A 57,671-nucleotide genomic window follows, 5' to 3' on the forward strand; every position below is an offset into this window, starting at 1 on the left:
CAAGATTATCGAGCTTGCCGGCGTCAAGATGAAGGAAGGCAAGGAGATCGGCCGGTTTGCCACGTTCATCGACCCGCACGAGCGGATTCCGTATAATATCCAGCAATTGACGAATATTACCGACGATATGGTGCGCGGAGCGCCGGACATTGCCGAGATGCTGCCGAAGTTTTTGGAATTCGTCGGCGATGCCGTTCTCGTTGCACATAACGCGCGGTTCGATATGGGCTTCCTGAATACGAACTGCAAGCGTCTCGGACTGCCGGAAGTGAACAATCCGGTGATCGATACGCTGGAACTGGCCCGTTTGTTGTACCCGACGATGAAAAATCACCGGTTGAACACGCTGTCCGACAAGTTTAAGGTCAGCCTCGATAACCATCACCGCGCCATCGACGACTCCATTGCGCTCGGATTCGTGCTGTTTCACATGCTGAAGGAGGCGGCGGAGCGCGGGTATACGCAGCTCGACCGGCTGAACGACCAGGTCGGCAAAAACTTGACGACGCAGCGCCCGTTCCACTGCTGCATTTACGCGCAGAACATGATCGGGAAGAAAAAACTGTTCACGCTCGTTTCGCTCTCGCATACCGAATATTTCCACCGGGTCCCCTGCATTCCGAAGAGCAAGCTGCAGGAAATGCGCGAAGGGTTGATCATCGCTTCCGGCTGCGAGAAGGGCGAGCTGTTCGAGACGGTGCTGAACAAGTCCATGGAAGAAGCGGAAGCGGTCGCCGAGTTTTATGACGTGCTCGAGATTCAACCGACGAACGTGAACATGCACCTGGTCGAGAAGGGGCTGGTCGGCAGTCCTTCACTGCTGGAGGACGCAGCCAGACGCATCCTGCAAATCGGGCGCAAGCTCGGCAAGCCGGTCATCGCGACGGGCAACGTTCACTACCTGCACCCGCGCGAGAAAATAAACCGCGATATTACGATTCACGGCATTACCGGCTTCAGCCCGCTCAAGGACATTCGCAAGCCTGACGTTCATTTCCGTACGACGAAAGAAATGCTCGCCGAATTCGAGTTCCTCGGAAAGGAGGACGCCTTCGAAGTCGTCGTTCACAACACGGCGGAGCTTGCAGACCGTTTCGAAGAGCTGGAGCTGTTTCCGACGAAGCTGTTTACACCGATCATCGAGGGCGCGGATGACGAAATTCGTAATAAATGTTACGAGACCGCGCGCAGCATCTACGGCGAGCCGATACCGGAAGTGGTGACGGCGCGTCTGGAGAAGGAGCTAGTCCCGATTATTAAATACGGCTTCTCGGCAAACTATCTGATTTCCGAGCGGCTTGTGAAGAAATCGAACGAGGACGGTTATCTCGTCGGCTCGCGGGGCTCGGTCGGTTCGTCCGTCGTCGCTACGTTCCTGGGGATTTCCGAGGTTAACCCGCTGCCGCCGCACTATATTTGCCTGTCGTGCAAGCATAGCGAATGGATTCTTGACGGCTCGATTCCTTCCGGGTTCGACCTGCCGGATAAAGCCTGCCCGAACTGCGGCGAGAAGCTGAAGGGCGAAGGGCAGGACATTCCGTTCGAAACGTTCCTTGGCTTTAAAGGGGACAAGGTTCCCGATATCGACTTGAACTTCTCCGGAGAATACCAGCCGCACGCCCACAACTACACGAAGGTGCTGTTCGGCGAGAAGAACGTGTTCCGGGCCGGTACGATCGGTACGGTCGCGGAGAAGACGGCTTTCGGATTCGTGAAGAAGTATGAAGAGGATCAAGGCAAAAAGTGGCGCGGCGCCGAACTGAGCCGTCTGGCTTTAGGATGTACCGGCGTCAAGCGAAGCACCGGCCAGCATCCGGGCGGTATCGTCGTCGTGCCGGACTACATCGACGTCAATGACATTACCCCCGTGCAGTACCCGGCGGACGATACGAGCGCCGACTGGAAGACAACGCACTTCGACTATCATGCCTTCGACGCGAACTTGCTGAAGCTCGATATTCTCGGGCACGATGACCCGACGATGATGCGGATGCTGCAGGACTTGACGGGCGTCGATCCGACGACGATTCCGATGAACGATCCGAAGGTCATGAGCATGTTCAACTCGGTCGAAGCCCTGGGCGTGACGCCTGAGAAAATCCGCACGCCTGTCGCCACCTACGGGGTGCCCGAGATGGGGACGAAGTTCGTGCGCCAGATGCTGGAAGAAGCAAAGCCGTCCAGCTTTGCCGATCTGCTGCAAATTTCCGGACTGTCGCACGGTACGGGCGTGTGGCTCGGCAATGCGCAGGAGCTGATCAAGAAAGGCATCTGTACGATCAAAACCGTTATCGGCTGCCGCGACGACATCATGCTGTACTTGATTTATAAAGCGGGGATGGACGCGGGACTGGCCTTCAAAATTACGGAAAGCGTACGGAAAGGGAAGGGCTTGACCGAAGAGTGGAAGGAAGAGATGAAGAAGCATAACGTGCCGGCCTGGTATATCGATTCTTGCGAGAAGATCGAATACATGTTCCCGAAGGCGCATGCCTCGGCATACGTGATCTCGGCTGTACGTACCGCCTACTTCAAGCTGTACCATCCGATCGCCTATTACGCGACGTACTTCTCGGTCCGTGCCACGGACTTTGAACTGGACCTGCTCTGCCAAGGCTATGACGCGATTCTGCGCAGGCTGATTGAAATTGAGGAAAAAGGGTTCCAGGCGCTGCCGAAGGAGAAGAACATGATCTCGATTCTCGAGATGGCGCTCGAGATGACGGCGCGCGGCTTCTCCTTCAAGCCGGTCGATCTGTACAAATCGGACGCCACGAAATTTCTCATTGAGGGCGATTCGCTCATTCCTCCGTTCTCCGCGATTGCCGGTATCGGGGAGAACGCGGCGAAGAACATTGCCGCCGCCAGGGAAGCGGGTCCATACTTATCGATCGAAGATTTTCAAAGTCGCAGCAAAGCGTCGAAGACGATCATTGAGCTGCTCGGCAGCATGAACTGCTTCCGCGGCTTGCCCGAAACGAATCAGCTTTCGCTGTTCTAAGGAAGACGGACGGCGCGGGAGCCGGAAGGCGCCCATGTTGCATAAACAATCGCACTTATGGTATAATCTGCTATGGTGGTAACAATGTAATATCTCGAAACCGGAGAGTGGGGCAACCCACTCTTTACATTTTGTATTAGGGTTTTCGGCGACTCGTCTCATATAGATAGGAGGAATAGACGTTTGAGCAATCAGATCAAATCGACGGTGGAAGCTTTGGTTCGTCCGTACCTGGACGAGAACCGGTTTGAGCTTGTCGACATTGAATATGTGAAAGAAGGCGGCAATTGGTTCTTGCGAGTGTATGTTGATAAAGAAGGCGGGATCGATATTGACGATTGCGGCCGTATTAGCGAATACCTTAGCGGCAAGCTGGATGAAACCGACCCGATCCCGGACGCTTACTTCTTGGAGGTGTCTTCGCCGGGCGCAGAGCGTCCTTTGAAGAAGCCGCAAGATTATGAACGTGCTGTCGGTCAGCATGTGTTCATTACGACCTATGAGCCTATCGATGGACTGAAGGAATTCGAGGGCACGCTGCGATCGTTCGACGAGAAGACGGTCGAAGTTGAAATCGGCAAGAAGAAGCACAGCCTGCCGTTTGATAAAGTGGCAAGCGCCAGACTGGCTATTTTATTTTAATTGCCGCCGCGCGCGGTTTCGCATTTTATGAGAGGGGGAACTCCATTCAAATGAACATGGATTTTATCGAAGCTTTAAATGAAATTGAACGGGAGAAAGGGATCGCTAAGGACTTGCTGATCGATGCGATCGAAGCGGCCTTGATCTCGGCCTACAAACGCAACTTTAACACGGCTCAGAACGTGCGCGTCGATATTAACCGGCACACCGGTTTGATCAAAGTGTATGCACGCAAAACTGTCGTAGACGAAGTGCTCGATCCGCGTCTTGAAATTACGCTTTTTGCCGCAAGAGAAATGAATCAGAATTACCAGCTTAACGATATCGTCGAGATCGAAGTGACGCCTCGCGATTTCGGACGCATCGCTGCGCAAACAGCGAAGCAAGTCGTGACGCAGCGTATTCGGGAAGCTGAACGCGGGCTTATCTACAACGCTTACGTCGATAAAGAAGAAGATATCGTCAACGGTATCGTGCAGCGCCAGGACCAGCGAAACCTGTACATCGATCTCGGCAAGATCGAAGCGGTCATGCCGCTTACGGAGCTGATGCCGACCGATAAGTTTAAACAAGGCGACCGGGTCAAGGCGTATATTACGAAGGTAGAGAATACGACCAAAGGACCGCAAATCGTCCTGTCCCGCACACATCCCGGCTTGCTGAAACGACTGTTCGAGCTCGAGGTGCCTGAAATTTTCCAAGGCGTCGTTGAGATTCGGTCCGTCGCCCGCGAAGCCGGCTTTCGTTCGAAAATCGCCGTTTACTCCCGCAACGCGGAGGTCGATCCGGTCGGCTCCTGCGTAGGACCGAAGGGGATGCGCGTGCAAACGATCGTCGGCGAGCTGAAGGGCGAGAAAATTGATATCGTCCGCTGGGTCGACAGCGTGGAAGAATATGTGGCGAACGCACTCAGCCCGTCCAAGGTTATCGAGGTGCAGGTGTTCGAAACGGAGAAAATGGCCCGTGTCATCGTGCCGGACTACCAGCTATCGCTGGCGATCGGCATCAAGGGCCAGAACGCGCGTCTTGCTGCCAAGCTGACCGGCTGGAAAATCGACATCAAGAGCGAGACACAAGCCGAACAGGAGTATGGACGTCCGAAGACCTACACGGAAGAGATGCATCAGGATTCGGTCAGCATCGATTAAGCGGTCGTATCGACCTGTTAGCCATACGGGGGGGAGCAACGGATGAAGCCTAGAAAAACACCGCTGCGCAAATGCGTAGCCTGCCAGCAAATGATGCCCAAGCGGGAGTTGATCCGCGTCGTCAAAACCCCAACCGATGAGCTGCTCATCGATCTGACGGGCAAGAAAGCCGGACGCGGCGCCTACCTATGCGGCAAGTCTTCTTGCTTTAAGCTGGCGAAGAAATCGCGGGCCCTCGATCGGGCGCTGAAGGCGCAGGTCAGCCCTGAAATTTACGACGCACTGGAGCAAGATTTTATAAAGGTCGAAGACGAGTTTATTGCTGGAAAGCATGCGGCGGGTGATGATGACGATGAATGATCGTTTTTTTAATAATTTAGGGCTTGCGATGCGCGCAGGAAAACTGGTGACCGGGGAAGATATGGTTATTGAATCGGTTCGGCACGGGGATGCTAAGCTTGTTATCGTCTCCGAGGACGCTTCTGCCAATACCCTGAAGAAGCTCAGCGATAAATGTAGTCATTATCAGGTTCCTATTCATCAATACGGCAGCCGGGATCAGCTGGGAGCCAGTATCGGGAAAGAAGCGCGAGTCGTCATTGCCGTAACCGATGCGGGATTTGCGCGATTGTTATTGAAGCAGTAAAATCGCTCGGAGGTGGACTGTATTGACAAAACAAGATAACAATAAGGATAAACTAAGAGTATACGAATACGCGAAATCATTGAACATGAGCAGTAAAGAGATTATCACGATTTTGAAACGACTGGGCCTTCCGGTCAACAATCATATGAGCGTAATGGAGAACGATGCGGTGAATAGTGTAGAGAAATTTTTCAAAGATATTAAAGCAAATGCGGCGGCCAAACGCAGTGATTCCGGTTCGAGCCAAGGCTCGAACAAACCGGCCGCGAATACGAATCGTCCAGAGTCGAAACAGCAGACCGTAGCCGTCCAGCCGAAACCGGACCAGCGTCCGGCTTCCGCGCAAGTGCAGACGGCATCGCCTAGACCGAGCGGCAGCCAGCAAGAGGAAAGACCGCAGGGCGGTCAAAGCGGCGAGCCTCGCCAAAGCGCTCAAGGTCAAGGCGGCGGCGGATATCGCCAAGGCGGCCAAGGTCAAGGCCAAGGCGGCGGGCAAAACCGTCAGGGCGGCCAAGGTCAGGGCGGTGGATACCGCCAAGGCGGCCAAGGCCAAGGTCAAGGCGGCGGGCAAAACCGTCAAGGCGGCCAAGGCCAAGGTCAAGGCAGCGGGTACCGTCAAGGCGGCCAAGGCCAAGGTCAAGGTCAAGGCGGCGGGTATCGTCCAGGCGGTCAAGGCCAGGGTCAAGGCGGCGGGTACCGTCCAGGCGGCCAAGGCCAAGGTCAAGGCGGCGGGTATCGTCCAGGCGGTCAAGGCCAGGGCCAAGGCAGCGGGCAAAACCGTCCAGGCGGTCAAGGCGGCGGCCAAAGCTCGTTCGGCGGTGGTCAAGGTAACCGTACAGGCGGCCCAAGCCGTCCGCAGGGAACTCAAGGCGGTTCGACTCCAGGCAGCGGCCAAGGTCAACGCAGCCGTCCCGGCGACTCGCGTCCGAACGATCGCGACCGTCGCGATTCCGGTCGTCCTACGACTATTCCTCCGAAACCGGTGGGAGCGGTTGTAGATATCGACGGTGACGATGCAGGGGCTAAAGCGAAAAAGGCCAGACCGCCGCAAAGGCAGTTCGATAACCGAGGCGGCAATCGCGGCCCGGGCAACCGCGGCAACGGCAGAAACCAGGGCAGGGGCGGTCGTTTCCAACAAGAGCCGCCGAAGCCGAAGATCGACAACACGCCGAAGAAAATTATCGTGCGCGGTACGATGACGGTCGGCGAGTTGGCTAAATCGCTGCATAAAGACGCTTCCGAGGTCATCAAGAAGCTGTTGTTCCTCGGCGTGATGGCGACCATCAACCAGGAGCTTGATTTGGACGCGATTCAACTGCTTGCTTCCGATTACGGCGTTGAGGTCGAACTGAAAATTCCGGTGGAGGAAGACAAGTTCGAGAATTTCGAAGAGAAGGACGACGACGAAGATTTGCAGGAGCGTCCTCCGGTCGTCACCATCATGGGTCACGTCGACCACGGGAAGACGACGCTGCTCGATGCGATTCGCAAAACGAATGTGACGGAAGGCGAAGCCGGCGGTATTACGCAGCATATCGGGGCGTACCAAGTTGAAACGAACGGTAAAAAAATTACGTTCCTCGATACCCCGGGTCACGAAGCGTTCACTTCGATGCGCGCCCGCGGCGCCCAGGTGACCGATATCACGATCATCGTAGTCGCAGCGGACGACGGCGTTATGCCGCAAACGATTGAGGCGATCGCCCATGCCAAAGCGGCCAAAGTGCCGATTATCGTGGCGGTTAACAAAATCGATAAGCCGGATGCGAATCCGGATCATATCAAACAAGAGCTTACGGCCTACGAGCTCGTTCCGGAAGAGTGGGGCGGCGATACGATTTTCTGCAACATTTCGGCCAAGCAGCGGATCGGGCTTGAGAATTTGCTCGATATGATTTTGCTCGTATCCGAAGTTCAAGAATTTAAAGCGAATCCGAACAAGCGCGCAAGAGGTACGGTGATCGAGGCCGAGCTGGATAAAGGTAAAGGGCCGGTCGCTCGCGTCCTCATTCAGCACGGTACCCTTAAAGTCGGCGACAGCTTTGTAGCCGGCGTACACTTCGGCCGCGTTCGGGCTATGGTTAACGATAAAGGCAAGAAGTTGAAAGAAGCGGGTCCATCCACCCCGGTCGAAATTACCGGGATGACCGAAGTGCCGCAAGCCGGCGATCCGTTCCTCGTGTTCGAGGATGAGCGCAAAGCAAGGGCAATCGCCGAGAAGCGTGCGATTACGCTTCGTCAGTCGGAGATGGGTGCGAATTCCCGCGTAACGCTGGACGATCTGTACAAACAGATCAAAGAAGGCGAAGTCAAGGATCTCAACGTCATCATCAAAGCGGACGTGCAAGGTTCCGCGGAAGCGTTGAAAGGCTCCCTCGAGAAGATCGACGTGGAAGGCGCTCGCGTGAAAATCCTGCTTAGCGGCGTAGGCGCCGTCACCGAGTCCGACGTTATTCTGGCCTCGGCCTCCAACGCGATCATCATCGGCTTCAACGTCCGTCCGGAGCCGCAAGCGAAAAACACGGCCGATCAAGAGAAGGTCGACATTCGACTCCACAGCATCATCTACAAAGTGATGGAAGAGATCGAATCGGCGATGAAAGGACTGCTCGACCCGACCTATAAAGAAGTGGTCATCGGTCAAGCGGAGGTTCGCAATATTTTCAAAGTGTCCAAAGTCGGAACGATTGCCGGCTGCATGGTCACCTCCGGTAAAATTAACCGAAACGCCGAATTGCGCGTCATTCGCGGCGGTATCGTAGTATTTACAGGGAAAGTCGACTCGCTCAAGCGGTTCAAGGACGACGTCAAAGAAGTCGCTCAAGGCTACGAGTGCGGTATATCTGTAGAGAAATTCAACGATATTAAAGAAGGGGACACGATTGAAGCCTTCGTCATGGAGACTGTAGAGAGGTAAGAGGTGAGGACGCTATGGCAAAAATTCGCGTGGGCCGAGTTGGCGAGCAAATTAAAAAAGAAATCAGCCAAATCATCCAATCTGAACTGAAAGATCCGCGAATCGGTTTCATTACGGTAACCGGCGTTGACGTTACGAACGACTTTTCACAGGCCAAAGTTTACTTAAGTGTCTTGGGCAGTGACGAGCAGAAGCAAGAGACGTTGAAGGCGCTTGGGCGCAGCAGCGGTTTCATCCGTGCCGAGCTCGGCAAACGGATCCGGATGCGTAAAATTCCGGAGCTTTTGTTCAAATTCGACGCGTCGATCGACTACGGCTCCAAAATCGAATCGCTCCTTCATCAGATTAATGAAGGGAACGCGAATCTATGAGCAGCGGATCGGACTATGCCGTACAGCTTCAAGCGGCTGCCGATTTCATCCGGGGGAACGACGATTTTCTGGTGGTGTCTCACATGCAGCCTGATGGGGACGCCGCCGGGTCGACGTTCGGCGTCGCCTGGATGCTGCACGCTATGAACAAGCGCTTTACCTTGATCAACGAAGGACGGATGCCGGAGAAATTTAAGTTTATGGCCGGCTCTCTCCCCATTATCGATTACGAGAAGGACCGCCCGAACCGTATGTTCGGGAAGGTCATCTCCGTCGATTGCGCGGACTTCGGACGAATCGGCAAAGTGAAAGACTGCTTCGAGCCGGACGCCCTCCTGCTGAACATCGATCATCACGCGACCAACGATCTGTTCGGAACGGTGAACGTGGTGAAAGCGGATGCGGCGGCAACGGTTGAAGTGCTGTACGATTTAGCTGTTGAACTGGGTCTGCCCTTTAGTGCGGAATGGAACGTCTGCATTTATTCCGGACTGCTAACCGATACCGGGGGGTTCCGCTATTCGAATACGTCGCCGAAGGTGCTGCAGATTGCAGCTGATTTATTAAATCGCGGCGTTCAGGGGCACGATTTGGCGGAAAGACTGCTCGAAACGATGACCTTCGGACAAATTTCATTGCTGAAGAAAACGTTGAACACTCTTTCGTTCTCTCACGATAACCGGATCGCTTGGCTGTCGGTTTCGCTCGATGATTTACGTTCGTCGGAAGCGGCCAGCGAGGATATGGACGGGCTGGTCAATTATGCCCGTAACGTCGAGGGCGTCGAAGTCGGCATGATGTTCAAGGAGAAGCAGCCGGGGGTTGTGAAGGTCAGCCTGCGATCGGGCGGACAGGCGAACGTCGCAGAGCTCGCGCAGCGGTTCGGAGGCGGAGGTCATGTGCGCGCGGCAGGGTGCACGATCCACGGTACCTTGGAGGAAGCGATCGAACGCGTCGTACAGGAAGTAGGGATGGCGCTCTCATGACGTTGGAAGGCATTTTACCGATTTGGAAGCCGAAGGGCTACACCTCGCACGATGTTGTGGCGAAAGTGCGCCGTATTTTAAAAATAAAACGAATCGGACATACCGGCACGCTCGATCCGCAAGTGACCGGCGTGCTTCCCCTATGTATCGGACGTGCTACGCGTGTCGTGGAGTATATCCAGGATTTGCCCAAGGAATACGAAGCTAACGTCTGGCTGGGCCTGGCTACCGATACCGAAGACTTGACCGGCACGACCATCGAGCGGATGGAAGGCGTCTCCGAGCGACTGACCCCCGAACAGGCGGTCGAAGCTATCAACCGGTTCGTCGGCGATATCGAGCAAGTGCCGCCGATGTATTCCGCGGTTAAAGTCGAGGGGAAACGCCTTTACGAGCTGGCTCGTCAAGGCGTCGAGGTTGAACGGAAGTCGAGAGTCGTTACGATTTATCGGATCGATGTGCTGGAGACCGACTGGAGCGGCGAGTATCCGGCCGTACGTTTTCGCGTACTTTGCTCCAAAGGCACCTACATCCGCACGTTGTGCGCCGATATCGGCAAGGCGCTCGGGGTTCCGGCGGTCATGGCCGAACTGGTGCGTACGTCGACCGGCAATTTAACGCCGGAACGGTGCTTAACGCTCGAGCAGGTGCAGCAGCTGGCCGAGGAAGGCGTCTTGGCCTCGCACCTTGTCTCTATGGAAGAAGCGCTGCGCCATCTGCCGCAGGTGCGTCTTCATGCGGACCAAGTGGCGAAAGCGCTGCTCGGTCAGAAGCTTCGCTTGGACGAAGATCAGCGTGTCGGGCTTGAACGATTACAGCCGGATGAAACCGGACAAATCGCCGCTTATTCCGATGGGGAACCGGAGCTTTTGGTCGGCGTGTACGAATGGAATGCAGAATCAGGCCTGCTGCGGCCGGTCAAAATTTTTTCGTAATTTTCGTAATGGGATTGTAGGTGAACGTAACGATGATGCATACGGTATCGCTTTCGTTTCCGCTGGAAGGGCCAGAGCGGTCTGGCCGTCGTCCGCAGGTGCTGGCGATCGGTGATTTTGACGGTGTGCACCTGGGGCACCAAGAAGTGATACGCCTTGCGGTGGAGCGAGGCCGGGAACTTGACAGCGGCGCAGCGATTATGACGTTTCATCCTCATCCGAGGGAGCTGCTGGGGATGAAGCATTACGTGCAGCTGCTTACTCCGCTGGCATTGAAGCACGAAGTGTTAAGCGGGCTTGGCGTGGACATGACGTATGTGGTCGAGTTTAACGAATCGTTCATGCGCGTCAGTCCTGAGGACTTCGTCGAGCATATGCTCGTGCCGCTTGGTTTGGACACCGTGTTTGTCGGTTTCGACTTTACGTTCGGTTATAAAGGGGCAGGTACGCCCGATACGCTGTGCGAGCTGGCGAAGGGCCGTTTCGCCGTCGAAATCGTGCGCCCGTTTCACCTGCACGGAGACAAGGTCAGCAGTACGAGAATTCGCAGCTGTCTGCAGGCCGGAGACGTGCGCGAAGCGGCGGAGCTGCTTGGACGAGCCTACGAGCTTCAGGGCGATGTCGTGCACGGCGACGCACGCGGCCGCACGATCGGTTATCCGACGGCCAATATCGCCTTATCCGACCCTTATGTGCTGCCCGCCAACGGTGTTTACGCCGTCGAAGTGTTCGCACGAGGGCGCTGGCACGGCGCGGTGATGAATGTCGGCGTGAAGCCGACGTTCACGGACGGCTTGCTTCAACCGACCTTGGAGGCGCATTTGTTTGACTTTAGCGAGACGATTTATGGAGAACGCGTGAAAGTGCGGCTGGTCGACTATATTCGGGCCGAGCGTAAATTCGCGTCGATTCAGGAGTTGATCGCACAGATCGGTCAGGACGCCGATCGTGCCAAACAGACGCTGATGGAAAAGAAATAACAGCTGCAAGCGGATTTTATTTTACTTTTATCTATCCGATATGCTATACTATGAAACGTTGTCGAATCGGGATTCGATAGAATCTATCGGATTTCGCCTTGCACATACATCCGTAGCGTGGAGAATCGAGACTCCGACGGTCTCTGGGCTACCGGAGATATACTTATATGGAGGTGAATCAACAATGGCATTGACACAAGAGCGTAAACAGGAATTGATCCAAACGCACAAGACTCATGAAAATGATACAGGGTCCCCTGAAGTGCAAATCGCGATCCTGACGGAAAACATCGTGAACTTGACGAGCCATTTGAAGACGCACAAGAAGGATCACCATTCTCGTCGCGGTCTGCTCAAAATGGTCGGTCAACGCCGTAAGCTGCTGACGTACTTGAAAAACAAAGACGTTAAGCGTTACAGCGCACTGATTGAGAAACTCGGTCTTCGTCGTTAATTCGCGGCTAATTCCACAATCAAAGCAACCACGTTTGTCCTTGGGGCGCTCCAGATCGTTTGCATTTGGATGCACGGGGATTCGGGGTTGCTTTTTTTGGCTAATGTTTTCGCAAAAAGAAGGAAATACTAACCATTACATAGAATGGTTTAGTACAACAGTTCCGTGCGAACGGGCATACATAGGCATATCTCGAAGGCTCATGTTATGAACGAACGCCAACACTAGGAGGTTTTGTATGGAAAGTAAGGTTCAGATGGATCTTGGGGGCCGGACTCTCGTGCTGGAGACCGGACGATTGGCGAAGCAAGCCAACGGCGCGGTCGTTGCCCGCTACGGGGAAACGGTCGTATTATGTACGGTGACGGCTTCTGCCGAACCGAAAGATTTGGATTTTTTCCCGTTAACAGTGAACTACGAGGAGCGTTTGTACTCCGTAGGTAAAATTCCGGGCGGTTTCATCAAGCGCGAAGGCCGTCCGAGCGAGAAAGCGATATTGGCCAGCCGGCTGACCGACCGCCCGATTCGTCCGTTGTTCCCGGAAGGATTCCGGAATGATGTTCAAGTCGTTGCGATCGTGATGAGCGTAGACCAGGATTGCACGCCGGAGATGGCTGCCATGATCGGCGTATCCGCGGCGCTTAGCATCTCCGACGTTCCGTTCAGCGGTCCGGTCGGCGGCGTTATCGTAGGCCGGGTAGACGGTCAATTCGTCATCAATCCGACGCTCGCGCAAGCGGAGAAGAGCGATATTCATCTGGTGGTCGCCGGCACGAAGGATGCGATCATGATGGTCGAAGCGGGAGCGGACGAAGTGCCGGAAGAAGTGATGCTCGAGGCGATCATGTTCGGTCATGACGAAATCCGTAAGATCGTAGCGCTGCAGGAGCAGCTCGTGGCGCAAGTCGGCAAGCCGAAGATGGAAGTGAAACTGCACACGGTGGACGCTGAAGTGAGCAAGGCGGTTCGCGAATTCGCTCAAGCCCGTCTCGTGGAAGCGGTCAGAATTCCGGAGAAGCACGCACGCCAAGATGCGATCGACGCGATCAACGCAGAAACGAAGGAACATTTCATCGCGGTGTACGCGGAAACACCGGATAAGATGGATGACGTTAAAGAAACGTTGTACGATATCGTGAAGGAAGAAGTCCGCCGCCTGATTACGCACGATAAAATCCGTCCGGACGGACGAGCTCTGGATGAGATTCGCCCGATCGAATGCGACATCAATTTGCTGCCGCGTACGCACGGCTCCGGCTTGTTTACGCGCGGTCAAACGCAAGCCTTGTCCATTTGTACGCTTGGCGCGCTGGGCGACGTGCAAATTTTGGACGGGATCGATTTGGAAGAATCCAAACGGTTTATGCATCACTATAACTTCCCTCCGTTCAGCGTAGGTGAAGCAAGACCTCTTCGTCCTCCGGGCCGCCGCGAAATCGGTCACGGCGCTTTGGGCGAACGCGCCCTGGAAGCGGTCATTCCGAACGAAACGGACTTCCCGTATACGATTCGTCTTGTATCCGAGGTGCTCGAATCGAACGGCTCGACGTCGCAGGCCAGCATTTGCGCAAGCACGCTCGCGATGATGGATGCAGGCGTTCCGATTAAAGCGCCGGTTGCGGGCGTTGCGATGGGGCTCATCAAGGACGGCGATCAATTCTCGATTTTGACCGACATCCAGGGGATGGAAGATCATCTCGGCGATATGGACTTCAAGGTAGCCGGAACGGCGAGAGGCGTCACAGCGCTGCAGATGGATATCAAGATCGACGGCATCGACCGCGACATCCTCGCGCAATCGCTGGAGCAAGCGAAGACGGGCCGGATGTACATTTTGGATAAAATGATGGAGCGCATCTCCGAGCCGAAGTCCGAGCTTTCGCAATACGCGCCGAAAATCGTGACCATGCAGATCAATCCGGACAAAATCCGCGACGTGATCGGGGCCGGAGGTAAAATCATCAACAAAATCATTGAGGAAACCGGCGTGAAAATCGACATCGAGCAGGACGGACGCGTATTCATCGCATCGTCGAACAGCGAGATGAACGAGAAAGCCCGTTCCATCATTGAAGGCATCGTACGCGAAGTAGTCGTCGGTGAAATTTATTTAGGCACCGTGCGGCGTATCGAGAAATTCGGCGCGTTTGTAGAGATTTTGCCGGGTAAAGACGGCTTGGTCCATATTTCTCAGCTGTCCACCGAACGTGTGGCGAAAGTGGAGGACGTTGTGAAGATCGGCGACCAAATTACGGTCAAGGTAACCGAAATCGACGCTCAAGGTCGGGTCAACCTGTCGCGTAAAGTACTGCTTACACCTCCGAGCACTCCCGCACAAACTTAATAATCCGCGCTGCACCGCTTGTGTAGTCGTAACGAAGAAAGAGTCAGAGCAGTCTGTCTCTTTTTTGTTGTGTCCGCCTGCATGGTCTTTTGATCGATACCGCGCACGCATCGGCTTCTCCGGGTCTAAACTTGTCTGCCCCTGCATATGAATGGGACAAACAAAAGGAACGGAGACAACCCTTATGAATCGAAAGCAACGTCAACTGCTGTTGGTGGCATCTGCCTGTTTAGGCGGCATGCTGTTGTTCGTTCAGCAATCACCGGGCGTGGAACGGTTTACCGAGCATGCGCGGCAAGCAGGCGAAGCCGGGCGGTCCTTCGCGTTCGCAGATCCGTTCAAAGCGCTCACAAGGCAAGTATGGCGGGAGGATGCGGGCGACACACGCTCGCAGGCGCTCGCTTACCTGCGCGCCGAGGCGGAGAAGCGGAACGTTCCTGCCGTGAATGCCAAGATCGATCCGGTCTGGAAGGCGCTGCCGGGTTACAACGGGATCGAGGTCGATATCGATCGGTCATTGGCCGCAGCCGAAGCGCAATCGTTTCGACAGCCGCTGCCGATCGTTCTTCGGGAGGTGCCGCCGCAGATCGGGCTCGATCAATTGGGACCGCATCCGATTTATAAAGGCAACCCGCATAAGCGGATGGTCGGTTTGATGATCAATGTTGCGTGGGGAGATGAATATATTACGCCCATGCTGAATACGCTCGAGAAGGAAGGAGTACGTGCGACTTTTTTCCTGGATGGGAAATGGCTCTCGAAAAATGTGGAAACCGCGAAGAAAATTGCGGAACGCGGTCATGAGCTGGGGAACCATGCGTATTCTCACAAAAATATGAGCAAACTGAGCCGCGAGCAGAATACGGCTGAAATTACCAAGACCGAACAACTGCTGAAGGAGGCAGGTGTGACGAACAAGCTATTCGCGCCTCCTTCCGGCGATTTTAATCAGACGACGGTCGAGGTGGCGCATGAGCTGAAGCTGCGTACGATTCTCTGGACCCTCGATACGATCGATTGGAAGAAGCCGGAGCCGGCATCGATTGTTCGCAAAGTGACGACACGGGTGGAGCCGGGATCGCTCATCCTGATGCATCCGACGCCGTCCAGCAGCGAAGCGCTGGCCGGGATGATTCACGCCATCAAGAGCAAAGGACTTCGGCTCGGCACCGTCAGCGAAGTGATTTCGGCGGATCGCATTCCCGAAGTTGAGTCGAAAGGGCAATAATGTTAAGATCTAAATATTATACCAATCGGGTGGCTGCATAAGCCGAACGAATGAGGAGGCTTCTTTGCTTGGACAAATATACCCTCAATAATGGACTGCGTGTCGTCATAGAGAAAATTCCGACGTGCCGCTCCGTCGCATTCGGCATTTGGGTCAAAACCGGATCGCGCAATGAGAATGAAAAGAACAACGGGATTTCCCATTTCATCGAGCACATGCTCTTTAAGGGAACCGACAAATACTCGGCTAAAGATATCGCCGAAATTTTCGACGGTATCGGCGGCAACGTCAATGCGTTCACCTCGAAAGAATACACGTGTTATTATTGCAAGGTGCTTGACGAGCACTTGCCGCTGGCGGTAGAAGTACTGTCGGACATGTTTTTCCGGTCCGTGTTCGATCCGGCTGAGCTGGAGAAAGAAAAGAACGTTATTTACGAAGAAATTTCGATGTATGAAGATACGCCGGACGATATGGTCCACGATTTGATCGCACGTGCGGCTTTCGGCGGACATACGCTCGGGTATACGATCATCGGCACGCAGGATAACTTGGCTGCGATGAACTCCGACACCTTGAGAAGCTATATGAAAACGCACTATACGCCGTCCAATACGGTTGTCAGCATCGCCGGCAATGTGAACGACGACGTGCTCAAGCTGATCGAGCAGCATTTCAGCGGCTTCGCTGGCGATGCGGCGCCGGAGACGCGGGAACCGCTCGGCTTCCATAGCGAGCTCGAATATTACCAGAAGAAGACGGAACAAAATCATATCTGCTTGTCGCTGCCCGGATTATCGGTGACCGACGAGCGCCTGTACGCGATGATTCTGTTGAACAATGCGATCGGCGGCGGCATGAGCTCCCGTTTGTTCCAAGAAATTCGCGAGAAGCGGGGACTTGCGTACTCGGTCTACTCCTATCATACGTCGTATCAGGACGGCGGGATGTTTACGATTTATACCGGAACCGCGCCGAAGCAAACGGTCGAAGTGCTGAAGGTGACAATGGAGATGCTGGATGACATCAAGCGCAACGGCTTGACTCCGGCTGAACTGCGCAAGGGCAAGGAGCAAATGAAGGGCAGTCTGATTCTTAGCCTGGAAAGCACGAGCAGCCGGATGAACCGCATCGGCAAGAACGAGCTGATGCTCGGCAGACATTACAGCCTCGACGAAATGATTGAGCGGATCGAACGCGTCGAGATGGAACAAATTCAGGCTTTAACCGCAAGTTTGCTGTCAACTCCGTTTGCGCTGGCGATGGTAGGCCAGTCGAACGATGCGATTGACGGGTTCGGGAGGGATCAGCTTGTCTGAGATGTTTGACGTGCGGATTAAACGGCTGCCGGGGAATGAAGACATGCCGCTGCCGGTGAAAATGTCGGAGCTTGCGAGCGGCTTCGACCTGTACGCCGCCGTCGGCGAGCCGGTTGTGCTTGCGCCGGGCGAACGGGCGCTGATCCCGACCGGCTTCGCGCTGGCGATGCCGGGCGAGCTGGAGGCGCAAATCAGGCCGCGCAGCGGACTTGCGTTCAAGCACGGGATAACGACGCTTAATGCGCCGGGCACGGTCGACGCCGATTACCGCGGCGAAGTGAAGGTGCTTCTGATTAATCACGGCCGGGAACCGTTCACCATCGAACGGAAAGAACGAATTGCGCAAATGGTATTCCAGCGCGTACCGCAAATTCGTCTGGTTGAAACGGATGAGCTTGACGACACCGTTCGCGGCGTCGGCGGCTTTGGCCATACGGGAACAAAATAACGGTAGGGAATTGAAAAGGACAGGGCGCCCCTGTCCTTTTTTTGTGGTACGCCCAGCATGGGCGTCATCTCTAGGGTGAGAGTCCCGAACGGGGGCTGGCGAACGCCTACCGTTAGCCAAGAGCAAGGGTGTCCACCGCGAGGCGGAATCTGAAGGAAGCTGGAGGCAAATGCACGAGCCAAGGTACACGAACTGGATTTGAGGCAGGGTTAGCTGGATGAGTCACCCATACATGACGAAATCCGAAGTCGCCAAGAGCTAACGTTGTAGACTCCAGTGGCTGCGGGCAGAAAGATGACGTTCTTATCTGGGGAGACCTGCGGAACACGCGAAGTCACTTCGTAACCGCGGCTGAGAAGCCGCGCTGAATCCGCAGGAGTCAGCAGAAGCCATAGTACGGGAGTACGGGACGCCGGAAACCGGAAGGGCTGAACCGAAAGGAGAGAGGAAACCGATGCGTTCGTATGAAGAGCAAAGACAGCAGAATATCTCGCAAGAGAGCTCGCGGCAAAGAGAAGCGGTGAAGCCGTCAGGGTATGCCGGAGCGCCGAGTTCTTCGTCGGCACAAGCCGCCCCTTCCTCTCGCGAAGCGAATAACGACTTGTTGGAGCAAATACTCAGAGGAGATAACCTCAGGCTCGCCTACAAACGAGTGGTGCAGAACGGGGGAGCCCCCGGTGTGGACAGTGTAACGGTAGCGCATCTACAAGCTTACCTGAAAACACACTGGGAAACGGCGAAAACTGAACTCCTTGCGGGAACGTACAGACCCATGCCCGTCAAACGGGTGGAAATCCCCAAACCCGGGGGCGGCGTGAGGCTGCTCGGCATCCCGACCGTAATGGACCGTTTCCTCCAACAAGCCCTTCTGCAAGTAATGAATCCGATCTTTGACGTGGACTTCTCGAGGCATAGCTACGGCTTTCGTCCCGGGAAGCGAGCGCACGATGCGGTAAAGCAAGCCCAGCACTACATCCAGGAAGGCTTTCGATGGGTCGTAGACATGGACTTGGCGAAGTTCTTTGACCGAGTGAACCACGACATGCTCATGGCAAGGGTAGCGCGGAAAGTGACGGACAAGCGTGTTCTGAAGCTGATCCGTGCCTATCTAAACGCAGGAGTCATGGCGAATGGAGTACTCGAGAAGACGGAAGAAGGTACGCCGCAGGGTGGACTATGCAAAGCTTTGCATAGGCCGCCTTATGCAAAGAAAGCTACTATGCAAAGTAATCGGTAAAAAAGCCTGTCGCTACAACAATCCGTAGTGATTTACTTTGCATAGTATCCGAAGATGATGGTAAGAGCATCACGCTCAACTATCATTTTGGGAGGCATATATCATGCAAAAGCAAACATTGGCTGAACTGATTCAGAATTTGGAGCGAGAAATGCTGCGGCTGGGTTATACCGAGGGCTCCATGAAATTTTACCGCAGACGTTGGCAAATGCTGCTTCGGTTTGCAAAAGAGCGAGGAGAAGCCAAATATTCCGAACAACTGGGTATTGCGTTCGTCGAGAAGCACTTTCAGATCTTCGAAAAAGACTTTCATCGAACCTTGTCGCAGGCAGAAACGCAAGAGCTGCGCATCATCCGGATGATCGGCGATTTTCAGTTGCACCACACCGTATTGCGCCGCTATTACAAGCACAAGGAAATCCTGACTGATTCCTATTTCATCGCCATAAACGAACGGTTTAAGCAATATTGCGTTCGCAAGTCGTACTCTCCCGTCACAACCGATCATTATGTCAAGCAGTCGGCTCGATTCATGGACTATTTGGTGTCGCAGAAAGTCATGGATTGCAAGGAGATTCACCTTAGATTGATCCATGATTACCTCAAAACCTTGGCTGGCTACACCTACAAGACAGTGGAGCAAGTGATTTGCGCTCTACGCGCTTTTTTCCGGTTCCTTCTGGAAATAGAAGTCATCCAAACCGATTTCGCAGAAAATATGCCGATGGTACAAGCCAGAAAGCAGACGCGCATTCCTTCCGTATGGACAGCGGATGAATTAAAAAAACTGATCGCCGCCATTGATCGAGGAAATCCGAAAGGTAAACGGGATTATGCCATCATCCTGTTGGCCTGTCGATTAGGCATGCGCTGCACCGACATTAAGCATCTGCAGATGACGAATTTCCATTGGGAAGCGAAGAAACTGACCTTTATCCAGTCGAAAACCAGGCAGCCTCTATCTCTTCCGCTGACGCCGGAGGTCGGTTGGGCCGTGATCGATTACCTCAAATATGGCCGCCCCAAAGTCGACAGTCCCTTTCTGTTTGTCCGGCACATGGCGCCGTTTGGTCCCTTCTCCGAAGACGACCATCTCAGCCAACTGATTAAACGGTATATGGAACTGGCGCATTTGCCGACGCTAAAAAAACGGCGCGGCATGCACTCGCTCCGGCACACGATGGCCAGCAGGCTCTTGGAGCAGGATACGCCGCTTTCCACCATTTCGGATATACTCGGCCATGTCGACCCCGACTCAACCGCCGTCTACCTGAAGGTCGACATCGAAAAACTGAGGGCTTGCTCGCTTTGCTTGGATGAGGTGGGACGACCATGAATAACGAACGGTATACCGGACCGTTTAAAGACCATATTGGGCGCCATGTCGCCTTGAAGCAAGCCGTCGGGTACAAATACGAAACAGACGCCGCCCATTTGGCACGGTTTGATCGGTTTACGCTGGAGAATTACCCGGAAGCTACGACGCTGACCCGGGAAATGGTATTGGATTGGTGCAGTAAAAAAGCGCATGAGCACCAAGCCAACCAACTTTTCCGCGCATCGATCATCCGCCAATTCGGCATTTATTTGGATCGCATCGGGGTAACGGCGTATGTGATTCCTAAACGATACTATCCTGCGGAAACGCCTTACGTACCGTACATTTACTCGACCGATGAACTTCAACGTTTTTTTGCTGAAACAGATCGATGCCGCTATTGTTCCGAATGCCCAGACCGCCATCTGATCATGCCTTTGTTTTTCCGTATGATCTATGCCTGTGGGCTACGCGTTTCCGAAGCCAGGCTACTGACCGTTGGCGATGTGGACGTGGAGCAAGGCATTCTTTCGGTGCACCATTCCAAAAAGGACAATAGCCGGTTGGTTCCCATGTCGGTAGAATTGGCAGAACGATGCCGCGGCTATTTCAGGCAAGTGCATCCTTTCCCAAAAGATACGGAAATGTTTTTCCCGGCGTTGGGCGGAAAACCAATGACGCTGGCAAACGTATACCACAACTTTCGGCGCTTTCTTTGGCGAGCAGGCATTTCGCATGGCGGCAGGGGCAAAGGGCCAAGAATTCATGATTTCCGCCACACGTTCGCGTGTCACTGCTTGAAGCAATGGGTTTTGCAGGGAAAGGATCTGGCTGCTTATCTTCCCGTACTGAAAACCTACTTGGGCCATGATTCATTTACGGAAACCGCCTACTATCTGCGACTGACAGCGGATGTATTTCCTGACCTGATGCTGAAACTGGAAGGGCGATACCCCGACATTATTCCGACATTGGAAATTGCTGCCGATGAAACCGACTGATTTTGCTGAACATCTGACAGCATTCTTCTCGACGTATCTGACGTCACAAAAAAACGTCAGTAAAAACACCATTTATTCCTACCGGGACACCTTCAAGCTTCTCCTACGATATTGCCAGGAGGTGAAGCATATTCCGGCAGAACGTCTGCATCTGGCCTTGTTTACAGCCGAGTTGATTACAGGATTTCTGGACTGGCTGGAGTCCGAAAGGACTTGCAGCATCACGACCCGAAATCTGCGTCTGACAGCCATTCATTCGTTCTTACGATACATACAGTACGAGGAACCGGCCGGGCTCTTTCATCTTCAAAAAGCGATGGCGGTTCCGATGAAGAAGGCTCCCAAAGCGATGGTGGAGCACCTGTCGCCAGAGGCGATACAATTGCTTTTGGCTCAACCGGACCGAAACGGTTTGAAGGGCCGGCGAGATTTGACCTTACTGAGTGTCTTGTACGACACCGGCGCCAGAGTTCAGGAACTCATCGATATGCGCGTGGGCGATGTATTTCTGGATACGCCCTCCGTCATTCAGTTGACGGGAAAAGGCAACAAGACCCGACGTGTTCCGCTAATGAAAAACACCGTTATTCTATTACAGCGATACAGGTTCGAGCAAAAGCTGGATCACCCGTCAAAGAATGAGCATCCCTTGTTTACAAACAACCAGCGGAACAAACTAACGAAAGAAGGTGTCGCTCACATTCTTACCAAATATGCGGCAGCAGCCAGAAAAACATCGACGATTGTGCCTTCGAAAGTGAGGCCTCATATGCTCCGACACTCGAAGGCCATGCATCTCCTGCAAGCAGGCGTCAATCTCATCTACATTCGTGATTTTCTGGGCCATGTCGATTTGAAAACGACGGAGGTCTATGCTCGAACGGATACAGAGACCAAGCGAAAAGCTATTGAACAGGCCTATCCTGATCTTGTAGACAACCACTTGCCAGACTGGAACCAGGATCAGGCGCTGCTTTCTTGGCTTTCCGAACTGTAGCCGGAATACTATGCAAAGTAAATCTAACCAAAATCCCGTATTAACGGGGTTTCTGAGGTTTACTTTGCATAATCCTTTACTTTGCATAAGGTGGACCGCTCAGTCCGCTTTTAGCCAACATCCTGCTGGATGACTTGGACAAAGAGCTAACCAAACGAGGATTGCGTTTCGTCCGCTACGCGGACGACTGTAATATCTTCGTAGCCAGTAAACGTGCGGGCGAACGCGTCATGGAGTCGGTAACACGCTTCGTAGAAGGAAAACTAAAACTAAAAGTGAATCGAGAGAAAAGCGCGGTAGACCGCCCTTGGAACCGTAAGTTCCTCGGCTTTAGCTTCCTGAGGGACAAGAAAGCGACGATTCGATTAGCTCCACAAACCATCTCACGATTCAAAGAGAAGGTGCGGGAGCTGACGAACCGAGCGCGATCGATGTCTATGGAAAACCGGATTTTGCAGTTGAACCGTTATCTCATCGGCTGGATCGGCTACTTCCGACTAGCCTCGGCGAAAGGTCACTGCGAGAAATTCGACCAATGGATTCGACGCAGATTGCGTATGTGCTTATGGAAGCAGTGGAAACGGGTGCGTACCCGAATCCGCGAGCTCCGAGCACTCGGCGTTCCAGAATGGGCTTGCTTTATGATGGCGAATTCCAGGCGCGGGTCGTGGGAAATGTCTCGAAACACAAACAACGCCCTTCCGGCTTCCTATTGGGAAGCGAAAGGGCTGAAAAGTTTGCTTTCTCGTTATTTAGAGCTTTGTTAACCTTTTGGAACCGCCGTATGCGGACCCGCATGTACGGTGGTGTGAGAGGACGGAGGCTAGGCGCCTCCTCCTACTCGATCTTGCCGCTCTTCCTGTAGAGTCCCGGCGAGCCGAAGCTTCGCCTCTTCAGACGTTCTCCCGCGCTGGAACCCATCTCTGGGCAACCGCATAAGATAAGTTATCGAGAGCGATTTAGAAAGAGGTGAAAGGAATGCTGACCGGGATTCATGTGGGTTTGATCGGCGGCGACGCCAGACAGCTCGAGATTATTCACAAATGCTCCGAGCTGGACGCCACTGTCGTACTGATCGGATTCGACAATCTCCAAAACGGGTTCAGCGGGATCACCAAGGCGGAGCTGACGCCGGAAGCCTTAGAAAGCCTGGATGCCCTGATATTGCCAGCCGTAGGAACCGATGACCAAGGACGCGTCGAAAGCATATTTTCTTCGAAGGAATTACGTCTGTCACATGAACATATAGCCGCCTTGCCGAAACACGCCAAAGTGTTCACCGGCATGGCGAAGCCTTACTTACGCGAGCTGTGTTCCACTGTCGGCATCGGACTCGTCGAACTGTTCGACCGCGATGACGTGGCGATCTACAATTCCATCCCGACGGCGGAAGGCGCTATTATGATGGCGATCCAGAACACGGACATTACGATTCATGGCTCCGAATCGATGGTGCTCGGATTTGGCCGTACGGGCATTACGCTTGCCCGGACGCTTCAAGGGATGGGGGCGAAGGTCAGATTCGGGGTGAATAGGCCCGAATATTTTGCCCGCGCCACGGAGATGGGCATGAATCCTTTTTATTCGAAGGAATTGATCTCCCATGTGTCCAAAGTCGATTTCCTGTACAACACGATACCTTCGTTGATCGTGACGGCGCAAGTTATTGCGAACATTCCGCATCGTGCCATCATCATTGACTTGGCTTCGAAGCCGGGCGGCACCGATTTCCGGTTTGCGGAGAAGCGCGGCGTCAAGGCGATGCTCGCTCCCGGATTGCCGGGCATCGTGGCGCCGAAGACGGCGGGCCGGATCATGGCGGATACGATAATCCGCATCATCATGGAAGATGAAGCGACTAGGAGGAATGCCTGATGGATTGGACAAAAATAACGGTAGGTTTCGCGTTGACCGGCTCCCATTGTACGTTTGAGGAAGTCATGCCGCAAATTAAACGTTTCGTCGACGAGGGAGCGAGGGTGGTGCCAATCGTTTCGAATACGATTATGACGACCGATACGCGCTTCGGAACCTCGGAAAATTGGCAAAAACAGTTGAAAGAGATCACAGGAAATGATATTATTTCTTCAATTGTAGATGCCGAACCGCTCGGTCCTTCGAAACTGCTCGATGTCATGGTTATCGCGCCTTGCACGGGAAATACGACGAGCAAGCTGGCCAATGCGATGACGGAAAGCCCGGTGCTGATGGCCGCCAAAGCGCAAATGCGGAACGGACGTCCGCTTGTGCTCGCGATTTCCACGAATGACGGGCTCGGATTGAACGCAATGAACGTCGGCAAGCTGCTGATCACGAAAAACATCTACTTCGTCCCTTACGGACAAGATGCGCCGGCGGCCAAACCGAATTCGCTCGTGGCCCGCATGGACTTGATTATGGAAACGTGCGAAGCGGCGCTCCAAGGCAAACAGCTTCAGCCGATGCTGATTGAACGTTTTAATTACTAAATTTATAGATTATGGCAAACATACTGCAGGGGAGAGAACTACATGTCGAATCAAAAATTGTTTAACGTTGCCGTCGTAGGCGCAACAGGTGCCGTAGGAGAACAAATCATCCGTTTGCTGGCGGAACGGAATTTCCCCATTCAAGAGCTTAAACTTCTGTCCTCCGCTCGTTCGGCAGGCTCGAAGGTTTCGTTTAAAGGTCAAGAAATTACGGTGCAGGAAGCGACGCCGGACAGCTTTCAGGGCGTCGACATCGCGCTGTTCAGCGCAGGCGGAGACGTCAGTAAAGCGCTCATTCCGGAAGCGATCAAGCATGGCACGGTTTGCGTAGATAACACTAGCGCATTCCGGATGGATCCGGAAACGCCGCTTGTCGTGCCGGAAGTCAACATTGACAAAGTGAACGAACATAAAGGCGTTATCGCCAACCCGAACTGTTCGACGATCCAAATGGTGCAAACGCTGAAGCCGCTCTACGACCGCTACGGGATTTCCCGTATTATCGTATCGACTTATCAAGCGGTATCCGGCGCAGGTGCGCGCGCGATCGACGAAATGCTTCGCCAATCCCGCGAGGTGCTCGCAGGCAATGAGGTGGAACCGCAAATTTTACCGGTTGGTTCGCTGCCGAAAAAACATCAAATCGCCTTCAATGCCATTCCGCAGATCGACAAATTCGTCGAGAACGGATTTACTTACGAAGAGATGAAAATGATCAACGAAACGAAAAAAATTATGGGCGACGAATCGCTTGAAGTAACGGCGACTTGTGTGCGTGTTCCGGTTGTTTACGGTCATTCGGAGTCGGTTTATGTCGAACTGAAAAGCGATTTCGACATCGAAGAAGTGAAACAGCTGCTTGCCGATGCACCGGGAATCATCCTCCAGGACAATCCGGCGGAGCAAGTATACCCTCTGGCGACGGATGCCGCCGGCAAGCTGGAGACGTTCGTCGGCCGCGTTCGCCGCGACCTGAGCAATCCTCGCGCGCTCAACCTGTGGATTGTATCCGACAACTTGTTGAAGGGCGCGGCGTGGAATGCCGTGCAAATCGCCGAGTACATCGCGATCGAACAAAACTAACGAAGAGGCTGGCTTCCCGTTTCGTACGGGAAGCCAAGCTTTTGCTTGCAAGCTGCTGATCGAAGACATTCGAAGTGGCGGCTGCAAGTAATGGAAGAACCGAAAGGGGAGATCTTTGATGAAGATCTTGGTGCAGAAATTTGGAGGCACATCCCTTTCCACTGCCGAAGCTAGAGCAAACGTAATCGAACACATTCAAGACGCTTTGAACCAGGAGTACAAACTCGTAGTTGTCGTATCGGCGATGGGACGGAAGGGTGAGCCCTACGCGACAGACACCTTGCTGGATTGGATAAGCAAGAACGGAGACTGTTTACCGGCAAGAGAGAAGGATCTGCTGCTGTGCTGCGGCGAATTCATATCGGCAGCGACGCTTTGCAGCCTGCTGCATGCGAACGGCATCCCCGCTGTCGCATTGACGGGGGCGCAGGCGGGGATTCAAACGAATGATGACTACGGGAATGCACAGATCGTTTCGATCGTGCCGAATCGAATCTTGGACCTGCTTGAGCAAGGAAACGTTGTCATTGTGGCCGGCTTCCAGGGCCAGACGTCAGGCGGGGATTTGACGACGCTCGGCCGGGGCGGCAGCGATACGTCGGCGACGGCGCTAGGCGCTGCGCTGAAGGCCGAAATCGTCGATATATTCACCGATGTGAGCGGCATATTGACGGCGGACCCGCGGATCGTCGAAGATGCGAAGCCGCTGGATGTCGTATCGTATACGGAAATTTGCAATATGGCGCATTTAGGGGCGAAAGTCATCCATCCGCGCGCCGTCGAAATGGCTATGCAAGCCGGCATTCCGGTGCGCGTGCGCTCCACCTTCAACAAGCACCCGGGAACGCTTGTCACGCATCCCGAAGCGATGAAACAATCGGGTACGCTTCATGACCGTTTCGTTACCGGAATCGCGCATGTTCCCGGCATTTCCCAAATTCGGGTAGCCGCGCAGGAAGGCGCATTCGATCTGCAGCTTCGCGTGTTTAAGGCGATGGCGAGAGAGAGGATCAGCGTTGATTTCATTAATGTCAACCCGTCAGGCGTCGTGTACACCGTCTTCGATCAGGAAACGGACCGCGCTTTGAAAGCGCTGGCCGAGCTCGGCTTGACGCCGCTGATCACGTCACATTGCGCCAAGGTGTCGATCGTCGGCGGCGGCATGAACGGCGTTCCCGGCATTATGGCCACGATCGTTGAAGCGTTGACGGACCAAGATATACAGATTTTGCAATCCGCCGACTCCAATACAACCATTTGGGTGTTGGTGCAAGGGGAAGATATGGCCCGGGCGGTACGGGCTTTGCATCGAAAATTCAATCTGCATAAATAAGCTCGTAAGGAGGAGAAGGTCGTGGATTTCGGAAGACTGGTAACGGCTATGATTACCCCGTTCGATGAGAATCTTAACGTCGACTGGGCACAATTCGAGAAAGTAATGGACTATTTGATTGACGACCAACAAAGCGACAGCCTCGTCATTTGCGGCACGACGGGGGAGTCCCCGACTCTCACCGAGGAAGAGAAGCTGCAATCGTTCAAAGCGGCCGTTACGCATGCGAGAGGACGGGCGAAAATTATTGCCGGCACGGGCAGTTACGACACGGCCCACTCGATTCATTTGTCCAAGGAAGCGGAGAAGCTCGGCGTCGATGCGCTGCTGCTTGTCGCACCCTATTACAACCGTCCGACGCAAGAAGGGCTGTACCAGCATTTCAAAGCGATCGCAGAATCCGTTTCGATTCCGGTTATTTTGTACAACGTTCCGGGCCGTACTAGCGTGAACATCGATGCGCAGACGACGATTCGGCTCTCCCAAATTCCGAACATCGTCGCGACGAAAGATTGCGCGGGCACTGACCAATTAACGCAAATCGTGAGCGGCGCTGCGTCCGGGTTTCGCGTGTATACCGGCGATGACAGCATGACGCTGCCGGCCTTATCGGTCGGAGCGTACGGCGTGGTCAGCGTAGCCAGTCATGTAATTGGAAAAGAAATGAAAAATATGATAAACTGCTACTTGCAGGGGAACGTACAGGAAGCGGCTAAGCTGCATGGGCAGCTTTTGCCGATTTTCAGCGGATTGTTCTTCCGCCCCAACCCGGCCCCGGTGAAATATGCGCTTAACCTTCGAGGGGTTTCGGTCGGTGGCGTACGGCTCCCGCTCGTGGATGTGACCGAACAAGAAGGACAATTCATTGCGTCCCTATTTGCATGAAGTCTTCGATGAATCGGTGCCGTTCGCGGCATCGGTTTTCTTTTTTTAGGAGATGCTAAGCAGTACCCGGCACAGGGATGAGCGGTATTTACGGTTTACTTGTAATGGCAAGATTCTTTCATGTATAATGGTGGCAAGTGACTGGTGCGGTTTATGAATTGGTTAATCGTTCATATGGAAAATCGTCGTCAAATCAACCAAGGAGGTTTATACGTTGTCAAAGAAAAATATAGACAAACTTTCGATTTTTGCCCTAGGCGGCGTGGGTGAAATCGGTAAAAACATGTATGTGATTCAGTATGCGAACGACATCGTCGTTGTCGACTGCGGCTTGAAATTTCCAGAGGAGGACATGCTCGGTATCGACATCGTAATCCCGGATATTTCATACTTGACGGAAAACCGCGATAAAGTTCGCGGTATTCTGATTACGCACGGACATGAAGATCATATCGGCGGCTTGCCGTATGTACTCAAGCATCTGAATGTGCCTATTTACGGAACCCGGTTAACCTTGGGGTTAATCGAAACGAAATTGAAAGAAGCGGGCTTGCTTGGCGAAACGAAGCGTCATGTGATCACAGCGGATTCGGAATTGAAAATGGGTTGCATTACAGCGACGTTCTTCAAAACGAACCACAGTATTCCGGATTCCGTCGGGGTTTGCCTGGAAACGCCGGAAGGGAACGTGGTGCACACCGGAGACTTCAAATTCGATCAAACGCCGGTTAACGATCAGTACGCCGATTTGCACAAAATGGCGGCTATCGGACAAAAAGGTGTACTGGCCCTGTTGTCCGACAGTACGAACTCCGAGCGTCCGGGCTATACCGGATCGGAACGCAGTGTCGGCGCAGAAATCGAAGAGGTGTTCCGCAAAGCGAAGCAGCGCGTCATTATTGCAACGTTCGCGTCCAATATTCACCGGATTCAGCAGGTTGTCGACGCTTGCGTGGCAACGCGTCGTAAGCTGACCGTTATCGGGCGCAGTATGGTGAATGTCGTATCGATCGCCAGCGAACTCGGTTACCTGAACATTCCGGACGGTATGCTGATCGAGCCGGAAGAAGTGAACAAGATGGCAGGCGATCGCGTAGCCATTTTGTCGACAGGCTCTCAGGGCGAACCGATGTCCGCGTTAACGCGTATGGCTCGATCGACGCACCGCAAGGTCGACATTTTGCCGGGAGATACCGTCATTATTGCGGCGACTCCGATTCCGGGCAACGAGCGTTACGTCGGGCGTACGGTGGATGAGCTTATGCGCATCGGCGCGCATGTAATTTACGGACCGGGCTCGATAACCGGTGTGCACGTTTCCGGACACGGCAGTCAAGAAGAACTGAAGCTGATGCTGAATATGATGAGGCCTAAATATTTCATTCCGATTCACGGTGAGTATCGGATGCTGCGGCAGCACGGCTTGTTGGCCGAATCCGTCGGCATTCCGCGCGAAGACATCTTCATCGTGGACAACGGTGAAACCGTCGAAATTCAAGACGGCGTCGCTCGCAAAGGTTCGAAAGTGCCGGCGGGCAACATCTTGATCGACGGTTTGGGCGTAGGCGACGTAGGCAACATCGTGCTTCGCGACCGCAAGCTGCTGTCCCAGGACGGCATTCTGGTCGTCGTCGTAACGTTGAGCAAACAGGATGGTGCGATTTTGTCCGGTCCGGACATCATCTCCCGAGGTTTCGTGTATGTGAGAGAATCCGAAGGTCTGCTTGACGAGGCGAACCGGATCGTGACGAGCACGCTCCATCGCCTGATGAATGAAAACGTAAATGAGTGGGCATCGCTCAAAACGCATGTAAAAGATGCACTCGGACGATTTTTATATGAACAAACCAGAAGAAGACCGATGATTCTCCCGATTATTATGGAAGTCTAGTCACTCGCATTAGTCACTTGAACCCTAAGTTATATAAACGTTAAAGCTTCCTTGTTCGGCCGTTGCCGGGTAAGGAAGCTTTTTCTATACGTGCATATTATTGGCGAAGCGTACCATACTAAAGAAGATTTGGATACTTAGTAGGGGGAATTTGCCATGCTGACGAACAGACAGGATCAACAGCCGCAACAACAGCCGCAGACAGCTCAGGGGCAGGACGAAAACCGCAAGAACGGAGCGGTTGAAGCCATCCAGCAGCTGGGTCAAACCGTCGTGCCGAGCGGCGAATCGAATATCTTTTGCATGACGATCATCGGTCAAATAGAAGGACACATGGTGCTGCCGCCGCAGAACAAGACGACAAAGTACGAGCATCTGATCCCGCAGCTCGTAGCGGCCGAACAAAATCCGAAAATTGAAGGCGTGCTGATCATTCTCAACACGGTGGGAGGCGACGTAGAAGCGGGGCTGGCCATCGCCGAAATGATTGCCACCTTGTCGAAGCCGACGGTCACGCTGGTGCTTGGAGGCGGACACAGTATCGGTGTACCGATCGCCGTGTCGGCGAACCATTCCATTATCGCGGAAACCGCTACGATGACCATCCACCCGATCCGGCTGAACGGTCTGGTTATCGGTGTGCCGCAAACGTTCGAATATCTGGATAAAATGCAGGAGCGCGTCATTCGTTTCGTAACCCGGCATTCCCGTGTAGACGAGGATAAATTCAAGGAGCTTATGTTTAAAACGGGCGAGTTGACGCGGGATATCGGAACGACCGTCGTCGGGACGGATGCCGTTAGATACGGGCTCATCGACAGCTTGGGGGGAATAGGGGAGGCCATCGGCAAATTAAACAGCATGATCGAAGAACGCCGGAAAACACTCTCCGGGGGTGTGGTGCAATGACGCATTACACGATATTGCCGATGGACAAGGTCATGGAAGGCATTGACGCGATGGAGTCGGCGACGCAATTGCTGGAAATCGTCATGAACGGCGTGACGATGCAGGTACAGCCGATCAATCAAACGCAGGCTACCATCGTACGGCTCATAAGCTGCAACCCGCAAGATTTTTTAAATCCGCAGTACACCCCTGGCCGGTTAATCGAATTTAAACCGGTCTTTCCCGGCTAACCGTTTTTGCAGGCGTCCCGTTCAGCTTCGCTCCAGTTTATGGTATAATAGGCTGACGGGGGTGAATGGTTTTGGCCAAGAGGAAGAAGAGTGGCAAAGGTATCAAAACCAATTTAAAATTTGAGCTGTACGGCATCCTGATCTTAACGTTATCCGTCATCGCGCTTTCCCGTGAAGGCTCGGTGGCCCGTTCGCTCACCTATTTGTTCCGGTTCGTGATCGGGACGTGGGATTTTGTCATCCCTCTCGTATTCATATACGTCGCGTTGTACGCGATGATGAAGCGCCAGTGGCCGATTTGGCGAACGGTCCGAAAGTCGGGGATTTTGCTCATCATGCTGTCCCTGCTGCTGATGAGCCACATCAGCTTGTTCACACAGCTGTACCCTAAGGCTGATTTCACGGCAGGACAGATCGTCTTCCAGACGTGGACGAGCCTGGTCGAGGGGCTGAGTCCTTCCGAAGAGGGCCAGAACATCTTGACCGACGGTGTAGGCGGCGGGATGACGGGTTCCTTACTGTATGCGGCATTGTATTTCATGTTCGGCAATTTGGGAGCGCGGCTCATTCAATTTACGCTGGTTGTAGCCGGCTTTATTCTGGTTACCGGGTGGTCGTTCGGCGATCTGGCAGCCAGGCTGCAGGGACGCAAGCCGTTCAAGGATACGCTGCTCGGGCAATTCCTAAAGCGGAAGATGATGGAGCGGAAAGCGGCCAGAGCATCCGAGGCGGCCGCAGCGGCCGCAGCGACCGCGGCAGCGCGCAAGAAGAAAGCGGCGGCTGTTCTCGCAATGCCGATCGACGAAGACTTCGACGAAGAAACGTACAGACCGGAGCCTAAGGCTCGCAAATCCGCGGCCAAGAAACGGTCTTTGTTCTTTGAGCTGTTAAAACCTTCGGAGGACGGCGGGAAGAAAGCGCGCGTTTCCTCGAAACGAACTAAGGATGAGACGTACTCGGAGGCGGACGAAGAAGTAACGGTATACTCCGCTTATGCCGGGGAAGAACCCGATTCGAACGATGGCAACGATGCGAAAGAAGCCGCGGGATACGACTCGGCGATTCCGGTTATTCGCGATTTTCAGGAACAAGTGCGGCAAGAAAGCTATGACGAGAACGAATTGAGCGGACAGCCGCAAGCCTCTGTTACGGGGGCGGCGACCGCAGCAGCCGATCCGGCGGCGCAGCCGCAAGAGCAGCAGAGCCTCGATACCGCGAACGGTGAAGACTTTGACATCAAGACGAAGCCGCTGACGATACCTTACGAACTGCCTTCGCTGCAGCTTTTATCCAAGCCGGCTTCGGGGAAAGGCGCCGATTCGCTGGACTACAAAGCGGTCGCCCGCAAGCTGGAAGCGACGCTGGAAAGCTTTGGCGTCCGCGCCAAGGTGCTCGAAGTGGTGCGGGGGCCGGCGGTGACGCGTTACGAAATTCAGCCTGACGTCGGGGTGAAGGTTAGCCGCATCGTCAGCTTGACCGACGATATCGCGCTGGCGCTCGCCGCTAAGGACATCCGGATGGAAGCGCCAATTCCCGGTAAATCGGCAATCGGCATCGAAGTGCCGAATACCGAGGTGTCGATCGTTACGATGCGTGAGGTCATGGAGACGGCAGCCTTTCAGGATGCCGCCTCCAAGCTGTCAATCACGCTCGGCCGCGACATTTCCGGCCAGCCGATCGTCGGCAACTTGTCGAAGATGCCTCATATGTTGGTTGCGGGGGCTACAGGTTCAGGGAAATCGGTGTGCGTCAACGGCATTATCACGAGCATTTTATTCAAAGCGAAGCCGGATGAAGTCAAGTTTCTGATGATTGACCCGAAGATGGTCGAATTGAATGTGTATAACGGTATTCCGCATTTGCTGGCGCCCGTTGTCACCGATCCGAAGCGCGCTTCGCTGGCCTTGAAGAAGGTCGTCGTCGAGATGGAGAAACGGTATGAACTGTTCTCTAAGAGCGGCACACGAAATATCGAGGGCTACAATAACATGCTGGTGGAAACGCAAACCGGTGCTCCGCTGCCCTATATCGTTGTCATCGTCGACGAGTTGGCCGACCTGATGATGGTCGCCGCCAATGATGTCGAAGATGCGATTTGCCGCTTGGCGCAAATGGCGCGCGCGGCCGGTATCCACTTGCTGATTGCGACCCAACGGCCTTCCGTAGACGTGATCACCGGCGTGATCAAGGCGAACATTCCATCGCGGATCGCCTTCGGCGTATCGTCGCAAGTCGACTCGCGAACGATTCTTGATTCAGCCGGAGCGGAAAAGCTGCTTGGCCGGGGTGATATGCTTTATTTGCCGATGGGCGCGTCCAAACCGGTCCGCGTGCAGGGGGCCTTTTTATCCGACCAGGAGGTCGAATCCGTTTGTAATTTCGTGCGCACCCAGCGCCAGGTCGAATACGTTGAAGATATGGTACCGCTTGTGGAGGAGAAACAGGACGATCAGGACCTGTTTGAGGACGAGCTTTACGATCAAGCGGTGCAAATTATTTTGGAGGCGAAGCAGGCGTCCGTATCGCTGCTGCAGCGCCGTATGCGCGTCGGGTACACCCGTGCGGCGAGGCTGATCGATACGATGGAAGCGCGGGGTATCGTAGGGCCGTACGAGGGCAGTAAGCCCCGCGAGGTGCTGATCTCCATGGAGCAGTACGAAATCAACCGAATGAGCTCCTAGCGAGGTTGAAGGATGCATTACGAAAGTATTGAATAGAAGCGGCATCCCTTTCTCATAATAACCCTTAAATAGGTCTGACATCATGAGAGTGGGAAAGGTGAGTTGCCGCGAATGAACAAACGATTGATTGTCATCACCGTTAGTTTGGTAGTTGTGTTATTTGCCGGGTTGGAGCTCAAGCACCGCTTACATACCGAGCAAACGTTCAGCAAGAACGAAATCAGGTACGGAACGTCCGGAACAGCAGACGTGTACGAGTTGCAGGGGCGTTTGAAATTCCTAGGCTTTTATAAAGGAGACGTCGACGGAGACTTCGGCTATCAGACGTTAAGGTCGTTGAAATGGTTCCAGTCGGAATTCGGCCTGAAAGCTGACGGCATTGTCGGCGACAAAACAAAGGTAAAGCTGTGGGAAGCCACCAAAGACTGGAAGGCCAAGCACGACGAGCTTCCGCCTTGGGTCCCCGGCAGTTCGAAGGGCAACGCTCCGGCGAACAATGCGGCAGGCGGCGGAGCTGCCCCGAGTACAGGCGGAACGGCGCCTGCGCCGACAGGCATGACCCCGTCCACGAGACTCGGTCTATCGCTTCAGGATATGAAGCTGATGGCGAACGCCGTTCACGGCGAAGCGCGAGGAGAGCCGTACATCGGGCAGGTGGCGGTGGCCGCTGTTATCCTTAACCGCGTCAACTCCCCGAGCTTTCCGAACACGGTCTCAGGCGTTATTTTCCAGCCGGGCGCCTTCACGGCTGTGGCTGACGGCCAAATTTGGCTGGAGCCGAACGAAACGTCGTTCAAAGCGGTCCAGGATGCGCTGAACGGCTCAGACCCTTCGGGCGGCTGCCTGTACTATTTTAACCCGGCCACGGCGACTTCAAAGTGGATTTGGACCCGTCCGCAGGTGAAAACGATAGGGAAACATATCTTTTGCAAATAACCTGTAAATAACTCGGCGAAGAAGTGACCGCTTTGCGGTTGCTTCTTCTGTTTATAGAGGAATATAATGGAATAACCGGAAAGGCGGTAGACCGATGTCGAGAGGGGTTGTTGCAGCTTTGAAGCATATCCAACTTGAACGGGGAACCGTGCGCGGGCTACGCGTGCATGTGCTCCCGACCGAGCAATTTAAAACGTTTGCGATTTCCGTATATATCGGGTGTCCGCTGAAGGAGGACACCGTGACGCCGACCGCTTTGATTCCGTTCGTGCTGCGCCGGGGCAGCCGGGCTTATCCGGAAACGAAACAATTCCGGGAGCGGCTGGACGATTTGTACGGCGCCGGCTTCGGCTTTGACGTTTACAAGCGCGGCGATTATCAGATGGTGCAGTTTCGGATGGACGTTATTCAGGATGATTTTGTCTCAAGCAAGGAATCTTTACTGTCACAGGCGCTGCAGTTTTTAGGCGAGGCGGTGACACAACCGGCGATGGACGCCGATCGGTTGAGGGCCAAATATATCGAATCGGAGAAAACGACCGTCCAGAAGCGGTTGGAAGCGATCGTCAACGATAAGATTCGCTATGCAGCCGAACGCTGCATCGCGGAGATGTGCAAGGAGGAGCCGTATCGGCTGCATCCCCTCGGTCGTATTGAAGATTTGGCAGCCATTGATTCCGATCTGCTGACGAACCGTTACCGTCAATGGCTCGCTCAGGCGCCGATTGACGTGTATGTAGTCGGCAACACCAGTTTAAGCCAGGTACTCCCGTTGATCGAGCGTTCCTTTCAGCTTGGCGACAGCCGCGGAACCGCTCAACCGGGCTATGCCTTGAAGGCGGAGCATCGTCAAGTGACGAAGGTGAACGAAGTGGTGGAACGCCTTGACCTCAATCAAGGCAAGCTGAATATGGGGCTGCGCATCCCGACTTCGTACGGTGACGATTCGTATCCGGCCGCTCTCATGTACAACGGCATTCTGGGCGGTTATCCGCACTCCAAGCTGTTCACAAACGTCAGGGAGAAGGCGAGTCTGGCCTATTACGCTTCGTCCCGACTGGATGGACATAAAGGCATTCTCACGATACAATCCGGCATTGAAATCGGGAACTACGAGAAGGCGGTTCAAATCATTAAAGACCAGCTTCAGGCGATGAAAGACGGGCAGATTAACGACACCGAGCTGCAGCAGACGAAAGCAATGATAACCGGACATTTGCGCGAGCTTCAAGACTCAGCGTTCGAGTTAATCGCCTTCGACTTCAATAACCGGTTGTCGGGAGCGGAGCGCACCGTGCCGAAGCTGATTGAAGCGGTGGAGCAGACGACGCCTGCCGACATACAGCGGATCGCCCGGCAAACCGAGCTGGATACGATTTATTTTTTAACCGACAGCAAAGGGGGACAATAAATGCAAACGATCCCTTACCCGCAAGTCAAGGAAACGCTTTACAGCGAGCAGCTTCCTAACGGATTGACGGTATTCATTTTGCCGAAAGAAGGATTTCAAAAAACATACGCCACGTTCTCAACCAAATACGGCTCGATCGATAATCATTTCCGCGTGGAAGGCCGACCGGAGCAAAAAGTGCCGGACGGCATCGCCCACTTTCTGGAGCACAAAATGTTCGAAGAGCCCACAGGGGACATCTTCTCCGTATTTGCCGCCCAAGGCGCGTCGGCCAATGCGTTCACAAGCTTCGATCGAACCGCTTACTTGTTTTCGGCGACCGGGCATATCCGGGAAAATTTGACGACCTTGCTTGATTTCGTGCAGCATCCTTACTTTACGGACGAGAATGTGGAGAAGGAAAAGGGGATCATCGGCCAAGAGATTAAGATGTACCAGGATAATCCGGATTGGCGCGTTTATTTCGGGTTAATTGAAACGATGTTTCATGTTCACCCGGTGCATATCGATATTGCCGGCACTGTCGAGTCGATTGGGGAAATTACGAAGGAAATGCTGTACGAATGCTACCATACGTTCTACCATCCGACCAATATGAGCTTATTTGTGGTCGGCGGTGTCGATCCGCAGGAAATAATGGATTTGGTTAAGCAAAACCAGGCGGCCAAGACGTTTAAGCCGCAGGGAGAGATTCACCGTCTGTTTGAAACGGAGCCTGGTGAAGTAAAGGCGCCGCGGAAGGAAAGCACGCTGCCCGTTTCCGTGCCGAAATGCTTGTTCGGCTGCAAGGAATCGAGTCAACCGCTTCGCGGCCGTGAGATGATGAAGCGGGAGCTGGCGATGAAAGTGGTGCTCGACATACTCGTCAGCCCCAGCTCGGCCATTTACCAGAAGCTGTATGATGAGCAGCTCATTTCCGACAGTTTCGGATCCGAATACAACATTGCGGAGCAATACGCATTCTCGGTAATCGGCGGCGACACCAAGGATCCGGAGCTGTTGATCAACCGGGTGAAAGAAGAAATAGACAAGGTGAAAGCGTCCGGCATCGACCGCGCCGATTTTGAACGGAGCAAGAAGAAGAAGATCGGTGCTTTCCTCCGCCAATTGAACTCGCCGGAGGCAATCGCCAACGAGTTTACGAAATACCGTTTTAAGGATATGGACCTTTTTGACATATTGCCGGTGTATGAACAGCTTTCGCTTGAAGATGTGAATGCATGCCTGGCCGATCATTTCAACTGGAACCAGCTCGCAGCGTCCATTGTCCGAAGCGAGGCGAAATGACACCAACCGGAATTAAATCTTTTACCGAACAAACTGTACTAATAACGGGGGCGAGCCGCGGAATCGGCGCGGCGATCGCCCGCCGGTTTGCCTCCGTCGGCATGAACGTCGTCATCCATTATTTGCAGTCGCATGAATCGGCGAACGAGACAGCCCGAAGCTGCATGCGGCACGGAGCCCGTGTACTAACGGTTACCGCTGATTTAAGATCGCTCGATCAAATCGAACGTATGCGCGAGAAGCTCGAACAGCACGGACTTATTCCCGATATTCTGGTTAATAACGCGGGTATTTCCCATTACGGGATGCTGTCTGATGTCACGGAAACGGAATGGGATGACATTATGAACATCAACTTAAAAGGTACGTTTCTGATGACGCGGCAGTTCATGCCCCCGATGATTGCTCAAAAATACGGGCGGATCATTAACGTTTCGTCGATTTGGGGCATCTCCGGCGCTTCTTGCGAAGTCGCATATTCGACGGCGAAGGGCGGGATCAACGCCTTCACGAAAGCACTGGCAAAGGAGCTTGCGCCCTCGGCGGTAACGGTGAACGCAGTCGCTCCCGGCGCCGTGGACACGATGATGATGGCAGGCTTCGACGCGCAGGAGAAAGCGGCGCTTGAGCACGACATTCCGGCGGGAAGGTTCGCCCAACCCGACGAAATCGCTTCACTCGTTTATTTCTTGGCGCTGCCGGAATCCGGCTATATTACCGGACAAATCATAAGTCCCAACGGCGGATGGCTGACCTGACCAACCGTATAAACTTTGCGTGTTTTGCGAATTCTAACCTTTGTAACGTCGATATCACTTCAAAGGAGGAATTGCGGCATGGCAACTGTGCTGAAGGTGTTTGAACGCTGGAAGGAATTTTTAGGAGAGCGTGTAGAGCAAGCAGAGAAAGCCGGGATGAGCGATGAGACGATATCGAAACTCGCGTTCCAGATCGGCGAGTTTTTATCCGATAAAGTCGATCCCGAGAACAAAGAAGAACGCGTCCTGAAAGAACTGTGGGATGTATGTGACGAGCAAGAAAGAAAAACGCTCGCCAAAGCTATGGTGAAGCTTGCCAAAGCGAATAATTAATCATAAGCGTCATTTTAAGCCAGCCTCCTTCCCAGGGGGCTTTTTTTGCGCTGCCTGCGCATAGCTTGGAATGGCGTTTTGAAACGTATATACTAAGGAGAAGAGCTCGGAAGATACAGAAATGAGGGTAGTAAGAAAGATGAAAGGGCTTATCCGAATCATTGCGTTGTTCCTTACCGTCGGTTTGCTCGCCGGGTGCGGCAAAAATATTCCCAGCATCGATCCGGCCTTGCTGCAAAGCAAACCTTCGCTGCTGGTAGTGACCGAACCGAACTTGGCGCCCGATACGAAGCAGCGGCTGCAAGCCGCTTTGGTGGATTGGCGCGATCACCATCAGACCGCCTTCGATTGGTTCGCTGACGTGTCGACGCTGTCGGAAGAACAATTGGAAGCGATCCGTTCCCATGCCTACGATTATATCGTAGTGGCCGGTCATGAACTGGTGCAGGCGACGCTTCCGCAAGCGGAGCAAATTGGAAACCGCAAATGGATTTTGCTTGATGATCAGGTTGTCCGGCAGACATTGTCCATCCAAGGCTCGCATATCATGGTGAAGTCGGTTCTGGAATCGCAGCTTCGCGGCGAATGGGACGAATGGGTCAGGCAGCAGCTCGTCTCCGATCGGGCGATCGAATGGGTGACTACCTCGGCGTATCCGATTCCGTCCGAATGGGCGCCGTCGGAAGAGGCCGAATACGTGTCGCTTGCGGATGCGGAAGGCTGGTACAGTCAATTACAGTTTCAGGTTCGCTCGCACGGCCCTGCTTGGATTGTCGTGTTCGCGCCGCTGGAAAAAAGTCAATTGCAGCGCATTCGCGGCTTGCAGGTGCCTGTTGTTAACATGGCGCAGACGACGGTCGAATTGAACTGGAACGAAATTCTCGTTACCTTGAGGAACAACCTCTCGAACCAGGCGTGGACCCCCGGTTTGCAGCCTTATGAGCAGCGGGAAGCGGTTGTGAAGAAGAATTTTTGAAAACCCGCCTGAAACGGGAGGAATTTATCGAATATTGTAGAATATTTTTCGTATCCCCATTTGTACAAAACCTAACATTCTATGATCGGAGAACGGACATGACGAACGAAAATAACGATAAGAAGCAATGGTATATGGAGTATAGAATACATAAGAACCGTCCAGGCTTGCTGGGCGATATCGCTTCTTTGATGGGGATGCTCGACATCAACATCGTGACGATCAACGGGGTGGAAGACCGTACACGCGGCATGCTGCTGCAAACGAATGATGAAGAAAAAGTGGAATTAATGGGTAAAATGTTAAAAAAAGTGGATAATATAACTATAACGGCTCTTCGTACGCCCAAATTGGTTGACATTTTGGCGGTACGTCACGGCCGTTATATCGAACGCGACTCGGACGATAAGAAGACGTTCCGCTTTACGCGCGACGAACTAGGACTTTTGGTCGATTTTCTTGGCGAAGTGTTCAAGCGGGATGGCAATCATGTTGTCGGCTTGCGCGGGATGCCAAGGGTAGGGAAAACCGAGTCCATCATTGCCGGCAGCGTGTGCGCGAACAAACGGTGGACGTTCGTTTCTTCGACCTTGCTTCGCCAGACGGTGCGCAGTCAGCTGTCCGAGGACGAGATGAACCCGAACAACGTGTTCATTATCGACGGTATCGTATCCACGCTGCGTTCCAACGAGAAGCATTACGGGCTGCTCCAGGACATTATGGGCATGCCGTCCACAAAAGTGATCGAGCATCCGGATATTTTCATCCGGGAATCGGAATATACGTATGATCATTTCGACTGCATCGTCGAACTGCGCACGACGCCTGATGAAGAGATTACTTATGAAAGTTTTACCGGCGGTTTCGATTCCTATTGAGGATGTCCGGCTAAAGGTTCAAAGCATACGACTCATAACGGGAAGGGGTGACAAGCGTGACCGATCTCGGTCTGTTATTGAAGAAAGCGAGAATGGAAAAGAAGATTTCGCTTGAAGATTTGCAGGAAGTGACCAAAATCCGCAAGCGCTATTTGGAAGCGATCGAAGAAGGCAACTACAAAGTGCTGCCCGGCAATTTTTATGTGCGCGCATTTATCAAGAGCTATGCCGAAGCCGTAGGGCTCGATCCGAACGAAGTGCTGCAGATGTATCAGAATGTCATTCCTGCGACGGAAACGGAGAAGGTTGAGCCGATCCGCACGACGCGCACATCGACGACCCGAAATACGGAACGTATCGGCAAATGGGCCTCCAACATCATGGTGATCTCTTTTGTCGTCCTTATTTTGGGGATTATTTATTACTTTATGAGCATCAACTACAAGGGCACGAGCGACGCCAGCAACAATTTGCCGAAGCAGATTACCGATAAGATCGAGCCGGCCGCGCCAAAAACGGATAACGGGGGAACCCCGGGCACGGGGGCAAACGGCGGCGGACAGCTCGCGCAAACGCAGCCCGAGCCGATTGCAGCGGCGCCGGTCGCGCCTGCGCCTGAGCCTAAGAACGAAGTGAAGCTGGTCAAGAGTGAGCGGGGGACCGATTTTTATGCGGTCAGCGGAACCGATAAGCTCAAGATCGAGGTGAAGGTAGTCGGCGACGAGTGTTGGATGAAGATCGACGAGCTCGGCACAAGCCGCCAACAGCTGCACGAAGGAATATTGAAGAATGGGGAAGTGAAAAGTTGGGAACTTGCCAATCCGGCTTATTTACGTTTTGGCAAAGCCAGCGCCATGGAGATTGTCATTAACGGTCAAAGCTATCCGGTCGGCAATCAGGCCAACGTGAAGAACGTGCAGGTGGACTTCCTGAAATCGTAGCCGCATCGGCGGGCATCCAAGGAGACACGCGCTGCCTTTGTGCAGAGGGTGTCTTTTTTGTTACAATAAAAACTGGTAAAATTTTGACGGGAAGGAAGTTCGATTCATGAGCAGTGAAAATTCATTCGATATCGTATCCAAGCTTGATATGCAGGAAATGAACAATGCGATCAACCAGGCGGAGAAAGAGATCGCCACACGCTTCGATTTCAAGGGCAGCAAGAGCAGCATCACCTTGGAAAAGGAAGAGCTTGTCGTCGTCTCGGACGACGATTTCAAGCTGCAGAACGTGCTCGACATTCTGCAATCCAAGATGGCCAAGCGGGGCATCTCGTTGAAAAATTTAGAATACGGCAAGGTTGAGCCGGCCGCGAACAGCACGGTGCGCCAGCGGATTAAAGTCAAGCAGGGCATCGATCAAGACATTGCCAAAAAAATCAATATCCTGATTCGTGATTCGAAGCTGAAGGTGAAAAGTCAAATTCAAGGCGATCAAATTCGGGTCACCGGAAAGAGTAAAGACGATCTTCAGCAAGTCATGCAGCTGCTTCGCAAAGCCGATTTGCCGCTGGAGCTGCAGTTCATCAATTTCCGTTAACGGCACAGAGTAGGCTTTAAACCTTGCGGATTCTAAGACCTGCAAGGTTTTTCGTGTTTTTGACACTGTTTGCGGGAGTATATTATACTTGTAGCAGACCCAATTAGAAGTAAAAGGCTTCATGCCGTTTTGGAGGAAATTTCATGACAGAGAAAGTCAAAGTGGTTACCCTGGGCTGTGAGAAAAATTTGGTCGATTCCGAGATTATGTCCGGCCTCGTCCATGAACGCGGGTACCAGCTCGTAGCCGAGAAGGAAGAAGCGACCATTATCATCGTCAACACGTGCGGCTTCATCGACGCGGCGAAGGAAGAGTCGGTGAATACGATTCTCGATATGGCGGAACTGAAAGAAACCGCGAATTTGAAAGCTTTGATCGTTTCCGGTTGCTTGACTCAGCGCTATAAGAAGGAATTGATGAACGAGATGCCGGAGATCGACGGCATCGTCGGAACGGGTGATTTCGATAAAATCAACGACATTATTGATGAAGCGCTGGCCGGGAAAAAACCGATCTTTGTCGGTAACCCGGTGTTTAACTATGAGAAGAAGCTGCCGCGCCGTTTGTCCACTCCTCGTTATACGGCTTATGTGAAGATTGCTGAAGGCTGCGATAACGCCTGTACGTTCTGCAGTATCCCGATCATGCGGGGCAAGTTCCGCAGCCGCAGCATCGAATCAATTTTGGACGAAGTGGCCCAGCTCGCCGCGCAAGGGGTCAAGGAAATCAGCCTGATCGCGCAAGATTCGACCAATTACGGTACGGATCTTTACGATTCGTTCAAGCTGCCTGAACTTATGAACCGCGTCAGCGAAGTGCCGGGCATCGAGTGGGTTCGGCTGCATTACGCTTATCCGGGATTTTTCACCGATGAGCTGATCGAGACGATTGCCGGCAATCCGAAAATTTGCAAATATATCGACATGCCTCTGCAGCACAGCGAGGACGGCATCCTGAAGCGGATGCGCCGTCCGGGACGGCAGCGCGACGCGCGGGAGCTGATCCGCAAAATCCGCGACCGCATTCCGGGCGTATCGCTGCGCACCTCGATTATCGTCGGTTTCCCGGGAGAGACGGACGAAGACTTCGAGAAGCTCAAAGCGTTCGTTCGCGAAGTAAAGTTCGACCGGCTAGGCGTCTTTACCTATTCGAAGGAAGAGGATACGCCGGCATCCCGGTTGCCGGATCAAGTGGCAGACGACGTGAAGGAATACCGGGCCAACGTGCTGATGGAAATACAGCGTGAAATCTCGAATGAACGCAACAGCGATCGGATCGGCCAAGTGATCGACGTGCTGATCGAAAAATACGACGGCCGGAACGATGTTTATGTCGGGCGTTCGCAGTTCGACGCGCCGGAAATCGACGGCGAGGTGTTTGCCCGCGGCGCCGATTTGCAGATCGGCGAAATTGCCAAGGTTCGCATTACGCATTCGTTCGAATTTGATCTGTCCGGGGAGGTTGTGGCATGAATTTAGCCAACCGGATTACGTTGGCGAGAATTTTTTTAGTACCGATCATCATGTTCTTCCTGCTCATTAACGTCAAATTCCCGCATGTCCGGATCGAGCAATTTACGATTACGTACAATCAGATTATCGCTGCGCTGATCTTTATTATTGCGGCCAGCACGGACAGCCTTGACGGTTATATCGCGAGAAAACGGAAGCTTGTCACGAATCTGGGCAAGCTTCTGGACCCGCTTGCCGACAAGCTGCTCGTATCCGCCGTACTCATCTCTCTGGTCGAGATGGATAAACTGGACGCCTGGATTGCGATTGTGATCATCAGCCGGGAGTTTGCAGTCACCGGCCTGCGTCAAATCGCTCTGCTGGAAGGCACCGTCATGGCTGCAAGCAAATGGGGCAAGTGGAAGACGGCGACGCAAATCACGGCGATTATTGCGCTTCTTATCAACAACTTCCCGTTTGCTTTCATCGATTTCCGTTTCGATCTCGTAGCCAGCTGGATAGCTGCAATTATTACGCTTTATTCCGGCTTCGATTATTTTATTAAAAACAAACACGTTATCAATTTCGACGACAAGAAACAGTAGGGCGACCTATTGTTTTTGTTGTATCCGGAGGGGAATAGGATGAGAGCGGAAATTATCGCCGTCGGCACGGAGCTGCTGATGGGTCAAATCGCCAATACGAACGCGCAGTTTTTATCTAAAGGCTTGGCCGACCTGGGCATCGGCGTATATTTTCATACGGTCGTCGGTGACAATGCCGGACGGATCAAGGAATCGCTTGCGCTTGCGAAGAGCCGGGCCGACTTGATTATTTGCACGGGCGGTCTGGGGCCTACGCAGGACGACATAACGAAGGATGTGCTTGCCGAGGTGCTTGGACGGCCGCTGGTGATCCACCAGCCTTCGATGGACAAAATGAAGGAGCTGTTCGCCAAACGAAACATGCCGATGGTCGAGAGCAACGCCCGGCAGGCGCTGATGCTGGAAGGGAGCGATCCCCTGGCGAACGAAACGGGCCTTGCGGTGGGCGTCGCCTTAACGGTGGACGGCACGCGCTACGTGCTTCTGCCGGGTCCGCCGAGCGAAATGAAGCCGATGTTCGAGCTTCAGGTCAAACCGTGGTTAGAAGCGAATGTCGAAGGCCTGGAGGCGCTTCATTCGACCATGCTCAAGTTTGCAGGCATCGGCGAGTCGTCGCTGGAGCATCAACTGATCGATTTGATCGACGCGCAGACGGATCCTACGATAGCGCCTTACGCCAAGGAAGGCGAGGTGGCCATTCGGTTAACGACGCGCGCAGGAAGCGCGCAGGAAGCCGCACGGAAGCTTAAACCGCTGGAGGATGAGATACGCCGCCGGCTCGGAGGCTTCATCTATGCGGCAGAAGACATCTCGCTCGAAGAATTCCTCTTGCGGGAGCTCGCTTCCCGCGGCCAAACACTCGCCGTGGCCGAAAGCTGCACCGGAGGACAGCTCAGCGATTTGCTGACGGCCGTACCGGGCAGCTCGAACGCTTTCGCCGGCGGGGTGATCAGTTATACGAACCAGGTGAAACACCGCGTGCTCGGCATTCCCTTGAACGAGCTCGAAGGCGAGGGAGCTCCCGGAGCCGTCAGCGCGGAAACGGCGATCCGGATGGCGGAGGCCGTACGGACTTTGTGCGGGGCCGATTACGGACTATCCGTCACCGGCGTGGCAGGACCCTCGGAATCGGAAGGCAAGCCGGTTGGCTTGGTGTATGTCGGGATTGCGGGCGGGGGCGAGGCGGCGGCGGTTGAGCTGCAAGCATGGGGCAACCGCTCGACAATCAAGCTGCGCGCGTCCAAAAGCACGCTCTATCAGCTGTGGGAACGGCTAAAATCGTAGTTGCCGCTCACTAGAAAATAAAGTATAATAGATTTACGCGGAAGCACCGTAACAACTTTAAACCTTGTTACGGTTTTTATTTGGACCAAGATGCGAATATATGTTCGAGAAAAACCTTGGCAAAGGTTATGAAAACCGTTATGATGGAAACATAAGAGAATATAGAAGAGGGAAGTGAGTCTCTTGACGGATCGTCGCGCAGCACTGGAAAATGCCCTTCGTCAAATCGAGAAGCAGTTTGGTAAAGGGTCGATTATGAAACTGGGTGAATCTACCCACATGCAAGTGGAAACTATTCCAAGCGGCTCGCTTGCGCTCGATATCGCGCTCGGTATCGGCGGTTATCCGCGCGGTAGAATTATAGAAGTTTACGGACCGGAGTCTTCAGGTAAAACGACCGTAGCGCTGCATGCCATCGCGGAAGTGCAGAAGGTAGGCGGCACGGCGGCATTCATCGATGCGGAGCACGCTCTTGATCCGCTCTATGCAAGCAAGCTTGGCATCAACATCGACGAACTGCTCCTGTCACAGCCCGATACGGGCGAACAGGCGCTCGAGATCGCGGAAGCGCTCGTACGAAGCGGCGCGGTCGACATCATCGTCATCGACTCCGTAGCCGCGCTCGTGCCGAGAGCGGAGATCGAAGGGGAGATGGGGGATTCGCACGTCGGGCTGCAAGCGCGTCTGATGTCGCAAGCGCTGCGTAAGCTGTCCGGAGCGATCAACAAGTCGAAGACGATCGCCATCTTCATCAACCAGCTGCGCGAGAAAGTCGGCGTCATGTTCGGGAACCCGGAGACGACCCCCGGCGGACGGGCGCTCAAGTTTTATTCTTCCGTACGTTTGGACGTTCGCCGCGTAGAAACGATCAAGCAAGGCAACGATATGGTCGGTAACCGGACGAAGATTAAAGTCGTTAAGAATAAAGTAGCGCCGCCGTTCAAACAAGCGGAGATCGATATCATGTACGGCGAAGGAATTTCCAAAGAGGGCAGCATCGTCGACATCGCGACAGAAATGGATATTATCCAGAAGAGCGGCGCGTGGTATTCCTACAGTGGCGAGCGTCTTGGTCAAGGCCGTGAGAACGCGAAGCAATTCTTGAAGGAAAATCCGCATCTGGCGGATGCGATCGAGAAGAAAATTCGGGAAACAAGCAATTTGGTTGCAGTAGTCGGACCGAATACGGACGATGATGAAGAGGAAGAAGAGGATTTGGCAGTACTCGAATAAATCGGCTTAAGGCACCTTTTCTTAGCAGGAGGGTGCCTTTTCGCCGTTTCTTGTGGAGGTAGTATGGATGACCGGTTATCAAGAAAGCGCACCGCTGGGCGGTTTTATTACGAAAGTGGAGCGTCAGGCGAGAGCTCAGCAGCGGTACAATGTTTTCATCGACGATAAGTTGGCTTTTTCCGTCCATGAGGACATTATGATCAAGTACCGGCTCTTAAAGGGTGCGCAGGTGGAGTCTGCGGAGATGGAACGGATTCTGGCGGCTGAAGAGAGGCATAAGGCTTACTTGAGCGCTGTTCGATTGCTGGCGAGCCGGCTTCGCTCCGAACACGAGATGCGTTCGCGGCTGAAGGAAAAGGAATTTCAGCCGGATGTCATCGAAGACGTGATCTCACGGCTGAGAACGGAAGGGTACTTGAATGACGCTTTGTTTGCGGAACAAATGGCGAAGCAGCGTTCGCAATCGCAAAAGAAAGGGCGTCACTGGATCAAACAGGAATTGAAGCAAAAGGGCGTACCCAACGAGCATATCGAAACGGCTCTTGCCGGAGTGGACGCGGAGACGGAGCGGGAGGCGGCCTACGCGCTCGTTTCCAGACGTTACAAGCGGGAGTGGGAGGAAGACCCGTCGAAAGCCCGGCGGAAAATCGCTTCCTTCTTGCAGCGCAGAGGGTACACGTTAACCGTCGTTCAACAAGTTCTGGGCAAAATGCCGCAGCGCAGCATGGACGATGATGACTTGGCGGAGTTGGATCTTTCGGAATATGAGTGATCCGATTAAATATTTATCCTATTTAGATAGGGGGCGAAGGCCAACAGCTTGACAAGCTTCTTGACCAAACTATAAAATAATCATGTATATTCATCATATACAGAATCATTCCTTGACAGCCCAAGGAGACGATTCGCAAAGTAAAATCGCCAATTTTTACTTTTTCTAACGTATGTAGAATGGATTAAACAACCTGATTATCCCAAGCTTACCCCTTGGAGAAACAACGAGGGAGGTGAACTGGATGGAACCGATCATCTGGATCCTGATTGTTCTCGTTGTTGGTGTACTATGCTTCGGGATCGGTTATTTTATCCGCAAGTCCCTTGCAGAGGCGAAAATTTCAAGTGCTGAACATGCCGCACAGCAGATCATCGACAACGCTCGCAAAGAAGCGGAGGCACTGAAAAAGGAAACGGTTCTGGAAGCGAAGGACGAAATTCACAAGCTCAGAACCGAAGCTGAAAAAGACATTCGTGAACGTCGAAACGAAACACAACGACAAGAGAGACGACTGTTGCAAAAAGAGGAATCGCTGGATAAAAAATTAGAATCTCTTGAGAAAAAAGAAGAGCAGGTCGCCAACAAGGAGAAACGAATCGAAGAAACCCAAGCGCAAATTGATCAGATTTATCGTGATCAAGTTTCTGAGTTGGAGCGAATTTCCTCGTTGACGATGGATGATGCGAAACAGATCATCTTGACGAACGTGGAGCGGGAAGTTCGCCATGAAACCGCGCAATTGATTAAAGAAATCGAACAACAAGCCAAAGAAGAAGGCGACAAGAAGGCCAGAGACATTATTACTTTGGCCATCCAAAGATGCGCCGCGGATCATGTGGCCGAAACCACCGTATCCGTTGTTGCGCTTCCTAACGAAGAAATGAAAGGGCGCATTATCGGTAGAGAAGGCCGTAACATCCGGGCACTGGAAACATTGACCGGTATCGACCTCATTATCGACGATACGCCGGAAGCGGTTATCTTGTCCGGCTTCGATCCGATTCGCCGTGAAATTGCGCGTACGTCGCTTGAGAAGCTCGTAGCCGACGGACGTATTCACCCGGCTCGAATCGAAGAAATGGTGGAGAAGTCCCGCAAAGAAGTGGACGAGCGGATTCGCGAGTACGGCGAGCAAGCGACTTTCGAAACCGGCGTACACGGACTCCACCCGGATCTGATCAAAATTCTGGGTCGTCTGAAATTCCGTACCAGCTACGGTCAGAACGTGCTGAAGCATTCCATGGAGGTCGCTTACCTCGCAGGACTGATGGCAGGAGAGCTCGGAGAAGACGTGACATTGGCGAAACGTGCCGGACTTCTTCATGACATCGGGAAAGCGCTGGATCACGAAGTGGAAGGCTCGCACGTGGAGATCGGCGTGGAGATCGCCAAGAAGTACAAAGAACATCCAGTCGTTATTAACAGTATCGCCTCGCATCACGGCGATACGGAAGCGACATCGGTCATCGCCATGCTCGTCGGCGCAGCGGATGCTTTGTCCGCAGCAAGACCGGGTGCGCGCAGAGAAACGCTGGAGACGTACATCCGTCGTCTCGAGAAGCTTGAGGAAATCTCGGAATCGTTCGATGGCGTAGAGAAATCTTTTGCCATTCAAGCGGGGCGTGAGGTTCGCGTCATGGTCCAACCGGAGAAAGTGGACGACACCGAGGCGTTCCGATTGGCTCGGGATATTACGAAGAAAATCGAGAGCGAACTCGATTATCCGGGTCATATTAAAGTGACGGTCATTCGTGAGACGCGTGCCGTAGAATATGCCAAATAACCTGAGAGCAGCACAATCCGAAAGAGAAGTGGCCGACACAGCCACTTCTCTTTCATTAGGTAGACCGATGAGCATGTATAGGGGGTTACGAACATTAGACTGTTATTTATTGGAGACATCGTAGGCTCGGTCGGACGCAAGGCGCTAAAGACGTGCTTGCCGAAGCTGAAATTGAAATACAACCCGACCTGGATTGTCGTGAACGGAGAGAACGCAGCGGCGGGCCGCGGCATTACGTCGGCGATTACGCGCGAATTTTACGAGCTTGGCGTTCAGGGGATTACGATGGGGAATCATACGTGGGATCAGAAGGACATCTTTGAATTTATCGATGGGGACGACCGGATTGTCCGGCCGGCCAATTATCCGGCTGGCACACCGGGCAAAGGATTGACATTCGTAAAGACCAAAGACAAGGAGCTGGCGATCATCAATCTGATGGGACGCACGTTCCTGCCGCCGCTGGATTGTCCCTTCGCGAAAGCCGACGAATTGGTAGAGGCGGCGCGTAAACGAACGCCGTACATATTCGTTGACTTCCATGCCGAGGCAACGTCGGAGAAGCTGGCTATGGGCTGGCATTTGGACGGCCGCGTGTCGGCCGTGGTCGGTACGCATACGCATGTGCAAACGCATGACGAGCGCATTTTCCCGCAAGGAACGGCCTATTTGACCGATGTCGGCATGGTGGGACCCCGTGACGGTATTCTGGGCATGGAGCGGACGGCTGTTTTATATAAATTTATGACCCAGCTGCCGTCCCGGTTCGTCGTGGATGAAGGCCAGTGGCACTTCCACGCCGTCTGTATCGACTTGAATCCGACGACCGGACTCGGTCAGAAGATGCAGCTGATCCGGATGAATGAAGAAGACCTGTTGTTCGAATAGGCGGCTTGCTCCTTGCCGCTTTTTCTAAATTGACAAACAATTCAAATATTTTCGAAAATACCACTTTCGGTTAGAAGGAATTAACCGCAAATTCCTAGAATATGATTAGTACTGGAAGCTATCATCATTCCCGAGGAGGTACTTTTCATGGAAGTATTAAAGGTTTCAGCAAAATCCAACCCAAATTCCGTTGCTGGCGCACTTGCCGGAGTGTTGCGTGAACGTGGGGCGGCGGAGCTCCAGGCTATCGGCGCAGGGGCGCTTAATCAAGCTATTAAAGCGGTAGCGATCGCCCGAGGATTTGTGGCTCCCAGCGGGGTTGATTTGATTTGCATACCAGCGTTTACCGATATTGTCATTGACGGTGAAGATCGCACGGCGATCAAGCTGATCGTGGAGCCGAGATAGTTCATATACGTTCATATCATAAACCCAAACGCCTGTTTACGCCGTAGACAGGTTTTTTTGGGCTGTGCGCCGGCAGGCGAAGAGAGGGAGGATGAGAGATCGTGACCAGGATCGTCATCGACGGACATTGCGACGTGTTATACAAATTGTTTGAAAACCGAGCGCTTGATTTCTACGGTACGAGCCTCAGCGGATTAGACGTGACGTATGAGCGAATGTGCCGTTCCAATATAAAAGTGCAATTTTTTGCAATTTATTTACCGGAACGTATAACCGTCCCTCATTTTGACTATTACTTGGAATACATCTCCATTTTCTACAGGAAAGTCGCATCGGACGGTCGCATCCGTCCGATTAAGAATCGAGGCGATTTGGAGGCGGTGATGAACGGCAAGCAGCGCGGCGCGCTGTTGACGTTGGAAGGAGCGGATGCCTTACACGGCAATCCGCTTTATTTGCGGACGTTGTACGAGCTGGGCGTGCGGATGATCGGCACGACGTGGAACTACGCGAATTGGGCGGCTGACGGTGTTTTGGAGCCGCGGCAAGCAGGCTTTTCCAGGAAGGGAAAAACCTTTATTAAAGAATGTGACGAACTGGGCATTCTAATGGATGCTTCTCATTTATCGGTGGCGGCTTTTTGGGATCTGGCCGACACCGCGCGCTTGCCCTTCGTAGCGTCGCATTCCAATGCGAAGGCGATATGCGGGCATCCGCGCAACCTGGATGACAGCCAAATCCGCGAAATCATTCGCCGCGACGGGCGGATCGGAATCACGTTCGTTCCTTGGTTCGTCAAGAGTCAAGGGGGTGCGACGATTGACGACTTGCTCAAACATATCGATTATATTTGCGCATTGGGAGGCGAACGGCAGGTGGCGTTCGGATCAGACTTCGATGGAATTGACCGCTGGATTCCGCAGCTGGAGCATGCGGGACAATTCCCGCGGCTGGTCGAAGCGTTGGCCAAACGTTATTCGGACGAACAAGTGAACCGATTTCTTTATGCCAATTGGCACTCGTTGTTACAGGCCTATTTGCCGGTTCACTAAAACTTAACATCTGTTTTCTAGATACAAGACCATTAAACTATTCTCTATTTGATATGGATATGATCTAAAATAACTATCTTTACAATTGGGTTAAAACCCTTGCAATTTACCTCTTGACGACTTAAAATTTGGGTGACACCTGAAAGATCTATCGTGGTTTGATCGTCTTTCGGACCGATCAAGGGGTAGCTGCAATGGCAGCGAATTTAAAAGGAGTGGACAACGGTGATTAGCCAATTATCTTGGAAAGTCGGAGGACAGCAGGGGGAAGGCGTGGAGAGTACCGACAAAATTTTCTCTACAGCTTTGACCAGACTGGGGTATTACTTGTATGGATACCGTCATTTTTCCTCGAGGATTAAAGGCGGACATACGAACAACAAAATCAGAATCAGTACGAAACCGATTCGTGCGATTTCCGACGATTTGGACATTCTCGTGGCTTTTGACCAAGAAACGATCGATGTAAATGCGCATGAGCTGCGTGAGAACGGCGTTATTATCGCCGATGCAAAAGTGAATCCTGTCGTACCTGAAGGCGTAAAAGCAAGACTGTTCCCGGTTCCGATTACGGCAATCGCCGAAGAGCTTGGCACTTCCTTATTTAAGAACATGGCCGCTTCCGGCGCATCTTGGGCTTTGCTCGGCTTGCCGCTTGAAGTGTTTAATAAAGCAGTAGAAGAAGAATTCGGACGTAAAGGTCCGGCTGTCGTCGAGAAGAACATCGAAGCGGTTCGCAAAGCGGCGGAGTTCGTTCTGAATTTGACTGGAGGACCACTGCCGGAATTCCAATTGGAACCTGCAGACGGCAGACAGAAGCTGTTTATGATCGGGAATGACGCTATCGGCTTGGGCGCGGTCGCTGCAGGCTGCCGTTTCATGCCTGCATACCCAATCACGCCGGCTTCCGAAATCATGGAGTATCTGATCAAAACGCTTCCGAAATTCGGCGGTACAGTGATTCAAACCGAGGACGAGATCGCGGCATGTACGATGGCGATCGGCGCTAACTACGGCGGCGTACGCGCCCTGACGGCTTCGGCAGGTCCTGGTCTTTCCTTGATGATGGAAGCCATCGGCTTGGCCGGTATGACAGAAACGCCTGTCGTTATCGTCGACACGCAGCGCGGCGGTCCTTCCACAGGTCTTCCGACGAAGCAAGAGCAGTCCGACGTCTTCGCGATGATCTACGGCACGCACGGTGAAATTCCGAAAATCGTCTTGTCGCCTTCCTCGATCGAAGAGTGCTTCTATGACACGATCGAAGCGTTCAACCTGGCGGAAGAGTATCAAGTGCCTGTCATTTTGCTGACCGACCTGCAGCTTTCCTTGGGTAAACAAACGAGCGAGCTGCTTGATTACAATAAAATACAAATCAAACGCGGTTCGCTCCAAACGGGAGAGCTTCCTCCGCTTGAAGACAACAAAATGTTCAAGCGTTATGAGTTTACCGAGAGCGGCGTTTCGCCGCGCGTCGTGCCGGGCCAAAAATACGGCATCCACCACGTAACGGGCGTCGAGCACGATCAAGACGGCCGTCCGTCGGAAAGCCCGATCAACCGTAAGAAAATGATGGACAAACGGATGGGCAAACTCAAAAACATCAAAGTCAACAACCCGATTCTCGTGGATGCACCGCATGAAACGCCGGATCTGCTGATCATCGGTATGGGCTCCATCGGCGGTACGATCGACGAAGCTCGCGGCCGTTTGACTAAAGAAGGCTTGAAAACGAACCATGTAACGGTGCGCTTGCTGCATCCGTTCCCGGTTGAGGAACTGAAACCTTATCTGGAGAAAGCGAAGCAAATCGTTGTCGTAGAGAACAACGCAACAGGCCAACTCGCTTCCTTGATCAAATTGAACGTCGGATATGCCGATAAAATTAAAAGCATGCTGAAATACGATGGAAATCCGTTCTTGCCAGCCGAAATCACAAAATTTTGTCAGGAGTTGAACCTTGTATGGCAACGTTAAAAGACTTCCGCAACAATATCAAACCGAACTGGTGTCCAGGGTGCGGGGACTTCTCCGTACAAGCGGCGATTCAAAGAGCGGCTGCCGGCGTGGGTCTTGAGCCTGAACAGCTTGCCGTTGTCTCGGGTATCGGATGCTCCGGCCGTATTTCCGGCTATATTAACGCTTACGGATTCCACGGTGTGCACGGTCGTTCGCTTCCAATCGCGCAAGGTCTGAAAATGGCTAACCGCGAGCTGACGGTTATCGCTGCTGGCGGCGACGGCGACGGCTTCGCCATCGGGATGGGCCATACGGTCCATGCGATCCGCCGTAACATCAACATTACGTACATCGTCATGGACAACCAAATTTACGGGTTGACGAAAGGTCAAACATCGCCGCGTTCGGCAGAAGGCTTCAAAACGAAATCGACACCGGCCGGTTCGATCGAATCCGCCTTGTCGCCGCTTGAAGTGGCGCTTGCTGCAGGCGCAACGTTCGTCGCACAATCTTTCTCCAGCAACCTGAAACAGCTGACTTCGCTGATCGAAGCAGGCATGAAGCACGAAGGCTTCTCCTTCATCAACGTATTCAGCCCGTGTGTGACGTTCAACAAAGTGAACACATACGAGTGGTTTAAGGAAAATATCGTGGACCTGGAAGAAACACCGGATTACGATCCGTCCAACCGCGTGATGGCGATGAACAAAATCATGGAGACGAACAGCTTGGTGACCGGTTTGATCTACCAAGACAAATCGAAGAAAAGCTATGAAGACCTCGTGTCCGGATTCAAACCGGAAGGTCTTAATAAAGCGAATCTCCAGCTCACCGAGCAAGAGTTTGATAAATTGGTGGCGGAATTCAAATAATTTCATGAATTGTACGCGAGCATACGGCCCAAGCCGTATGCTTTTTATTTTGCGGATGGGTATAATGGGGAAGAGAAGCCATAGAAAGATCAAGGAGAGATGGGACATGAAGCAAGTACCGATCGGCGTTTCCGCGAGACATATTCATTTATCGGCGGAGCATATCGAGGTATTGTTTGGAGCCGGCTACGAACTGAGGGTATTAAAGGAGCTTTCGCAGCCGGGTCAATATGCAGCCAAAGAAACGGTAGCCGTTGTCGGTCCGAAGGGGCGATTCGATAAAGTCCGGATCCTTGGCCCCGCACGTCCGCATTCGCAGCTGGAAGTATCCCGGACCGATGCGTTTGCGCTGGGGATGAATCCCCCCGTTCGCGAGTCGGGGCGCACCGAAGGCACGCCGGGGATTAAGGTGATCGGCCCGGAAGGGGAAGTTGAACTCCAGGAAGGCGTTATTATCGCGGCACGGCACATTCATTTTCATACCGCAGATGCGGCTAAATGGGGCATTCGGGACAAGCAGCTGCTAAAGGTGCGTGTGGAAGGCGAACGCTCGCTTGTGTTCGAGCAAGTGATCGCGCGCGTGTCCGACCAATTTGCGCTCGATATGCATATCGATACGGATGAAGCGAACGCAGCGGGTGTGACAACAGGCGATGTCGGTACGATTTTGTCCGAATAGACTGATTTTCATTCAAGTTCTTTGAAAAACGTGCCGTACTAGTGATATAATAAAGGGTACGATCTTTGCGGCACACTGCAGTTTCAGGAGGAACGCGAGTCTATGACGACAACGAACAAATCGAAGAAAGATTATTCCATATATTTTCAACCGCCTTCCTATTCGGATGCGAAGAAGCGGGGGAAAGAGGACATTGAAGTTCATTACGACTTCAACGTCCCGGAAGATATGAAGGAAATCGGCAAGGACAAGTTTTACTTGATCCAAACGTACGGCTGCCAAATGAACGAGCACGATACCGAGACGATTAAAGGGATGCTGGAGCAGATGGGCTACCGGTCTACCGACGACCGCAAGCAAGCGGATATCATCCTGCTCAACACCTGTGCCGTCCGGGAGAATGCCGAGGATAAAGTGTTCGGGGAGCTCGGGCACCTGAAGCATTTGAAGCTTGAGAAGCCTTCGCTGATTCTTGGCGTCTGCGGCTGTATGTCGCAGGAAGAGGGCGTCGTCAACCGGATCATGAAGAAGCATCCGTTCGTCGACCTTATTTTCGGCACGCATAACATTCACCGGGTGCCGGTGCTGCTCAAGGAAGCGATGTTCAGCCGGGAGATGGTTATCGAGGTATGGTCCAAAGAGGGCGATATTATCGAAAACTTGCCGAAGAAGCGTGAAGGCATTAAAGCCTGGGTCAATATTATGTACGGCTGCGACAAGTTCTGTACGTATTGTATCGTGCCTTACACGCGAGGCAAGGAACGGAGCCGCCGGCCCCAGGACGTCATCGCCGAAGTGCGCGAGCTGGCGCGGCAAGGCTTCAAGGAGATCATGCTGCTCGGTCAGAACGTCAATGCGTACGGCAAGGACTTCGAGGACATCGAATACCGCTTCGGCGACTTGATGGACGATATCAGGAAGATCGATATCCCGCGCGTCCGATTCACGACGTCGCACCCGCGCGATTTTGACGATCATCTGATCGAGGTGCTTGCGAAGAAGGGCAATCTGGTCGAGCATATCCATCTGCCCGTGCAGTCGGGCAACAACGAAATCTTGAAGCGGATGAGCCGCAAATATACGCGGGAGCATTATTTGGAGCTTGTTCGCAAAATCAAGAAGGCGATTCCTGATGTCGTACTTACGTCAGACATTATCGTCGGGTTCCCGGGCGAAACCGACGAACAGTTCGAGGATACGCTCTCGCTCGTGAACGAAGTCGGTTTCGACAGCGCCTTTACGTTTATTTACTCGCCTCGGGAAGGTACGCCGGCCGCTGCAATGCCGGACGATATCCCGGCCGAAGTGAAGAAACAGCGGTTGTACCGCTTGAATGACGCATTGAACGCGATCAGCAAGCAACGCAATGAGCTTTTGAAAGGTCAAACGCTCGAGGTGCTCGTAGAGGGCGAAAGCAAGAACAATGCGAACGTGCTGGCCGGGCGGACGCGTACGAATAAACTGGTTCATTTCGAAGGACCGAAAGAACTGATCGGCCAATTTGTGCAGGTACGGATTACGGAAACCCCGACGTTCTATATCAAAGGCGACTGGGTGCAGGAAGCCGTAACACAACAACTGGGAAGCTAAGGGGCGTGTAAACGGATGGCAGAGCAAAAATATACCGATTGCGGCATGGAATTGTATACGAACACGGAATTGATCGTGCGCGAAGATATTTTGGCGAAAGCGCGGGAATTGGCGGATCTGATTTCGACCTCGAACGAGGTTCAGTTTTTTCAAAAAGCGGAGAAGCAAATTGCGAACAACGATCACATTCAAACGCTGATCAGCGCGATCAAGAAAAAACAGAAGGAAATCGTCGCTTTTCAATCGTTCCAAAATCAGAAAATGGTCGATAAAATCGAAAATGAAATCAATGCGCTTCAGGACGAGCTCGATGCCATTCCGATCGTTAGCGAGTTCAAGCAATCGCAGGAAGACATCAACTACCTGCTGCAGCTGGTCATGAGCGTCATTCGCGATTCGATCTCGGAGAAAATCAATGTCGAAGAAGGCGAAGTCGTCAATTCGAGCTGCTCGGAATAAGCGTTCGAGCGTCATCGACGTATAATCGGAAGCCATGCTGGCTATCCTCACCTTATCCGACAACGATAAGGAGGAACAAGCTTGGATATCGTGAAATTCAAAGTTGATACACATAACGAGGCGGATCGGCAGGCGATCCTGCGGGAGCTCGCCGAGCATACCTCGTTAACGGCAAGCGAGCAGGAGCAACTGTTACAGGAGCTGCACGAGCTGGAAGTGCAGTCTGGCGCAGAACCGTAAGCGTAATCTGCAAAGCAATGAAGAAGACCTCTGAACGCCTGGAGAAGGCGGTTCAGAGGTCTTGCTGTTGACGCAGCCATTGCCGGGCTTCCTCCATCCGGATCGGCATCGATTCGGGCGGGTTCCAGGCAAATGCGGACATCAGCTTCGCAACGGGAGGCAGATCAAGCCGGGCGGAGGCGAGAAGCTCGGGACGACATCCGAACAGCTCCCGCGGCGTCATGCTGCCCAGACAGGCGCCTTCGCGTATGACGATCGCTTGTTCCGCCCATTCTGCGACAAGCTGCATCTGATGGGTGGCGATGACGACGGTTTTCCCGCGCTGCGCGAGCAGTGTTAACACGTCGTGGATCAGGCGCTGTCCTTCGGGATCGAGGAATGCCATCGGTTCGTCGACGATGACCGCCTCCGTATCCATGGCGAGCACGCCGGCGATTGCGACCATTTTCTTCTGTCCGAAGCTGAGCTCGCTGGGATTACGGGCAGCGAGCGGCTCAATGGCGAGCAGCGCCATGCATTCTTCCGCGATCCGGTGTGCTTCATGAACAGGGCGTCCAAGCTGCAGCGGGCCGAAGGCGATGTCGTCCTTCACGGTCATGGAGACGATTTGGTCGTCAGGATCTTGAAAGACGACGCCGACCTTCCGCACCCATTCCGCTTGATTGCTCTTCGTCACCGGCTCGCCCATAATGCGGACGGCGCCGGAGGCGCAGCGAAACAATCCGTTCATGTGGAAAATGAGCGTCGATTTCCCGGCGCCGTTCGGACCGATTAACGCCGTCCGGGAGCCGCGCGGAATTTCGAACGAAATGCCGTTCAAGGC

General features: G+C 53.3%; 52 protein-coding genes and 2 pseudogenes (2 of these 54 cut by a window edge). 53 read left to right on the forward strand and 1 reads right to left on the reverse strand.

Translation table 11 applies throughout. The annotated features are described in order from the left end of the window. From JMF85_RS15360 to JMF85_RS15620, 53 genes and pseudogenes are all read left to right on the forward strand, one after another. Window positions 1-3,001, forward strand: the 3' portion of a protein-coding gene (locus JMF85_RS15360) for a PolC-type DNA polymerase III (RefSeq protein WP_201318466.1). 1,316 nt of this gene lie to the left of the window's left edge; 3,001 of the gene's 4,317 nt are visible here — the last part of the coding sequence; its start codon lies beyond the left edge, outside the window; its stop codon occupies window positions 2,999-3,001. Window positions 3,002-3,184: 183 nt separating this feature from the next. Beyond that, the gene (rimP, locus tag JMF85_RS15365) at window positions 3,185-3,643 is read left to right on the forward strand and encodes a ribosome maturation factor RimP (protein WP_054797007.1); all 459 of its coding nucleotides are present in this window, start codon (window positions 3,185-3,187) and stop codon (window positions 3,641-3,643) included. A 50-nt stretch (window positions 3,644-3,693) separates the two neighbouring features. Further along, on the forward strand, window positions 3,694-4,791 hold the full coding sequence (gene nusA / locus JMF85_RS15370; protein WP_054799598.1) for a transcription termination factor NusA: 1,098 nt from the start codon (window positions 3,694-3,696) through the stop codon (window positions 4,789-4,791). A 42-nt stretch (window positions 4,792-4,833) separates the two neighbouring features. After that, window positions 4,834-5,151, forward strand: coding sequence for an RNase P modulator RnpM (gene rnpM / locus JMF85_RS15375; RefSeq protein WP_054797008.1), 318 nt, complete (start codon window positions 4,834-4,836; stop codon window positions 5,149-5,151). Beyond that, window positions 5,138-5,437: a YlxQ family RNA-binding protein gene (locus JMF85_RS15380; protein ID WP_127604716.1), complete on the forward strand. Its 300-nt coding sequence runs from the start codon at window positions 5,138-5,140 to the stop codon at window positions 5,435-5,437. The genes rnpM and JMF85_RS15380 overlap by 14 nt, the downstream gene beginning before the upstream one ends. 22 nt (window positions 5,438-5,459) lie before the next feature. Further along, window positions 5,460-8,354, forward strand: coding sequence for a translation initiation factor IF-2 (infB, locus tag JMF85_RS15385; protein WP_201318467.1), 2,895 nt, complete (start codon window positions 5,460-5,462; stop codon window positions 8,352-8,354). A gap of 14 nt (window positions 8,355-8,368) precedes the next feature. Next, window positions 8,369-8,725 carry a 30S ribosome-binding factor RbfA gene (rbfA, locus tag JMF85_RS15390; protein WP_127604497.1) on the forward strand — a complete coding sequence of 119 codons (357 nt, stop codon included), beginning with the start codon at window positions 8,369-8,371 and terminating at the stop codon, window positions 8,723-8,725. Next, window positions 8,722-9,711, forward strand: coding sequence for a DHH family phosphoesterase (locus JMF85_RS15395; protein WP_054795793.1), 990 nt, complete (start codon window positions 8,722-8,724; stop codon window positions 9,709-9,711). Before rbfA ends, JMF85_RS15395 begins: the two co-directional genes overlap by 4 nt. Then, entirely contained in the window at window positions 9,708-10,646 is a 939-nt protein-coding gene (gene truB / locus JMF85_RS15400) for a tRNA pseudouridine(55) synthase TruB (protein ID WP_127604493.1), read from the forward strand. The genes JMF85_RS15395 and truB overlap by 4 nt, the downstream gene beginning before the upstream one ends. Window positions 10,647-10,681: 35 nt before the next feature. Then, window positions 10,682-11,626 (forward strand): bifunctional riboflavin kinase/FAD synthetase, encoded by a 945-nt coding sequence (locus tag JMF85_RS15405; RefSeq protein ID WP_174817548.1) that lies wholly within the window; start codon window positions 10,682-10,684, stop codon window positions 11,624-11,626. 184 nt (window positions 11,627-11,810) lie between these two features. Next, window positions 11,811-12,080, forward strand: coding sequence for a 30S ribosomal protein S15 (gene rpsO / locus JMF85_RS15410; RefSeq protein WP_054795795.1), 270 nt, complete (start codon window positions 11,811-11,813; stop codon window positions 12,078-12,080). Between the two features lie 238 nt (window positions 12,081-12,318). Further along, window positions 12,319-14,424 carry a polyribonucleotide nucleotidyltransferase gene (pnp, locus tag JMF85_RS15415; protein WP_127604489.1) on the forward strand — a complete coding sequence of 702 codons (2,106 nt, stop codon included), beginning with the start codon at window positions 12,319-12,321 and terminating at the stop codon, window positions 14,422-14,424. A 184-nt stretch (window positions 14,425-14,608) separates the two neighbouring features. Next, a complete protein-coding gene (locus tag JMF85_RS15420; RefSeq protein ID WP_127604487.1) occupies window positions 14,609-15,652 on the forward strand; it encodes a polysaccharide deacetylase family protein in 1,044 nt (347 codons plus the stop codon). A gap of 68 nt (window positions 15,653-15,720) precedes the next feature. Then, complete coding sequence (locus JMF85_RS15425; protein WP_054795796.1) at window positions 15,721-16,971, forward strand: M16 family metallopeptidase; 1,251 nt, start codon at window positions 15,721-15,723, stop codon at window positions 16,969-16,971. Between the two features lies 1 nt (window position 16,972). After that, entirely contained in the window at window positions 16,973-17,419 is a 447-nt protein-coding gene (dut, locus tag JMF85_RS15430) for a dUTP diphosphatase (RefSeq protein WP_054799138.1), read from the forward strand. Between the two features lie 454 nt (window positions 17,420-17,873). Next, a pseudogene (locus JMF85_RS15435) lies at window positions 17,874-18,593 on the forward strand (reverse transcriptase domain-containing protein); the annotation flags it as partial. A gap of 166 nt (window positions 18,594-18,759) precedes the next feature. Continuing rightward, the gene (locus tag JMF85_RS15440; RefSeq protein ID WP_236595865.1) at window positions 18,760-19,992 is read left to right on the forward strand and encodes a site-specific integrase; all 1,233 of its coding nucleotides are present in this window, start codon (window positions 18,760-18,762) and stop codon (window positions 19,990-19,992) included. 53 nt (window positions 19,993-20,045) lie between these two features. Continuing rightward, entirely contained in the window at window positions 20,046-20,975 is a 930-nt protein-coding gene (locus tag JMF85_RS15445) for a tyrosine-type recombinase/integrase (protein WP_236595866.1), read from the forward strand. Next, on the forward strand, window positions 20,962-21,972 hold the full coding sequence (locus tag JMF85_RS15450; protein WP_201318505.1) for a site-specific integrase: 1,011 nt from the start codon (window positions 20,962-20,964) through the stop codon (window positions 21,970-21,972). The genes JMF85_RS15445 and JMF85_RS15450 overlap by 14 nt, the downstream gene beginning before the upstream one ends. A gap of 89 nt (window positions 21,973-22,061) precedes the next feature. Further along, window positions 22,062-22,739: pseudogene (locus tag JMF85_RS15455) on the forward strand (group II intron maturase-specific domain-containing protein); the annotation flags it as partial. A 211-nt stretch (window positions 22,740-22,950) separates the two neighbouring features. Continuing rightward, the gene (gene dpsA, locus JMF85_RS15460; protein ID WP_054799139.1) at window positions 22,951-23,847 is read left to right on the forward strand and encodes a dipicolinate synthase subunit DpsA; all 897 of its coding nucleotides are present in this window, start codon (window positions 22,951-22,953) and stop codon (window positions 23,845-23,847) included. Next, on the forward strand, window positions 23,847-24,440 hold the full coding sequence (locus JMF85_RS15465) for a dipicolinate synthase subunit B (RefSeq protein ID WP_127604484.1): 594 nt from the start codon (window positions 23,847-23,849) through the stop codon (window positions 24,438-24,440). Before dpsA ends, JMF85_RS15465 begins: the two co-directional genes overlap by 1 nt. Before the next feature lie 42 nt (window positions 24,441-24,482). Continuing rightward, on the forward strand, window positions 24,483-25,523 hold the full coding sequence (locus tag JMF85_RS15470) for an aspartate-semialdehyde dehydrogenase (protein WP_127604483.1): 1,041 nt from the start codon (window positions 24,483-24,485) through the stop codon (window positions 25,521-25,523). Window positions 25,524-25,641: 118 nt separating this feature from the next. Continuing rightward, window positions 25,642-26,856, forward strand: coding sequence for an aspartate kinase (gene dapG / locus JMF85_RS15475; RefSeq protein ID WP_141333905.1), 1,215 nt, complete (start codon window positions 25,642-25,644; stop codon window positions 26,854-26,856). 21 nt (window positions 26,857-26,877) lie between these two features. Continuing rightward, window positions 26,878-27,741 (forward strand): 4-hydroxy-tetrahydrodipicolinate synthase, encoded by an 864-nt coding sequence (gene dapA, locus JMF85_RS15480; protein WP_127604479.1) that lies wholly within the window; start codon window positions 26,878-26,880, stop codon window positions 27,739-27,741. Between the two features lie 214 nt (window positions 27,742-27,955). Then, window positions 27,956-29,632 (forward strand): ribonuclease J, encoded by a 1,677-nt coding sequence (locus JMF85_RS15485; protein ID WP_054799141.1) that lies wholly within the window; start codon window positions 27,956-27,958, stop codon window positions 29,630-29,632. A gap of 156 nt (window positions 29,633-29,788) precedes the next feature. Then, a complete protein-coding gene (locus JMF85_RS15490) occupies window positions 29,789-30,541 on the forward strand; it encodes a ClpP family protease (RefSeq protein ID WP_155614341.1) in 753 nt (250 codons plus the stop codon). Further along, window positions 30,538-30,771, forward strand: a complete 234-nt coding sequence (locus tag JMF85_RS15495) for a YlzJ-like family protein (RefSeq protein ID WP_127604477.1) — start codon at window positions 30,538-30,540, stop codon at window positions 30,769-30,771. Before JMF85_RS15490 ends, JMF85_RS15495 begins: the two co-directional genes overlap by 4 nt. A gap of 65 nt (window positions 30,772-30,836) precedes the next feature. Then, entirely contained in the window at window positions 30,837-33,452 is a 2,616-nt protein-coding gene (locus JMF85_RS15500) for an FtsK/SpoIIIE family DNA translocase (protein WP_372814083.1), read from the forward strand. 111 nt (window positions 33,453-33,563) lie between these two features. Further along, window positions 33,564-34,388 (forward strand): spore cortex-lytic enzyme, encoded by an 825-nt coding sequence (gene sleB, locus JMF85_RS15505; protein ID WP_201318470.1) that lies wholly within the window; start codon window positions 33,564-33,566, stop codon window positions 34,386-34,388. 94 nt (window positions 34,389-34,482) lie between these two features. Continuing rightward, window positions 34,483-35,799, forward strand: a complete 1,317-nt coding sequence (gene yfmF / locus JMF85_RS15510; RefSeq protein ID WP_127604471.1) for an EF-P 5-aminopentanol modification-associated protein YfmF — start codon at window positions 34,483-34,485, stop codon at window positions 35,797-35,799. Continuing rightward, window positions 35,800-37,086, forward strand: coding sequence for an EF-P 5-aminopentanol modification-associated protein YfmH (yfmH, locus tag JMF85_RS15515; RefSeq protein ID WP_127604469.1), 1,287 nt, complete (start codon window positions 35,800-35,802; stop codon window positions 37,084-37,086). Then, the gene (gene ymfI / locus JMF85_RS15520; RefSeq protein WP_201318471.1) at window positions 37,083-37,844 is read left to right on the forward strand and encodes an elongation factor P 5-aminopentanone reductase; all 762 of its coding nucleotides are present in this window, start codon (window positions 37,083-37,085) and stop codon (window positions 37,842-37,844) included. Before yfmH ends, ymfI begins: the two co-directional genes overlap by 4 nt. A gap of 78 nt (window positions 37,845-37,922) precedes the next feature. Further along, window positions 37,923-38,177 carry a DUF3243 domain-containing protein gene (locus JMF85_RS15525; protein WP_054795802.1) on the forward strand — a complete coding sequence of 85 codons (255 nt, stop codon included), beginning with the start codon at window positions 37,923-37,925 and terminating at the stop codon, window positions 38,175-38,177. A 121-nt stretch (window positions 38,178-38,298) separates the two neighbouring features. Then, complete coding sequence (locus JMF85_RS15530; protein ID WP_230876010.1) at window positions 38,299-39,153, forward strand: hypothetical protein; 855 nt, start codon at window positions 38,299-38,301, stop codon at window positions 39,151-39,153. 98 nt (window positions 39,154-39,251) lie between these two features. Continuing rightward, on the forward strand, window positions 39,252-40,031 hold the full coding sequence (locus JMF85_RS15535) for a DUF3388 domain-containing protein (protein ID WP_127604464.1): 780 nt from the start codon (window positions 39,252-39,254) through the stop codon (window positions 40,029-40,031). A gap of 56 nt (window positions 40,032-40,087) precedes the next feature. Then, window positions 40,088-40,972: a helix-turn-helix domain-containing protein gene (locus tag JMF85_RS15540; protein ID WP_127604462.1), complete on the forward strand. Its 885-nt coding sequence runs from the start codon at window positions 40,088-40,090 to the stop codon at window positions 40,970-40,972. Between the two features lie 106 nt (window positions 40,973-41,078). Further along, the gene (locus JMF85_RS15545) at window positions 41,079-41,570 is read left to right on the forward strand and encodes a YajQ family cyclic di-GMP-binding protein (protein ID WP_127604460.1); all 492 of its coding nucleotides are present in this window, start codon (window positions 41,079-41,081) and stop codon (window positions 41,568-41,570) included. Window positions 41,571-41,713: 143 nt separating this feature from the next. Then, the gene (rimO, locus tag JMF85_RS15550; RefSeq protein WP_141333910.1) at window positions 41,714-43,042 is read left to right on the forward strand and encodes a 30S ribosomal protein S12 methylthiotransferase RimO; all 1,329 of its coding nucleotides are present in this window, start codon (window positions 41,714-41,716) and stop codon (window positions 43,040-43,042) included. After that, complete coding sequence (pgsA, locus tag JMF85_RS15555; protein WP_127604456.1) at window positions 43,039-43,626, forward strand: CDP-diacylglycerol--glycerol-3-phosphate 3-phosphatidyltransferase; 588 nt, start codon at window positions 43,039-43,041, stop codon at window positions 43,624-43,626. The genes rimO and pgsA overlap by 4 nt, the downstream gene beginning before the upstream one ends. Window positions 43,627-43,665: 39 nt before the next feature. Further along, entirely contained in the window at window positions 43,666-44,910 is a 1,245-nt protein-coding gene (locus tag JMF85_RS15560) for a competence/damage-inducible protein A (RefSeq protein WP_201318472.1), read from the forward strand. Window positions 44,911-45,093: 183 nt separating this feature from the next. Beyond that, window positions 45,094-46,143 (forward strand): recombinase RecA, encoded by a 1,050-nt coding sequence (gene recA, locus JMF85_RS15565; protein WP_054795805.1) that lies wholly within the window; start codon window positions 45,094-45,096, stop codon window positions 46,141-46,143. Window positions 46,144-46,210: 67 nt separating this feature from the next. Further along, window positions 46,211-46,915 (forward strand): RecX family transcriptional regulator, encoded by a 705-nt coding sequence (locus tag JMF85_RS15570; RefSeq protein ID WP_054795806.1) that lies wholly within the window; start codon window positions 46,211-46,213, stop codon window positions 46,913-46,915. 244 nt (window positions 46,916-47,159) lie between these two features. Further along, on the forward strand, window positions 47,160-48,701 hold the full coding sequence (gene rny / locus JMF85_RS15575; protein WP_127604450.1) for a ribonuclease Y: 1,542 nt from the start codon (window positions 47,160-47,162) through the stop codon (window positions 48,699-48,701). Between the two features lie 93 nt (window positions 48,702-48,794). Continuing rightward, window positions 48,795-49,589: a TIGR00282 family metallophosphoesterase gene (locus JMF85_RS15580; protein ID WP_054795807.1), complete on the forward strand. Its 795-nt coding sequence runs from the start codon at window positions 48,795-48,797 to the stop codon at window positions 49,587-49,589. 147 nt (window positions 49,590-49,736) lie between these two features. Next, entirely contained in the window at window positions 49,737-49,997 is a 261-nt protein-coding gene (locus JMF85_RS15585) for a stage V sporulation protein S (RefSeq protein WP_006286829.1), read from the forward strand. Between the two features lie 101 nt (window positions 49,998-50,098). Further along, window positions 50,099-51,049 carry a dipeptidase gene (locus JMF85_RS15590; RefSeq protein ID WP_201318473.1) on the forward strand — a complete coding sequence of 317 codons (951 nt, stop codon included), beginning with the start codon at window positions 50,099-50,101 and terminating at the stop codon, window positions 51,047-51,049. 225 nt (window positions 51,050-51,274) lie between these two features. Next, window positions 51,275-53,026 carry a 2-oxoacid:acceptor oxidoreductase subunit alpha gene (locus JMF85_RS15595; protein ID WP_127604446.1) on the forward strand — a complete coding sequence of 584 codons (1,752 nt, stop codon included), beginning with the start codon at window positions 51,275-51,277 and terminating at the stop codon, window positions 53,024-53,026. Further along, the gene (locus tag JMF85_RS15600; RefSeq protein WP_054799143.1) at window positions 53,014-53,880 is read left to right on the forward strand and encodes a 2-oxoacid:ferredoxin oxidoreductase subunit beta; all 867 of its coding nucleotides are present in this window, start codon (window positions 53,014-53,016) and stop codon (window positions 53,878-53,880) included. The genes JMF85_RS15595 and JMF85_RS15600 overlap by 13 nt, the downstream gene beginning before the upstream one ends. A 106-nt stretch (window positions 53,881-53,986) precedes the next feature. Next, window positions 53,987-54,559, forward strand: a complete 573-nt coding sequence (gene pduL, locus JMF85_RS15605; RefSeq protein ID WP_054799144.1) for a phosphate propanoyltransferase — start codon at window positions 53,987-53,989, stop codon at window positions 54,557-54,559. Between the two features lie 102 nt (window positions 54,560-54,661). Continuing rightward, window positions 54,662-56,149 (forward strand): tRNA (N6-isopentenyl adenosine(37)-C2)-methylthiotransferase MiaB, encoded by a 1,488-nt coding sequence (gene miaB, locus JMF85_RS15610; protein WP_054795808.1) that lies wholly within the window; start codon window positions 54,662-54,664, stop codon window positions 56,147-56,149. Window positions 56,150-56,164: 15 nt separating this feature from the next. After that, window positions 56,165-56,608: a YlbF/YmcA family competence regulator gene (locus tag JMF85_RS15615; RefSeq protein ID WP_127604442.1), complete on the forward strand. Its 444-nt coding sequence runs from the start codon at window positions 56,165-56,167 to the stop codon at window positions 56,606-56,608. 81 nt (window positions 56,609-56,689) lie between these two features. Then, window positions 56,690-56,848: a hypothetical protein gene (locus JMF85_RS15620; RefSeq protein ID WP_155614337.1), complete on the forward strand. Its 159-nt coding sequence runs from the start codon at window positions 56,690-56,692 to the stop codon at window positions 56,846-56,848. Window positions 56,849-56,900: 52 nt separating this feature from the next. On the opposite strand, the gene JMF85_RS15625 is transcribed toward JMF85_RS15620, so the two are convergent. Then, window positions 56,901-57,671, reverse strand: partial view of an energy-coupling factor ABC transporter ATP-binding protein gene (locus JMF85_RS15625; RefSeq protein ID WP_236595868.1) — the 3' portion only. 66 nt of this gene lie beyond the right edge of the window; only the last 771 of its 837 coding nucleotides appear in the window; its start codon lies off the right edge, out of view — the gene reads right to left on this strand; the stop codon is at window positions 56,901-56,903.

Source organism: Paenibacillus sp. EPM92 (genome assembly GCF_016586185.1).
Classification (GTDB): domain Bacteria; phylum Bacillota; class Bacilli; order Paenibacillales; family NBRC-103111; genus Paenibacillus_G; species Paenibacillus_G validus.

Bases quoted from the DNA above. Each gene is read 5' to 3' on its own strand.
- JMF85_RS15560 (WP_201318472.1), top strand. From the start codon at position 43,666: ATGAGAGCGGAAATTATCGCCGTCGGCACGGAGCTGCTGATGGGTCAA.
- JMF85_RS15420 (WP_127604487.1), top strand. From the start codon at position 14,609: ATGAATCGAAAGCAACGTCAACTGCTGTTGGTGGCATCTGCCTGTTTA.
- JMF85_RS15500 (WP_372814083.1), top strand. From the start codon at position 30,837: ATGGTTTTGGCCAAGAGGAAGAAGAGTGGCAAAGGTATCAAAACCAAT.
- JMF85_RS15495 (WP_127604477.1), top strand. From the start codon at position 30,538: ATGACGCATTACACGATATTGCCGATGGACAAGGTCATGGAAGGCATT.
- JMF85_RS15615 (WP_127604442.1), top strand. From the start codon at position 56,165: ATGGCAGAGCAAAAATATACCGATTGCGGCATGGAATTGTATACGAAC.
- JMF85_RS15530 (WP_230876010.1), top strand. From the start codon at position 38,299: ATGAGGGTAGTAAGAAAGATGAAAGGGCTTATCCGAATCATTGCGTTG.
- JMF85_RS15380 (WP_127604716.1), top strand. From the start codon at position 5,138: ATGACGATGAATGATCGTTTTTTTAATAATTTAGGGCTTGCGATGCGC.
- JMF85_RS15450 (WP_201318505.1), top strand. From the start codon at position 20,962: ATGAAACCGACTGATTTTGCTGAACATCTGACAGCATTCTTCTCGACG.
- JMF85_RS15535 (WP_127604464.1), top strand. From the start codon at position 39,252: ATGACGAACGAAAATAACGATAAGAAGCAATGGTATATGGAGTATAGA.
- rbfA (WP_127604497.1), top strand. From the start codon at position 8,369: ATGGCAAAAATTCGCGTGGGCCGAGTTGGCGAGCAAATTAAAAAAGAA.
- rpsO (WP_054795795.1), top strand. From the start codon at position 11,811: ATGGCATTGACACAAGAGCGTAAACAGGAATTGATCCAAACGCACAAG.
- JMF85_RS15440 (WP_236595865.1), top strand. From the start codon at position 18,760: ATGCAAAAGCAAACATTGGCTGAACTGATTCAGAATTTGGAGCGAGAA.
- JMF85_RS15570 (WP_054795806.1), top strand. From the start codon at position 46,211: ATGACCGGTTATCAAGAAAGCGCACCGCTGGGCGGTTTTATTACGAAA.
- yfmH (WP_127604469.1), top strand. From the start codon at position 35,800: ATGCAAACGATCCCTTACCCGCAAGTCAAGGAAACGCTTTACAGCGAG.
- nusA (WP_054799598.1), top strand. From the start codon at position 3,694: ATGAACATGGATTTTATCGAAGCTTTAAATGAAATTGAACGGGAGAAA.
- truB (WP_127604493.1), top strand. From the start codon at position 9,708: ATGACGTTGGAAGGCATTTTACCGATTTGGAAGCCGAAGGGCTACACC.
- sleB (WP_201318470.1), top strand. From the start codon at position 33,564: ATGAACAAACGATTGATTGTCATCACCGTTAGTTTGGTAGTTGTGTTA.
- JMF85_RS15470 (WP_127604483.1), top strand. From the start codon at position 24,483: ATGTCGAATCAAAAATTGTTTAACGTTGCCGTCGTAGGCGCAACAGGT.
- JMF85_RS15545 (WP_127604460.1), top strand. From the start codon at position 41,079: ATGAGCAGTGAAAATTCATTCGATATCGTATCCAAGCTTGATATGCAG.
- rny (WP_127604450.1), top strand. From the start codon at position 47,160: ATGGAACCGATCATCTGGATCCTGATTGTTCTCGTTGTTGGTGTACTA.
- miaB (WP_054795808.1), top strand. From the start codon at position 54,662: ATGACGACAACGAACAAATCGAAGAAAGATTATTCCATATATTTTCAA.
- dapG (WP_141333905.1), top strand. From the start codon at position 25,642: ATGAAGATCTTGGTGCAGAAATTTGGAGGCACATCCCTTTCCACTGCC.
- rnpM (WP_054797008.1), top strand. From the start codon at position 4,834: ATGAAGCCTAGAAAAACACCGCTGCGCAAATGCGTAGCCTGCCAGCAA.
- JMF85_RS15600 (WP_054799143.1), top strand. From the start codon at position 53,014: ATGGCAACGTTAAAAGACTTCCGCAACAATATCAAACCGAACTGGTGT.
- JMF85_RS15585 (WP_006286829.1), top strand. From the start codon at position 49,737: ATGGAAGTATTAAAGGTTTCAGCAAAATCCAACCCAAATTCCGTTGCT.
- JMF85_RS15465 (WP_127604484.1), top strand. From the start codon at position 23,847: ATGGATTGGACAAAAATAACGGTAGGTTTCGCGTTGACCGGCTCCCAT.
- JMF85_RS15395 (WP_054795793.1), top strand. From the start codon at position 8,722: ATGAGCAGCGGATCGGACTATGCCGTACAGCTTCAAGCGGCTGCCGAT.
- rimO (WP_141333910.1), top strand. From the start codon at position 41,714: ATGACAGAGAAAGTCAAAGTGGTTACCCTGGGCTGTGAGAAAAATTTG.
- JMF85_RS15405 (WP_174817548.1), top strand. From the start codon at position 10,682: ATGCATACGGTATCGCTTTCGTTTCCGCTGGAAGGGCCAGAGCGGTCT.
- pnp (WP_127604489.1), top strand. From the start codon at position 12,319: ATGGAAAGTAAGGTTCAGATGGATCTTGGGGGCCGGACTCTCGTGCTG.
- dpsA (WP_054799139.1), top strand. From the start codon at position 22,951: ATGCTGACCGGGATTCATGTGGGTTTGATCGGCGGCGACGCCAGACAG.
- JMF85_RS15490 (WP_155614341.1), top strand. From the start codon at position 29,789: ATGCTGACGAACAGACAGGATCAACAGCCGCAACAACAGCCGCAGACA.
- ymfI (WP_201318471.1), top strand. From the start codon at position 37,083: ATGACACCAACCGGAATTAAATCTTTTACCGAACAAACTGTACTAATA.
- pgsA (WP_127604456.1), top strand. From the start codon at position 43,039: ATGAATTTAGCCAACCGGATTACGTTGGCGAGAATTTTTTTAGTACCG.
- JMF85_RS15525 (WP_054795802.1), top strand. From the start codon at position 37,923: ATGGCAACTGTGCTGAAGGTGTTTGAACGCTGGAAGGAATTTTTAGGA.
- dut (WP_054799138.1), top strand. From the start codon at position 16,973: ATGTTTGACGTGCGGATTAAACGGCTGCCGGGGAATGAAGACATGCCG.
- yfmF (WP_127604471.1), top strand. From the start codon at position 34,483: ATGTCGAGAGGGGTTGTTGCAGCTTTGAAGCATATCCAACTTGAACGG.
- pduL (WP_054799144.1), top strand. From the start codon at position 53,987: ATGAAGCAAGTACCGATCGGCGTTTCCGCGAGACATATTCATTTATCG.